The following is a 51894-nucleotide window of genomic DNA, read 5'->3' on the forward strand; positions in this document are numbered from 1 at the left end:
CGTGAAGGCGGTCGCACCGTCGGCGCCGGCGTCGTGGCCAAGATCATCGAGTAATCCTGAGCGAATCCGCCACCGCCTCCGCGGTGGCGTTTTGTTCTAGAAACAACCAGGAAAACCTCATGAGCACCAAGCAGAAAATCCGCATCCGCCTGAAGGCCTTCGATTACAAGCTGATCGACACCTCGGCCGCTGAAATCGTCGACACCGCCAAGCGCACGGGTGCCATCGTCAAGGGTCCCGTGCCCCTGCCGACCCGCATGAAGCGTTTCGACATCCTGCGTTCGCCGCACGTCAACAAGACCTCGCGCGACCAGTTCGAAATTCGCACCCACCAGCGCCTGATGGACATCGTGGACCCGACCGACAAGACGGTTGACGCCCTGATGAAGCTCGATCTGCCGGCTGGCGTCGACGTCGAAATCAAGCTGCAGTAATTCATTGTTGGTGCCGCCCGGCGGGTTGCCGTCGGTCAGCACTTGCATGAACAAAGCCCGCTGGCTATACTGGCGGGCTTTCCGGCTTTTGCCGGAGACGTGTGAGCACGAGCGGGCACTTCGGTGTCCGTCACATCAACGCATTGCCTTCAGAGGCAACGCACATCAGCCCCGGCCAATTGAAGTCGGGAACGGAGAAAACAATGAGTCTTAGCAACTCCCTCGGGTTGTTGGGTCGCAAGGTGGGCATGATGCGCCTGTTCACCGATGACGGGGACGCAGTGCCTGTCACGGTGGTCGACGTGTCGAACAACCGCGTGACGCAAGTCAAAACCCAAGCCAACGACGGCTACGACGCGCTGCAAGTCACTTTTGGCAAGCGCCGCGCCTCCCGCGTCACCAAGCCCATCGCCGGTCACCTGGCCAAGGCTGGTGTTGAAGCCGGTGAAATCATTCAAGAATTCCGCGTCGCTGCAGACGTCGCTGCTCAGTACCAAGCCGGTGCCGTGGTGGCTGCCAATGCCGTGTTCGCCGCAGGCCAGAAGGTTGATGTGCAAGGCACCTCGATCGGTAAGGGCTACGCCGGCACCATCAAGCGCCACAATTTCAGTTCGCAGCGCGCGTCGCACGGCAACAGCCGTTCGCACAACGTGCCGGGCTCGATCTCCATGGCGCAAGACCCGGGCCGCGTGTTCCCGGGCAAGAAGATGACGGGCCACATGGGCGACGTCACCAAAACCATCCAGAACCTCGACATCGTGCGCGTTGACGAAGCCCGTCAGCTGCTCATGATCCGTGGCGCCGTGCCTGGCGCCAACGGCGGCTTCGTGACCGTGCGTCCCGCCGTCAAGGCCAAAGCCGCCCAAGGAGCGAACTGATGCAAGTCGAACTCCTCAATGACCAAGGCCAGGCCGCGTCCAAGCTGGACGTGCCCGAGACCGTGTTTGGTCGCGACTACAACGAAGCGCTGATCCACCAGCTCGTGGTGGCCTACCAGGCCAATGCCCGTCAAGGCACCCGTGCCCAGAAGGACCGCGCCGAGGTTCGCCACTCGACCAAGAAGCCTTTCAAGCAGAAGGGCACCGGCAACGCTCGTGCCGGTATGACCTCGTCCCCGCTGTGGCGCGGAGGCGGTCGTATCTTCCCGAACAGCCCCAACGAGAACTTCACCCAGAAGCTCAACAAGAAGATGTACCGCGCCGGTATGGCCTCCATCTTCTCGCAACTGGTTCGCGAAGGCCGTCTGGCTGTGGTGGATTCGATCAAGGTTGATTCGCCCAAGACCAAGGCCCTGGCTGCCAAGTTCAAGGCCATGAACCTGAACTCGGTTCTGGTGATTGCTGAAGAAGTGGACGAGAACCTGTACCTGGCCTCGCGCAACCTGCCCAACGTGCTGGTGGTCGAGCCCCGTTATGCCGATCCGCTGTCGCTGGTGCACTACAAGAAGGTGATCGTGACCAAGGCCGCGATCGACCAGCTCAAGGAGATGTTCGCATGAGCGCCGCCCAATTCGACGAAGGCCGCCTGATGCAGGTCCTCGTGGCACCGATCGTGTCCGAGAAGGCCACCCAGGTCGCCGAACAATCCAACACCGTGCTGTTCAAGGTGCTGCGCGACGCCACCAAGCCCGAGATCAAGGCTGCCGTTGAACTGATGTTCAAGGTCCAGGTCAAGGGCGTGTCCGTGCTGAACCAGAAGGGCAAGACCAAGCGCTTCGGCAAGACCGTTGGCCGCCGCGACCACGTTCGCAAGGCCTACGTGACGCTGATGCCCGGTCAGGAACTGAACTTTGGCGGGGAGGCTGCGTAATCATGGCTGTCATCAAGATGAAACCGACCTCGCCAGGCCGTCGCGGCATGGTGAAGGTCACGCGTGACCACCTGTACAAGGGTGACGGTTTCGCGCCGCTGCTGGAACCCCAGCACCAGAAGTCGGGCCGTAACAATAACGGCCACATCACCGTTCGCCACAAGGGCGGCGGTGCCAAGCACCACTACCGCGTGGTCGACTTCCGTCGCAACAAGGACAACATCCCGGCCAAGGTCGAGCGCATCGAGTACGACCCCAACCGCACCGCGCACATTGCGCTGCTGTGCTACGCCGACGGTGAGCGCCGCTACATCATCGCCCCCCGTGGCGTGGAAGTGGGCGCGACCCTGCTGTCTGGTTCGGAGTCGCCGATCCGCGTGGGCAACACCCTGCCGATCCGCAACATCCCCGTGGGTTCGACCATTCACTGCATTGAGCTGCAAGTGGGCAAGGGCGCGCAAATCGCCCGTTCCGCTGGCGCCTCGGCCGTGCTGCTGGCCCGCGAAGGCATCTACGCCCAGGTGCGCATGCGCTCGGGTGAAGTGCGCAAGGTCCACGTGGACTGCCGCGCCACCATTGGCGAAGTGTCCAACACCGAGCACAGCCTGCGTCAGCTGGGCAAGGCCGGCGTGAAGCGTCACATGGGCATCCGCCCGACCGTCCGTGGTACCGCCATGAACCCGATCGACCACCCGCACGGTGGTGGTGAAGGCAAGACCGGCGAAGGCCGCGCTCCGGTGGATCCGTGGGGCAACCTGACCAAGGGCTACCGCACCCGCAACAACCGCCGCACGCAGAGCATGATCGTCTCGCGTCGCAAGAAGTAAGGGGTTGACGAAATGACTCGTTCTCTCAAAAAAGGTCCCTTCGTTGACCACCACCTGCTGGCCAAGGTCGAAAAGGCCCAAGCCACCAAGGACAAGAAGCCGGTCAAGACCTGGTCGCGCCGCTCCATGATCCTGCCTGAGTTCATCGGCCTGACCATTGCTGTGCACAACGGCAAGCAGCACGTGCCGGTGTACATCACTGACCAGATGGTCGGCCACAAGCTCGGCGAGTTTTCGCTGACCCGGACCTTCAAGGGTCACCCGGCCGACAAAAAAGCCAAGAAGTAAGGAACAACCATGGAAACCCGCTCTATCGTTCGCGGCGTGCGCCTGTCGGTGGACAAAGGCCGACTGGTTGCCGACCTGATTCGCGGCAAGAAGGTCGACCAGGCCCTGAACATCCTGACGTTCACGCAGAAAAAAGCTGCCGGCATCGTCAAGAAGGCTCTGGAGTCCGCCATTGCCAACGCCGAACACAACGACGGTGCTGACATCGACGAACTGAAGGTCAAGACCATCTACGTCGAGCAAGGCACCACGCTCAAGCGTTTCTCGGCCCGTGCAAAGGGCCGCGGCAACCGCATCAGCAAACCCACGTGTCACATCTACGTGACGGTCGGCAACTGAGAGGCACAGGACTATGGGACAAAAAATCAACCCGACCGGCTTCCGCCTGGCCGTCTCGCGCAACTGGGCCAGCCGTTGGTACGCCAGCAACCGTGACTTCGCTGGCATGCTGGCCGAAGACATCAAGGTGCGTGAGTACCTGAAGGCCAAGCTCAAGAACGCCGCTGTGTCGCGCGTGGTCATCGAGCGCCCCGCCAAGAACGCCCGCATCACCATCTACTCGGCTCGTCCGGGCGTGGTGATCGGCAAGAAGGGTGAGGACATCGAGAAGCTGAAGAAGGACCTGGCCGTCAAGTTGGGCGTGCCGGTGGCCGTGAACATCGAAGAAGTGCGCAAGCCCGAAATCGATGCCAAGCTGATCGCTGACTCGATCACCCAGCAGCTCGAAAAGCGCATCATGTTCCGTCGCGCCATGAAGCGCGCCATGCAGAACGCCATGCGTCTGGGTGCCCAGGGCATCAAGATCATGTCCGCTGGCCGCCTGAACGGCATCGAAATCGCTCGCACCGAGTGGTATCGCGAAGGCCGTGTGCCCCTGCACACCCTGCGCGCCGACATCGACTACGGCACCTCCGAAGCCAAGACCACCTACGGTGTGATCGGCGTGAAGGTGTGGGTCTACAAGGGCGATACCCTGGGTCGCAACGATGCGCCCGTGGTGGAAACCCCGCGTCCGGAAGAAGAGCGCCGTCCTCGCGGTCCGCGTCGCGAGCGTCCGGCTGGCCCGGCTGCCCGCGCCGCTGTGCGCCGTGGTGGCAATGCCGCGCCTGCTGATGGCAGCGACAAGCCTGCCGAGGCGACCGACAAACCCGCCGTTAAGCGCGTTCGCAAAGACGCACCCGCAGGGGCACCTGCGGACGGCAAAGGAGAATAAACATGCTGCAACCTGCTCGTCGCAAGTACCGTAAAGAGCAAAAGGGCCGCAACACGGGCGTCGCCACCAGTGGCGCAACCGTGGCATTCGGTGACTTCGGTTTGAAGTCCACCGATCGCGGCCGCCTGACCGCCCGCCAGATCGAAGCCGCACGTCGTGCGATTTCCCGTCACGTGAAGCGTGGCGGCCGTATCTGGATTCGCGTGTTCCCGGACAAGCCGATCTCCAACAAGCCTGCCGAAGTCCGTATGGGCAACGGTAAGGGTTCGGTGGAGTACTACGTGGCTGAAATCCAGCCCGGCAAGGTGCTGTACGAAATCGTTGGCGTGCCCGAACAGCTCGCTCGCGAGGCGTTCGCCCTGGCCGCCGCCAAACTTCCTCTGCGCACCACGTTCGTGACGCGCTTGCTGGGTCAGTGATTCAGGAGAACATGAGATGAAAACTACTGAACTGCGCCAGAAGGATGTGGCCGGCCTTGAAGCCGAAGTGAAATCTCTGCAGAAGGCCCATTTCGGCCTGCGCATGCAGAAGGCCACGCAACAACTGAACAACACTGCCACGCTGGGCGACACCCGCCGTGCCATCGCTCGCGCCAAGACCATCCTGGCCGAGAAGCAACGCGCCGCCAAGTAAGGAGTGACGAAATGACGGAAGCCAAAACATCCCTCAAGCGCACCCTGATCGGCAAGGTCGTCAGTGACAAGCGCGCCAAGACCGTGACCGTGCTGGTCGAGCGCCGTGTCAAGCACGAGCTCTACGACAAGATCGTTGCGAAGTCCAGCAAGTACCACGCCCATGACGAAAAGGGCGAGTACAAGGTGGGCGACATCATCGAGATCACCGAGAGCCGTCCGCTGTCGAAGACCAAGAACTGGGTGGCCTCCCGCCTGGTTCAAAAGGCTGGCTTGGTGTAAGCCTGTTGGCCTCGCGGCCAGCGCCAATGAAGAAAGCGACCGACAATTCGGTCGCTTTTTCTTTTTCTGGGGTGCCCAGGGGCACCCCGCCTAACCACCATCGAGGAGAACACCATGATCAAGGTCGGAGACAAACTGCCTGCCGCTACCCTGTTTGAGTACAGCGAAGTCGAGGGCAATGGCTGCAGCATCGGCCCGAACCCGGTTGACGTGGCCAAGGCCACCGCCGGCAAAACGATTGCTCTGTTCGCCTTGCCTGGCGCCTACACCCCGACCTGCTCGGCCAAGCACGTGCCGGGCTTCGTGGAGAAGTTCAACGAGTTCAAGGCCGCAGGCGTGGACGAGATCTGGTGCGTGAGCGTGAACGATGCCTTCGTGATGGGAGCCTGGGCACGTGACCAGAAGACCGACGGCAAGGTGCGCATGCTGGCCGACGGCAGCGCCGATTTCGCCAAGGCCACCGGCCTGACGCTTGACCTGACCGCGCGCGGCATGGGCCTGCGCAGCAACCGCTATTCGATGTTGGTGAAGGACGGCGTGGTCAAGAGCCTGAACGTGGAAGGCCCTGGCAAGTTCGAGGTGAGCGACGCCGACACCCTTCTGGCGCAGGCCAAGGCCGCCTAATCGGTCTGGTCGAAAGAACCTGAGAAAGGTCGCCTGGGAAACCGGGCGACCTTTTTGCTTTACAGCTCGGCTTTGAGGTAATGGGCCCCGGGCAGGGGGTTGTGGTAGTACGGTGCGATTTCCACGAAGCCGGCTTCCTGGTAAAGGGCGCGAGCGGTTTCCATGTCGGAGAGCGTGTCCAGCAGCATGGTGGTGTAGCCCGCCAGGTGGCCCAGGGTCATGATGCGCTCGACCAACAGGCGCCCCAGGCCGAAGCCGCGGAAGGCGCGTCGAACGAACAGCCGCTTCATCTCGCAGGCGTTGAGGTGGTCTGTGTTGGGCATGGGCCTGAGGGCCACGCAGCCAGCGGGCGCGCCATCCACCAGGGCCAGCAACAGTGCGCCAGAGGGAGGCGCGTACTCGCCTGGCAAGTTGGCCAGTTCGTCGGCAAAACCTTGGAAGCAAAGGTCGATGCCGGTGTCGGCTTGGTAGTCGAGGAACAAGTCGCGCACGGCCAGCAGGTCGCCTTGGCTTTCGGCTTCCCGCAGTTCGATCCCTCCAGGGGCGGATTCGGTCATGTCAACAAGGGTCGTAGCCCGCAAAAAATGGCCGATGGGACTATACGCCAGGGCTGCGCGTCATGGCGTCGCCCACGACACCAGGCCCCAAGTCCCGGTCGCGCACAGGGCGAACACGGCAATGGCCCACACGCGAAGACCCATGTCATCGCGGGACGGTTCCACGGGCAGCTCATCGGGCACCAATTGGTCGCCACCGAACATGGGGCGCACGATGGCTTGTCGCCGCACCCAGGCGTAATAGGCGATGGCCAGGAGGTGCGCCACCACGATCCCGAGCACCAGTAACTGCCCCCATTCGGTGTGCCACCAGGTGGCGAGCGAGACCGTGTCGCCCGAGACCTGGGTGACCAGGGGGCCAAAGAAGGCGATTTCGTCGTCGCTCATCAGGCCAGACGCGGTCTGCACCGTCAGGACGATGAACATGAGCCACACCGCCCAGCCCGCCAAGGGGGAGTGGCCAACCTGGTGCTCTGGAGGGCTGCTCCCGCGCAGGTAGTTCCACACCGCGAGCGGGCCCCGGGTGAACTGCGCAAATCGGGACCATCGGGCGCCCACCACGCCCCACAGCAGACGAAAACCGAGCAGGGTGAGCATGAGCAGGCCCAGGCGCAAATGCCACACCATGGCGTTGCCGCCGACCTTGCCAGTCACGAACAAGCCCAACACGCACAGGGCAAGGGTCCAGTGAAAAAGGCGGGTGGGGAGGTCCCAAACCCGGAGGCTGCGCTTGGTCATTGTGGAGAGTGGAGGCAAAGGACGGTGGATCCGGCCATTGTGTTCGAGTTCCTGAACAAAGGGGAACCCCGGACAGTGGACAAGCTCAGACCTGTCGCTGTCGCACGCAGTCACCCCAACCAAGAAGGAGAAACCCGCATGTTGAACAACCGAACCATCGTCGCTGCCCTGCTGTCGGCCACCCTGGCCTTGCCCGCGATGGCGCAGTTCCAGAAGCCGGAAGACGCCATCAAGTACCGGCAGTCTGCCCTGACCTTGCTGGCGGCCCACAACGGCCGAGTGGCTGCCATGGCCAATGGCCGCGTGCCGTTTGACGCCAAGGTGGCCGCCGAAAACGCTGCGCTGGTGGAGACCTTGTCGAAGCTGCCGTGGGCGGCGTTTGGCCCTGGCACCGACAAGGGCGATACGCGGGCGCTGCCCGCCATCTGGGCAGAACCGGCCAAGTGGCAGCAGGCGATCACCCGACTTCAAACCGATGCCAGCGCCTTGAACACGGCTGCCAAGGCGGGTGACCTTGAGGCGATCAAAAAGGCGTCGGGCGCCTTGGGCCAAAGCTGCAAGGCCTGCCACGACAGCTTCCGCGGCCGCTGAGCACTCCGCACCAACGCAAAAGCCGGGCATGCCCGGCTTTTTGTCGTGGGGCTCGGCCGATCAGGCCGCCAGCAGCTTTTCGATCAGTTGGTGCAGGGCGGGGAAGTCGGGCTCGCCCACGTAGCGCTTGACGATCTTGCCTTCCTTGTCGACCAGGAAGCTGGTGGGGGTGAGCTTCACATCGCCCCAGGCCTGCGCCACCTCGCCGGTGTTGTCGAGCGCCACCTTGAAGGGAAGTTGTCGGGTCTTGGCGAAGTTCAGCACCCAGGCGGGTGGGTCGTAGCTCATGGCCACGGCCACGGTCTCATAGCCCTTGTCCTGGTACTTCTGGTAGGTGGCCATGATCTCCGGCATTTCCTTCACGCAGGTGACGCAGGTGGTGGCCCAGAAATTCACCAGCGTGACCTTGCCTTTGAGGTCGGAGGTGGCCATCTTGCTGCCGTCCAGCAGCACGAAGGTGGACGTTGGTGCCGCTTCGCGGCCGGCACAGGCGGGCAGGCCCAGAATGGCGGTGGCCCCCAGGGCAGCCGCAGCCGCCAGCGAGCGTCGCCGATTGGGATTGGTGGGAGAGATGGGCTTCATGTCCTTAAACTCTTTCTGGGCGCCGGCAGACCGGCCCCTTGTTCCATCACGCATCAGGAGGTCGCCCCATGCAGCGCCGTCAGTTTAACCACCACACCTTGGCCCTGATCGGGCTCTGCACATTGGCCGCCCAACGGCAGGCTTGGGCCTTGTCCCTGGCCGACCTGTCTGACCGCGACGCCAACCAAGGCGTGAAGGCCGCTTTGGAAAAGGGGGCCCTGGCCGCCGTGGCCCTGCTGGGGAAGACCGATGGATTCCTGGGCAACCCGAAAGTTCGGATTCCTTTGCCCGGTTTTCTGGAAGACGCGTCCAAGCTGCTCAAGCTCACGGGCCAGAGCGGGCGGGTGGACGAGTTGGTCACCGCCATGAACCGGGCCGCCGAGGCCGCCGTGCCCATGGGCAAAGACCTGCTGGTCAACGCCGTGAAGAACATGAGCGTGACCGACGCAAAAAACATCCTGACGGGTGGTGACGATTCGGTCACCCGTTTTTTCGCCGAAAAAACCCGCCAACCCTTGGGCGAGAAGTTTCTGCCGGTGGTGACCCAGGCCACCGCCAAGGTAGGCCTGGCGCAGGCCTACAACCGGGTGGCGGGCAAGGCGGCGGGCATTGGGCTCGTCAAGGGCGACGACGCCAACATCGAGCGCTACGTCACGGGCAAGACCCTGGACGGGCTCTACACCATCATTGGTGAAGAAGAACGCAAGATTCGCCAAGACCCGGTGGGCACCGGCAGCGCCATCCTGAAGAAGGTATTTGGCGCCATCAAGTGAGCGCCCGCTGTCACTTCAGCTTGCGGCGGGCCTCGTCCAAGCGAGCGGAGAGGTAGTCGCCGTAGAAGTCGGGCACGGCCACGCCCACCAGGCGCTCGGCCAGTTCGCGCCCATCAGGCCCGAAGAACAGCACGGTGGGGGTGAAGCGAGCCTTCCACCCCGCCACCAGCTCGGCCGGGGTGGACATCTCGCCCGCAAACCCTTGCATGGGCGTGCGGCGGTCGCGCACGTCCACCTGCACCGCCACCACCTCGCCGGCCTTGAGCATGGGGTTGAGGTGGCTGTTGCGCACGATGTCGCAATAGGGGCAGCCTTCCAGCGTGGTCATCACCACCAAGGGCTCGCCACGCGAAGCGGCGGCCTGGGCGGCGCCACGCAGTGAACGGGGAGAGGGCAGGGGCGTGCTGGCCATGGCAGGTCTCAAATGGCGCCGTGGCGGCGCAGGTCGGCCACCCGGGTCTCGTCGGCGCCCAGCCACTGGGCGAGCACCTCGTCGGTGTGCTGGCCCAGCAGGGGCGGCGCGCGGTCGGCGCGGACGGGGGTGGCGCTGAGTTTGATGGGGCTGGCCACGAGCTCAACCGGGGTGTCGGTGAGCGGGTGTGACCACGACTGCACCATGCCGCGGTGCAGGACCTGGGGGTCGGCAAAGACCTCGGCCAGGTTGTTGATGGGGCCGCAGGGCACCTGGGCGGCTTCCAGCGCCTGCAGCCAGTCGGCCTTGGCGCGGGTTTTCAGGATGGCTTCCAGGCGGGGCACCAGCTCGCCGCGATGGCGCACGCGGTCGGCGTTGCGGGCGAAGCGGGGGTCTTGCGCCAGCGCTGGGCAGCCGGCCACCTGGCAGAACTTGGCGAACTGCCCGTCATTGCCCACCGCGAGGATGAGGTACTGCGCCTGGCCGCTGGCGTCGGGCGCCACCTCGAACACCTGGTAGGGGACGATGTTGGCGTGGGCGTTGCCGGCGCGTCCGGGCACTTGGCCGTCTGCCTTGCCGCGCACCAGGTAGTTGGCGCCCAGGTTGGCCAGCATGGCCACTTGGGTGTCGAGCAGGGCCATGTCGATGTGCTGGCCTTGGCCGGTGCGCTCGGCGTGGCGCAGCGCGGCCTGGATGGCCACGGTGGCGTACAGGCCGGTGAACAGGTCGGCCACGGCCACGCCCACTTTCTGCGGCCCGCCGCCGGGCAGGTCGTCGCGCTCGCCGGTGACGCTCATGAGGCCACCCATGCCCTGGACAGCGTAGTCGTAGCCGGCGCGGTCTTTGTAGGGGCCGGTCTGGCCGAAGCCGGTGATCGAGCAGTACACCAGGCGCGGGTTGAGCGCGCTCAAGGTGGCGTAGTCAAGCCCGTAGCGGGCCATGTCGCCCACCTTGTAGTTCTCCACGAACACGTCGGCCTTGAGGGCCAACTCTCGAATCAGCGCCTGGCCGGCGGGGGAGGACAGGTCGCAGGTGATGGAGCGTTTGTTGCGGTTGGCGCCCAGGTAGTAGGCGGCCTCGGCCGTGTCGGTGCCGTCGCGCCCGCGCAGGAAGGGTGGGCCCCAGCCCCGGGTGTCATCGCCGCCGGGGTGACGCTCGCTGCGCGGGCGTTCGACCTTGACGACGTCGGCGCCCAGGTCGGCCAGCGTCTGGGTGCACCAGGGGCCTGCCAGCACGCGCGAGCAGTCGAGGATGCGGATACCATCGAGAGCATTCATGCGCCGATTGTGCGCGAGCGCATTGCGCGCGTCTTACCCACTTCTCCCATGCCATTGCGAACCCATGTCGGCTGTCTGGCCGTTGCCCTGGGGTTGGCCGCTTGCACCCCCACTTTCAATTGGCGCCAGTGGCGCCAGGACGGCACGCCCCTGGTGGCGCTGATGCCTTGCAAACCCGATCAGGCCACCCGCCCCATTCCGTTGGCCGGAGCGCCGGTGGAGCTGCACATGGCCAGTTGCGACACCGGTGGCCTGACCTACGCCCTGGCCTGGGCCGAGGCGGGCGATGCCACGCGGGCCGCCGAGTTGTGGGCGCAATGGCCGCGCGCGGCGCTGGCCTCGGTGCGGGCCACCGAGGCGGCGGCCCAGCCATGGCAGCAGGGCATCAAGGGGGTTGAGCAGGTGAAGGCTTTGCAGGTGACCGGCCAAGACGCCAAGGGCCGCGCCACCACCATGAGAGCGCTCTGGTTTGCCCGCGGCACCCAGGTGTACCAAGCCGCCATTTATGGGCCGTCGATTCGCGAGGACGCCAGCGCACCGTTCTTCGACGGCCTGTCATTGCCATGACCCCAGCCGCCCCCGTCTCGGCCCACCGAGACCAACTCGGCGCCAGAGCGGCGACCATCGTTTTTCTGGCCTTCGCGCTGGCCTACTTCCTGTCGGCCCTGGCGCGGGCCGTCACGGCCACGCTGTCGCCCACCCTCAGCGCCGAGTTCTCCTTGACCGCCGGCGACCTGGGCTTGTTGGCGGGTGGCTACTTCTTTGGTTTTGCGCTGACTCAACTGCCCATGGGCAAGTGGCTCGATCAGCACGGCCCGCGTCGCGTGGTGCTGGGTTTTTTGAGCCTGGCCGTGGTGGGCTGCATGGCGTTTGCCATGGCCGAATCGTTCGGCGGCCTGCTGGTGGCGCGCGTGCTCATCGGCATGGGCGTGAGCGCCTGCCTGATGGCGCCGCTGACGGGCTATCGCCGCTGGTTGGCGCCCGCGGCCCAATTGCGCGCCAACTCGTGGATGTTGATGACCGGCTCGTTTGGCATGGTGGCCGCCACCTTGCCGGTGCAGTGGCTCATGCCTTTTCTGGGTTGGCGTGGCCTGTTCTGGGTGTTGGCGGGGTTGGTGGCCGTGGCCATGGCGGGCATTGCCTGGCGTGTGCCGGCCTGGCGCCATGAGGCGCACGACGCAGGCCAGGCGCCGGTCGAAGAGGGATACGGCATCGTCTGGCGCAACGCCTATTTCCGCCAAATGGTGCCGCTGGGCCTGGTGAACCACGGTGGCATGGTGGCCATCCAGACGCTGTGGGCCGGGCCCTGGATGGTGAAGGTGGCCGGCTACACGCCTGCCCAGGCCGCCGGTGGTCTGTTTGCGATCAACCTGGTCATGCTGCTGTCGTTCTGGGTGTGGGGCATGGTGAACCCGCGCTTGGCCCGCCAGGGCTTCACGCCTGAGGCGTTGATCGGCTGGGGTCTTCCCCTGAGCCTGTTGCTGCTGGCGGCCATCGTGGTGATGGGGCCGGCCGCGGGCTGGCCGATGCTGGCCTTGTACTGCGCCAGTTGCACCATGGCGTCCCAGGCCCAGCCCGCTGTCGCGCTGGCCTTGCCGTCGGCCGTGGCCGGGCGCGCCTTGTCGGCCTACAACCTGGCCATCTTTGCTGGCGTGTTCGTCATGCAATGGGCATTGGGGCTGATGATCGACGGGCTTCGCTGGCTGGGCTGGGACGAGGTGGCCGGTTTCCGGGGTGCCTTTGCGGTGTTCGGTCTGTGCAGCGTGGTGGCCTATGGCGTGTTCTGGCGCGCGTGGCGCCGCCAGCCGGCCAGCACCTCCCGCTAAACTGCGCGGTCATGAACGGCATCCTCATCGTGGCCCACGCACCCCTGGCTTCGGCTTTGCGGGCTTGCGTGCTGCATGTGTTCCCCGATGCCGCCGACGCGGTGGCGGCGCTGGATGTGCAGCCCAACATGCCACCCGAGGAGTCCTTGGCCCAGGCGCGCGCTCTTTTGCGCCAATCGGGCCAGCGCCAGACCCTGGTGGTGACCGATGTGTTCGGCGCCACGCCTTGCAACGTGGCCCAGCGGCTGGTGGATGGCGTGAACAGCAAGCTGCTCACCGGCGTGAACCTGCCCATGTTGCTGCGCACCGTTTCCTACCGGCACGAGTCGCTCGATGCCCTGGTGTCGCGCGCCATGATCGGTGCCACGCAGGGTGTCATCCAGGTGGCCGTGACCGCTCCCCAGAACCAGGCACGAAGAGCCCCCCATGATCAAGACCTCCGCGACCATCAGCAATAAGCTCGGGCTGCACGCCCGGGCCTCGGCCAAGCTCACCAAGCTGGCTGGCAGCTTTGCCTGCGAGGTGTGGATGTCCAAGGGCGACCGCCGCGTCAACGCCAAGAGCATCATGGGCGTGATGATGCTGGCCGCCGGCCTGGGCAGCACGGTGGAGATCGAGACCAACGGCGCCGACGAGCAGGCGGCCATGGACGCCCTGCTGGCGCTCATCAACGACAAGTTCGGCGAAGGGGAGTGAGCGCATGACCGTCACGGTGCACGGATTGGCGGTGTCTCGCGGCGTGGCCATTGGCCGCGCGGTGATCGTGGCCGCCACGCGCCTGGACGTTGCCCACTACTTCATCACCCCCGACCAGGCCGAGGCCGAAATCGAGCGCCTGCGCCGCGCCCGTGCGGTGGTGGTGGAGGACATCGTGAAGGTGCAGCAAAGCCTGCACGAGCTGGGCTCGCACGACGCCCACCCCGAGCTCAACGCCTTGCTGGACGTGCACCTGATGCTGCTGCAAGACGAGCAGCTCACCGGCGCGGTGAAGCACTGGATTCGCGACCGCCACTACAACGCAGAATGGGCGCTCACCTCGCAACTGGAGGTGGTGGCGCGCCAGTTCGACGAGATGGAAGACCCCTACTTGCGCGAGCGCAAGGCCGACCTGGAGCAGGTGGTGGAGCGCATGCTGCGCGTGATGCGCGGCGTGGGTTCTGCCGTGGCCGCCCCCGCCAGCGATGGGCGGTCAGGGCGCGAGACACCGCTGGTGCTCATCGCCCACGATCTGTCGCCCGCCGACATGCTGCAGTTCAAGCAGAGCGTGTTCACGGGTTTCGTCACCGACGTGGGCGGCAAGACCAGCCACACCGCCATCGTGGCGCGCAGCATGGACATTCCGGCGGTGGTGGGCGCGCGCTCGGCCAGCCACCTGATCCAGCAGGACGACTGGGTCATCATCGACGGCGATGCCGGCATCGTCATCGTCGACCCGTCGCCCATCGTGCTGGCCGAATACGGCTTCAAGCAGCGCCAGGGCGAGGTCGAGCGCGAGCGCCTGCAGCGCCTCAAGAGCACCCCGGCCATCACGCTGGACGGGCAGAAAATCGAGCTGCTGGCCAACATCGAACAGCCCGAAGACGCTGTCGCCGCGCTCAAGGCGGGCGCCGTGGGCGTGGGCCTGTTCCGCAGCGAGTTTTTGTTCATGGGCCGCAACGGCCAGTTGCCGGACGAGGAAGAGCAGTACCAGGCATATCGCCGCGCGGTCGAGGGCATGCAGGGCATGCCGGTGACGATTCGCACCGTGGACGTGGGGGCCGACAAACCCCTGGAGCGCAACGTGGTGCGCGAGAACGACTACCTCAACCCGGCGCTGGGCCTGCGTGCCATCCGCTGGAGCCTGGCCGACCCGGCCATGTTCCTGGCGCAGTTGCGCGCCATCCTGCGGGCCTCGGCCCATGGGCCGGTGAACCTGCTCATTCCGATGCTGGCCCACGTGAGCGAGATTCGCCAGACGTTGGCCCTGGTGCAGCGTGCCCGTGAGCAGGTGGCCGCCGCCGAGCAGACCGTGGGCGAGGTGCGCTTGGGGGCGATGATCGAGATTCCGGCCGCGGCCCTGACCATTCCGGTCTTCCTGCGCCATTTCGACTACCTGTCGATCGGCACCAACGACCTCATCCAGTACACCCTGGCCATTGACCGCGCCGACGAGGCCGTGGCCCATCTGTACGACCCGCTGCACCCGGCGGTGCTGCGGCTGATCGCCGACACCATCGAGCAAGCCAATGCCCAGGGCAAGCCAGTGAGCGTGTGCGGCGAAATGGCCGGCGACGTGGCCATGACGCGCCTGCTGCTGGGGCTTGGGCTGCGCAGCTTCTCGATGCACCCCACGCAGATCCTGGCGGTGAAGCAGCAGATTCTGCGCAGCGACACCAGCAAGCTCGCGGCCTGGGCCAAAACCGTGTTGGCCGCCGACGACCCGGCCGCCCTGGTGGTGGACTGAGCCGACTCAGCCCCGGCGCGTGGCCACCACGGCGGCGCCCACGATCATCACCGCCGCCGCGCCCACCGACCACGACGGCCGCTGCCCTTGCAGCACCAGCAGCGTGAGCGTGGACAGCAAGGGCGTGAGGAAACTCAGCACGCCAATCTGCCGCGCGTCGCCGCGCTTGAGGGCCGCGTCCCACAAAAAGAAGGCGCCGCCCAGTGGGCCCAGGCCCAGCACGGCGATGAGCGCCAGGTCACGGGCAGACAGTTGCACGCTTGGCTCCAGCAGGGCATGGCACAGCAGCGACAGCCCGCCCGACACCAGGGCGAAGGTGCCGATGGCGGCGGTGGGGAAGGGCTTCACCCGCTGCGTCATCAGCGAGTAGCTTGACCACATGAAGGCCGAGGCCAGGGCCGGCAGGTAACCCCAGGCCCACACCGCCTCGGTGCCGCCCGAGCGCCCGCCCAGGATGGCCAGTGCCGCGCCTGCAAAGCCCACCAGGGCGGCCACCACGTGCCGCCGCGCCAGCGTCACGCCGGGCAGGAACCAGGGCGCCATCACCACGATGCCCAGCGGCCAGAGGTAATTCACCAGGTTGGCCTGCACCGGCGGCGCGTGGCGCAGGGCGATGAAGAGCAGGAAGTGGTAGCCGAACAGGCCATACACCCCCAGGGCCAGCGTGGAGGCGGGCACGCGCCACTGGCGCAGGTCAAGCCGCGAAAGGGGCAGGGCGATCAGGCTGCCCACCAGCAGGCTCAGGCCGGTCAGCAGAAATGGGGGCACGTGCGACAGGGCCACGCCCAGCGCGGCGAGGGAGGCCCACAGGGCGATGGCGCCCAGGGCAAGCAGGTTGGCGTTCATGGCCCACGACTGTAGCGGGCTGGCGGGCGGTTCAGCCCGCGCGCGCGGGTCGAAGGGCGCTGCTGGTTTGGGGCGATGGCGACATCGCGGCCAGGTACTGCGCTTCGATGCCCGAGATGATGTGTTGCCAGTCCAGGGCCTGGGCCGTTTCGCGCGCTTGCTGGCCCAGGTGGCGCGCCCAGGCAGGGTCGCTGGCCAGCGTGCGGGCCAGGCGCAGGAAGGTGGTCTCATCGCCCGCGGGCGCCAGCACGCCGTTGTGGCGGTGCTCGATCAGCTGGCCCGCGGCCGCGTGCTGGTAAGCCAGTACCGCCAGGCCACTGGCCATGGCCTCGGGCACCACGTTGCCGAAGGTCTCGGTGAGGCTGGCGAAGGCGAACACATCGGCCGAGGCGTAGCAGCGCGCCAGTGCGTCGCCGCGCTGGGTGCCCATGAAGATGGCCTCGGGCGCCAGGGCCATCAGGCGCGGGCGTTCGGGGCCGTCGCCCACCAGCACCAGGCGGGTGCGCGGGTTGACCTCGGCCATGGCGCGCCAGGCCGCCACCACGGCGTCGAGGTTTTTCTCGGGGGCCAGTCGGCCCACGCAGAGCACCACCGGTGTGTCGTCGTCGGCGCCCCACTCACGGCGCAGGTCGCCACTGCGCAGGCCGGGGTGGAAGCGCTGCGCGTCCACGCCGCGCGCCACCACTTGCAGGCGCTCGAAGCCCATGCCGGCCAGCTCTTGCTGCAGCGCCGCGGTGGGCACCATGGTGCAGGCCGTTCGGTTGTGCAGGTGGCGCAGGTAGGCCACGATGGGGCGGCGCAGCCAGGACAGGCCGTAGTGCTCGGTGTACGCGTGGAAGTTGGTGCGGAAGTCCGACACCACGGGCAGGCCCAGGCGCCGGGCCGCGCGCAGGGCCGACCAGCCCAGCGGCCCTTCGGTGACGAGGTGCACCACGTCGGGCCGGGCCTCGCGCCAGCGCCGCAGCAACTTGCCGGTGGCTGGCAGGCCCATGCGCAGGTCGGGGTAGCGGGGGATGGGCAGGCCCCGCATCAGGCAGTCGTTGGTGGTGCGCGTGGCGTCGCCCGGCTGGCGGGGTCGAATGAGTTGCACCTGGTGCCCTTGCGCGCGCAGGCCCTCGACGATGCGCGAGATCGTCACCGCCACGCCATTCACCTCGGGCGGGTAGGTCTCGGTCACCACCGCCACGCGCCAGCCCTGGTGTCGCGTGGCGGTGGGCTGGGTGGGGGCGCTGTGGGTGCTGGTCATGCGCCCATGGTCAAGGTGCCTTGCAACAGTTCCGTGACAAGCGCGCCCTGCGGGCCGTGTCATGGGCCCGTCACCGCCTTTTCACGTGGGCGACGCAGCATCGTGGGCGCCCGCACATGGCCGGGCGATGACTTCACACACATGCAAGGAGCCTCGGTGAACGCGTTTTTTCAGGAACTCGCCCGCCAGCGCTGGGACGACCACCGCTACTACCACCACTGCCGCATCAACCAGAGCCTGCACCTCATCAGCGCCCTGAACTTCATCGTGGCTTATGCGCTGTTGTTCATTGACCCGGCCTGGTCGGCCTGGCTGGCCTGGGGCGTGTCGATGACCACGCGCCAGGCGGGTCACTTCTTCTTCGAGCCCAAGGGCTACGACGACGTGAACCAGGCCACGCACGAGCACAAGGAAGCGATCAAGGTGGGCTACAACCTGCAGCGCAAGGTGGTGCTCATGGCCATCTGGGCGGCCGCGCCCTTGCTGCTGTGGTGGCAACCCTCGCTGTTCGGCCTGATCGAGCCGGCGCAGAACCTGGAAGGTTTTCTGCGCGACGTGGGCTTGGCCTGGCTGGCCATTGGCGTGGCGGGCCTGGTGTTCCGCGTGCTGCAACTCGTCGTGCAGCAAAGCGTGCTGACCGGCCTGGCCTGGGGCACGAAGATCATCACCGACCCCTTTCACGACGTGATGCTCTACTGGCGCGCACCGCTGCACCTGCTGCGCGGCGAGCGCATTGACCCGATGCACCACGTGCAGTCGCATTGAGCGACCTGGGCAACCATCACCCGCCCCTGGGCGGGTGGTCCTCAATGCCTGGCTCAGCGCCGATGCCGGAACATCTCGCGCAGCACCCCACGGCGGATGCGCTGGTTGGTGAGGCCGGGCTGGTGCCACCACCAGCCATCGTCGCGCATGCGCTCGGCCGCGCGCAGGAACCGGTCGCTCACGGCCTGGAAGTCCTCAGCCGTGTAGTTCAGGCTGAAGATGAAGCGCCCCGTGCCCACCCACGACAAGGCCAAGCCATCGGCGCGCAGGTAGAACTGCAGCATCCAGTTGTGGCGCGAGGGCTCGGTGTACTGCACCGTCCACACCGTTTGCAGGTTGGCCACCCGCACCGGCAAGCCGGCGAGCTGCAGGCGCTGGTTCAGCGTGGCGGCGCGGGCGTCCCAGGTGGCGTCCAGGTCTTGGTACATCGCCTGCACCTCGGGGGTTTGCAGCTTCTCCAGGAACACCTGCATGGCGCCCATCACATAGGGGTGCGAGTTGAAGGTGCCTCGGGCGAAGCAGATGTCGGCCGGCTTGTCGTCGCGAAAGCGCCGCATCCATTCTTGTTTGCCACACACCACGCCCACCGGCAGGCCGCCGCCCAAGGTCTTGCCGTAGGTGACGAGGTCGGCCTGCACGCCGAAGTATTCCTGCGCGCCACCGGCGGCCAGGCGAAAGCCCATGAACACCTCGTCAAAGATGAGGGCAATGCCGCGCTCGGTGCACACCTGGCGCAACTGCTGCAGCCAGGCGGTGTAGGCCTCGCGGTCGTAGTGGGCGCGGCGGCTGCTGTCGATGAGCGAGCTGTCGCCCGGCGCGGCGGCGTTGGGGTGCAGGGCCTGCAGCGGGTTGACCAGCACGCAGGCAATGTCGCGCCGGGTGCGCAGCACGCGCAGGGTGCGTTCGTCCATTTCGCGCAGCGTGTAGGTGCGCCCCGGGGGCATGGGGTTGCCGGGGCCGGGCTGCACGTCGTCCCACCAGCCGTGGTACGCGCCGCAGAAGCGCACCAGGTAGCGCTTGCCGGTGTGGTAACGCGCCAGGCGCACGGCCTGCATCACCGCCTCGGTGCCCGACATGTGGAACGACACCTCGTCCATGCCCGAGATGGCTTTGAGGCGCTGCACGTTGTCGGCCACCACCGGGTGGTAGCTGCCCAGCACGGGGCCGAGGTCGGCCACGCGGGCGCTGCCTTCGGCGATGCAGGCCTTGTAGAAGTCTTGCCCGAACACGTTCACGCCGTACGAGCCGGTGAGGTCGTAGAAGCGCGCGCCGTCCAGGTCGGTCACGGTCACGCCGTCGCTGCGCTGCACGAAGGCGCCCACCGAGAGGTGCTCGCGCAGGTAGCGGCTGTATTGAAAGGGCACGCGGTAGGCGGCGGTGAACTGCAGGTCGGAGATGCCTTCGCGTGCCTCGCGCGTGAGCGCGATGCTGCGCGCGTGCCGGGTGTTCAGCGTCTGCGCCAGCGTGGCAAAGCCCTGGCGGCGGCGGGCCACCACGGCCGGTGGCGCGCCATCGCCGCTGAAGAAACGCGCCTCGTCGTAGTGGTAGCCCGGTACCAATGCCGCCACCCGCTTGGCCATGCGCGAATGGCCGGTGAGCGAAGGGTGCTTGGCCAACGAGAGCTGCAGGCGCTGCCAGGCGCGCGGCGCCAGCGCCAGGGCGGCGGCGGCCGTGGCCAGCGCCGTGAGAGAGAAGGTTTCCATGGGGTCGGGTTCCAGAGCCGTGACCCTGTCTTTGTATGGCCGTGAATTGACAACACCGTGAAGACTTCAAGACCACTTGCCCCCGCCGCCCACGCCAAAGAGGTGCCCGCCACGGGTTTCTGGGCGCGCTGGCGCGACCGGCTGCTGCTGCAGGAAGACCTCAACTTCCTGATCACCAACCGCATCCCGCGCATCGCGCTCACCCGCTTCATGGGCTGGTACAGCCGCCTGCGCAGCCCCTGGCTCACGCGCTTGAACATCGCCGTCTGGCGCTGGTTCACCGACCTTGACCTGAGCGAAGCCAAAGAGACGCGCTTCGACAGCCTGCAGGCTTGCTTCACCCGCGAGCTGCGCCCGGGCGTGCGGCCCATTGATGCCCGGCCTGACGTTCTCACCAGCCCCTGCGACGCCATCGTGGGCGCTTGCGGCGCGGTGCAGGCCGGCCAGTTGTGGCAGGCCAAGGGCATGGGCTACCGCGCCGAAGACCTGTTTGGCCAGGCCGAGCGCGCCGCGCCCTTTGAGGGCGGCCACTTCGTCACGCTGCGCCTGACCTCGTCCATGTACCACCGCTTCCATGCGCCGGCCGATGGCCGCATTGAGCACACCACCTACCTCAGTGGCGACGCCTGGAACGTGAACCCGATTGCGCTCAAGCGCGTGCAGCGCCTGTTCTGCCGCAACGAGCGCGCCGTGATCCGCCTGCGCCTGAACACCGGCGAGCCGCTGGCCCTGGTGCCGGTGGCGGCGGTGCTGGTGGCCAGCATTCGCCTGCACTGGCTCAATGTGCTGCTGCACCTGCGCTGGCCTGGCCCCACCGAGATGCCCAGCGACCACCCGGTGCGCAAGGGCGAAGAACTGGGCTGGTTCGAGCACGGCTCCACCATCATCGTGTTCACCCCGCCCGGCTTCGTGCTGGCCGATGGCATCGCCACGGGCCACCGGCTGCGCATGGGCGAGCCCTTGTTGCGCCGGCTGGGGGGCTGAGCCCTGGCGGGTCACGCCGCCGTCATCAAGGCGCCACACCATGGCCGCCATGCTGAACGTCGATCTGGTGTGGTTCAACGCGGGCGGCGGCCATCGCGCCGCCGCGCAGGCGCTGGAGCAATCCATTCACGCGCAGGGGCGGCCCTGGCGGGTGCGCAAGGTCAACTTCACCGAGGTGATCGACCCCGAGGCCCGTTGGCGCCGCACGGTGCGCATGGAGCCCGAAGAGCTCTACAACAAGCGGCTGGCCAGCGGCTTTACCCTGGGCCTGTCCACCGAACTGCGCTGGTTGCAGCGCGGCATTCGCTGGAGCCATTCCCTGCTGGTGGAGCGCCTGGCCCGGCACTGGCGCGCCACCGAGCCGGACCTGGTGGTGTCGCTCATCCCCAACTTCAACCGTGCCATGCACGACGCCCTGGCCTTGGCGCGCCCCGGCGTGCCCTTTGCCACCGTGCTCACCGACATGGCCGACCACCCGCCGGCCTTCTGGGTGGAGCCCGGCACCGGCCAACACGTGATCGCCGGCACGGCCCACGCCGTGGCACAGGCGCTCGTGGCCGGTGTGCCGGCGCCGCAGGTGCACCGCGTACAGGGAATGATGCTGCGCCCCGCTTTTCACCTGCCGCCGCCGGCCGACTTTGACCGTGCCCGCCTGCGCGCCGCCCTGGGGTTGCCAGTGGAGGGGCCGGTGGGCCTGGTGCTGTTCGGCGGGGCCGGTTCGCGCACCATGAAGCGCATCGCCGCCGCTTTGCCCGATGTGCCGCTGATCCTGATGTGCGGCCGCAACGAGGCCCTGGCGGCCGAGCTGCGCGCCATGCCCACCGCCGCGCCTCGCGTGGCCGTGGGCTTCACCGCCGACGTGCCGCACTGGATGCGCCTGGCCGATTTTTTCATTGGCAAACCCGGTCCCGGCTCCCTGAGCGAGGCAGTGCAAATGGGCCTGCCGGTGATCGTCACCCGCAACGCCTGGACCATGCCGCAAGAGCGCTGGAACACCGAATGGGTGCAGCAGCAGGGCGTGGGCCTGGTGCTCAAGGGCTTTGCTGACGTGGGCCCCGCCGTGCAGACCTTGGTGGGCGAACTGCCGGCCTGGCAAGCCCGCGTGGCGAAGGTGGAAAACCGTGCCGTGGCCCAGGTGCCGCAGGTGCTGGCCGACATCCTGGCCCGCTCGCCGGCAGCCCCTGGCGCCCATTGCCTGGCGTCATCGCACTGACACGCGGCCTTCACCAATGCGTCGCGAAGCCTGCTCACACTGAGGCGCACCATGCGACGCGACCCCCTCTCCGCCCTGGCCACCGCCGACCTGGTCGGCGACGACATCGACCCGCCTGCCCGCCACCGCGTGCGCACGGTGTGGATCTCCGACCTGCACCTGGGCACGCCCGGCTGCCAGGCCCGCGCGCTGCTGGACTTTCTGCGCAGTGTCGATTGCGAGACCCTCTACCTGGTGGGCGACATCATCGACGGCTGGCAGCTGCGCCGGCAGTGGTACTGGCCGCAAGCCCACAACGACGTGGTGCAGAAGCTGCTGCGCAAGGCGCGCAAGGGCACCAAGGTGGTCTTCGTGCCCGGCAACCACGACGAGTTCGCGCGCAAGTACCTGGGCCACAACTTCGGCGGCGTGGACGTGGTGGACGACGCCATCCACGTCACCGCCGATGGCCGCACGCTGTGGGTGACGCATGGCGACTATTTCGATGGCGTCATCCAGTGCGCCAAGTGGCTGGCCCACGTGGGCGACTGGGCCTATGAGCTCACGCTGCGTTTCAACCGCCACCTCAACACCTGGCGCGCGCGCCTGGGCCTACCGTACTGGAGCCTCTCGCGTTACCTCAAGCTCAAAGTCAAGCGCGCGGTGAGCTACGTGAGCGACTTCGAAGTGGCCGTGGCCCGCGAAGCGCGCGAGCGCGGCGTGCACGGCGTGGTGTGCGGCCACATCCACCACGCCGAGATGCGAACCATCGACGGCGTGCTGTACTGCAACGACGGCGATTGGGTGGAGAGCCTCACCGCCCTGGTGGAGCACCCCGACGGGCGGCTGGAAATCCTGGACTGGTCTGATAGGGGCAGTGCCTCAGTGACGAGCAATGTGTCCACTGCGGTGATGACCATCTCTTGACGAACCGAGCGAGCCCCTGGCGCTCAATAGCGCCAGGGGCTCCGCCCAACGCATCAGGACGATCGACACAATTCCCCATGAATTGATGGCGAAAGTCTGACTTCTCGGCCCGAACTGGTGCCGAAACCGGTGGTGAAAAGCGCCCGGTTGACTGCAAGACACCCGCGCGATTCTTCCGCTAGCCGCCAAAAAGCCGAATCGTGGGCGGCTACCTCCACTTGACCCCGTATTGAACTCACGATTAGCGCCATAGAAAATGGCCTCACGGAGCGGTAACCCGTCGATTTTGGCTGGATGGCCAGCGTATCGATCGATCCCATTTGCGTGTGCATGAACCACATGTTGCTCCAAGCTTCAACGATCGCCGCGAGGCCAGAATTGGCCGTCCCAGGCGCCTCCCTGGAGTCCCCGGTGTGGCCCCAGGATTTCAAGAAACAAGTTCCGAATAGGGCTGTGCAAAAGGAGAACTTCAATGGTCGACGACCTGCGAAACAAATGCTGGGAATGTAGAGGTGACAGTAGACCTGCGAACCAATTCGGTGGCGACGATAGCTCGTTGCAGGTAGAGGTAGGCCAAAATGTACCGGCCCCGCGCTCTTGGAGCAAACAGGCATTGGAGGAGCGGCAACGATGGGCATTTAATCGATGGCCCAATGCACAGGCCATCGAGGGGGGAAATGCCCTTGACTCGCCAGACTCGCTGCGAGGAAACATCGAAAGCCAAATTGGGTGGTCCGTCATTCCTGTCGGGTTGGTGGGTCCTTTGAGGGTGAAGGGAACAAGTATTAATGAAGACTGCTATGTGCCGTTGGCGACCACTGAAGGCGCATTGGTCGCCAGTTTCTCGAGGGGGGCTGGTGCCATCACGGAGTCTGGTGGTGCCCTGAGTTTGTGTGTTCGCGAGGGGGTGCAGCGAGCGCCGAGTTTTCGATTCCGAAACGCAATGGAATCCGTTGCCATGATGCAGTTGGTGAACGCGGGAGCCGATCGTTGGAAGGCAATTGTTTGGCAACAATCGAAAAATGCAGAACTTGTCGAAATCAGGGTTCATCTGGAAGGAAATCTGGTTACGCTTGTTTTTGACTACACGACGGGAGACGCCGCTGGCCAAAACATGGTGACATTCTGCACCGAAGCGGTGGTGAGCGAGATGTTGCGCTCTCTGGAGATCAAGCCTTGTGACTGGTATATCGAAGGCAATTTGTCGGGTGACAAGAAGGCCTCTTCTATTAGTTTGAGTGGTGCAAGAGGCAAAAAAATTGTTTCTGAAGTGGAGTTAACTGCTCAGGCACTGAGAAAGTTGTCGGTTACGTCGGGTCAGATGATGCGCTATTGGGAGATTGGTGTTGTCAATGGGGTGCTGAGCGGATCAGTAGGTGCCAATGGTCACTATGCCAATGGGCTCGCTGCTTTCATGTTGTGTACTGGCCAGGATGTTGCGTGTGTGGCTGAGGCAGCAATTGGATGCACTCGCATGGAGAAGCGCGGCGAGTCTCTCTATGTCGCCGTGTCATTACCCAATCTCATTGTCGGGACGGTCGGCGGCGGCACCAGTCTCGCCACTGCTCAGGCATGCCTTTCCATTGTGGGGTGCCAAGGCACGGGCAAAGCGCGCAGATTGGCTGAAATCGCTGGTGCCTTGGTCCTTGCGGGAGAAATATCCATCGCGGCCGCCATGTGCTCCAAGGACTTTACCCGTGCTCACAAAATCCTAGGGCGCAAGAAAGGCAAAAGGCCACTGAGTGGATGAGCAAATGATTCCGCAGGCCCGATTTGATCATCTCCGATACGCCAATGTCTGGGAGGACGCAGACACCTTGATTTTGGCGCTTGAACCCCATGGCAAAAGAATTCTTTCCATTTGTTCTGGAGGTGACAACGTCCTGTCACTGATCGCCGCAGGCGCTGACGAAGTGATTGCCGTGGATCTGAGTGCATTTCAGCTGGCTGTCCTGCGACTCAAGGTCGCTGGATTCCGGGTCCTCACCCATACAGAACTTCTCACGTTCCTCGGCATACAAGGAGACCGTGCCACACGCGCAGCTTTGTGGGCCAGTCGGGTTCAAGCAGACTTAAGTGCAGCCGATCGCGAGTTCTGGGGTCGCCACCTACCCATGATTCTGCGAGGCATTGTGACCGCGGGCCGATTTGAGCGGTATTTGGATATTTTTGGGCGGTACGTTATTCCCTGGCTGCAACCCAAATCCCGAATCCAGGCGCTCTATGAAGCCAAAGGCGCGAATGATCGCACATTGATCTGGAAAAATTGGAACCATCTCATTTGGCGCTTGGCGTTTGGTCTATTCTTCAGCAAGGCCATGCTAGGATTGGGTCGTGATCCTGCTTTTCTGAAATATGTCAAAGCTGTCCCGGCCAGAGCGATAGCAGAGCGACTTGAGCACTGCATCACCAGCCTTCCACTGGCCGAGAATCCCTATCTCAACAGAATTATCAGTGGAACCTGGGCGCAATGTCTCCCGCATTATCTTCGGCCGGAGCACTTCAATGCAATACGCAATGGACTGTCTCGGATTGGCTGTTTTCATGGCCCCATCCAAAATGCCTGTCACTCGGCGTCATATCAGGGATTCAATTTGTCTGATATTTTTGAGTATTTGGATGAAGAATCGTGTCGGGCAATTGTGAAGGCGTTGGCAGATGCTGCGTCACCAGGGGCGAAATTCGCATCTTGGAACATGATGGTTCATCGCGATCCCGCCACTTGGGATCACAGGCTCAGCACGCACAGGGAAATGTCTAGTATCCTTTTCAGAAACGCTAAAGCTTGTTTCTACTGTGACTTTCACGTGTCGGAGAAGGTCGAGTGAGCACTAGGGCTTTAATGGCAGATGGGTGGTCCCTGGTGTTGTCCTTGGAGTGGGGGTGGCTATTGGGCACCGGCTTGTGGTTTCTGATCGTTCTTGGGATGGCCGGCGTCGCGAGGCAGCGTGGCTGGTCGTCTGAAGCCACTCGCAAATTGGTTCATGTGGTGGGTGGTTGTGCCACCCTGTTTTTTCCGTGGGTCTTCCAAAGTCTGATTGGGCCGGCCCTTCTCTGCCTTGCGTTTACCGTTATCCTGGTGGGATCTCATATGGCAGGGATTCTGGATGCCGTGCATGCCATTGATAGGCGTAGCCATGGCGCCGCCCTGTTTCCAATTTCGGTGATGGCCACATTGGCGTACGGCACATGGATTGATTCCCCTGTCATGGCGACGGCGGCGCTGGGTGTTCTCGTGTTCGCGGATGCGGCCGCTGCATTGGTTGGAAAACTGTTTGGTCGGCATCAATACCCAGTTCATGGAGGCCGAAAAACCTTGGAAGGTTCGTTTGCATTCTTCGTTGTGGCGACCGCTGTAATGGGAGTGACCTTGCAGGTCGGGTCTTATGGCGCACCTTTATCTGTGTGGTTCGCTGCACTTCACGCAGCTGTTCTGCTCACGATCACGGAAATGATGGCGTCCCATGGTTGGGACAATTTTCTTTTGCCCTTGTTGGCGGTTTTCGTATTGAAAGAATCCGAGGCCCTCAATTCTTGGTTTTTCTGGTTGATTCTCCTTGTCATTTGTTTGGTGTGGCCCCTTGTCTGGCTTCGTGGCAGCCGAATTTCCCTTCCCGGACAAATGCTGGTTGGCGTGTTGGTGTACGCCTCAATCTGGCTTCTCAATTGGATTTTGGTGATTCCAATATTCTCGATGGTGTTGGCCAGTAAGTTCTCGTATGTACTGCATTCGGATGCAGAGCCATTGCCGCTCAGGGCGCTGCACTGGGTGAGTCTGCCCCTCGCGGCAGGGGCCGTTTTGACAAACCAGGCAAACGAGGCCTTTCATTCCATGCAAGCCTCGATGTACCTCTCGACTGTCGCGATGGTCGCGGTCATGGTAGTGCGGCATGAGTGGCTGGCGCGTGCGGTCGTGCCTTCTCGAAGGGGGGCCTGTGTGTCAGCCGCTGGCATTTGTCTGTTGTTGATGCCCTTGTTGGCTGTCTATGGCGTTTCCATGGAATCGCTTCTGTTTCACTGGTTGCCACGGAGCCTGGTGATGTGTTTGCTTGCCTGGGAGTGGGATCACCAAGGGAGTGATTTTTGGGGCACTGCAAGCAGATCCCCATTGCTGGTCGGACCAATGAGACTGGGGTCAATTGCCATCCTGATTTCCACATTGAATTGGTGGTTGATGGCTGGCTTTCCGGCGATCTGAGGAGGGCTCGGGCCATGAATTCCATCAAGTTCGTTTTGTGCATTAGCCGCATCACCTATATCCCAGACAATGGGCTGGCCTTCCTGGATCGGCTGATCGAGCTGCGGGGAAAGTCGTTGATTGGCGTTCTGATCCTTGAGAACAGGCGCGCGCCCATTCTCTTTCGCGCGCTGGTGGCGTCATGTTGCGGCGCCCTGCACACAGCGGGAGCACTGCTGCGGCATGCCTGCCATGCGGATCGACGGCAGTCGCTATTGCAGGCTGCTTCGATTCCCATTCTTCACGCAAGCAGCGCGAATGGGCTGGCAGCCATCCAATGGATGGCGGATCGCGCACGGGCTGGGGCCAGTGTTGGTGTCAACGCTCGAACGCGCTGTGTTTTTCAGGCGGCTGCGCTTTCTGCAATGCCGCACGGTTGGTACAACATCCACCATGGGGTACTCCCTCGGTGGCGAGGCACCTCATGTGATTTGAGAGCGCTTGTTGCCGGTGAGAATCCAGGGTTGAGCCTTCATCGCATGACAGACGCCATTGATCAGGGGTCAATTGCGCGCACTTTTTCTGTTGCGGTGGAAGATCGTCAAGACTATGCCGGGTATTTGCAGCGTGTGCAGATGGCCGAGGCAGAGCTTCTCGATGCTTGGTTGAGTGAGTGGGAGAAGCGAGGGCGATGTCCGACGGAGCGCCCTAATTGGCACGATGCCCCCATTTGGTGCCGCACACCTGGTGCGTTGGAGTTGCTTCAGATGCGATGGGCGAAGGGTATTCGCCTGTGAGGCTGCCTGCCACTTCACCCGGGATCCGGTGAGGCCGGGCCTCTCGCTTTCACTCGTTCGAATGTTTTGAGGGAGGCGTCACAGGGTTCAGCACGCCGTGCGCCTGTTGGTCAGCGTGGTAGCTGCTGCGGACCATGGCACCCACGGCGGCGTGGGTGAAGCCCATCTCGTAGGCCTTCTCTTCGAACATCTTGAAGGTGTCCGGGTGCACGTAGCGGCGCACCGGCAGGTGGTGGCCGCTGGGGGCCAGGTACTGGCCGATGGTGAGCATGTCGATGTTGTGCTCGCGCATGTCGCGCATCACCTGCAGGATTTCCTCGTCCGTCTCACCCAGGCCCACCATCAGGCCGCTCTTGGTGGGAATGTGCGGGAAGAGGGCCTTGAACTTCTTGAGCAGGTTCAGGCTGAACTGGTAGTCGGAGCCAGGGCGCGCTTCCTTGTACAGGCGCGGCACCGTTTCCAGGTTGTGGTTCATCACGTCGGGCGGGGCGGCCTTCAGGATCTCCAGCGCACGGTCGTCGCGGCCGCGGAAATCGGGCACCAGCACCTCGATGGTGGTCTCGGGCGAGAGCTCGCGGGTTTTCTCGATGCACTGCACGAAGTGGCCGGCACCGCCGTCTCGCAGGTCGTCGCGGTCCACGCTGGTGATCACCACGTATTTCAGCTTGAGCTGGGCGATGGTCTTGGCCAGGTTCAGCGGCTCGTCGGCGTCCAGCGGGTCGGGGCGACCATGGCCCACGTCGCAGAACGGGCAGCGGCGGGTGCACTTGTCGCCCATGATCATGAAGGTGGCCGTGCCTTTGCCAAAGCACTCGCCGATGTTGGGGCAGCTGGCCTCTTCGCACACCGTCACCAGCTTGTTGGTGCGCAGGATGTCCTTGATCTCGTAGAAGCGGGTGCTGGGGCTGCCGGCCTTCACGCGAATCCATTCGGGCTTCCTCAGCACCTCGCCCGGCACCACCTTGATCGGGATGCGCGCGGTCTTGGCCTGGCTTTTCTGCTTGGCGGTGGGGTCGTATTGCTCGGCGCTTTGCGCTTCGCGCACGGTGTTGGGTGGGGTGCTGCTCATGGCGAGGGGCGGCGCGATGCCGCGGTTGGGGGCTTCAAGAACCCAGCGTGGCAACGAGCTTCTGGCTCAGCACCTGGGCGGCGTCGTCCCACGACACCGAAACACCGATTGTAGAAAGGTCCACCGTTTGCAAGCCCTGGTAGCCGCAAGGGTTGATGCGCTGGAAGGGTTGCAGGTCCATGGCCACGTTCAGCGCCACCCCGTGGTAAGTGCAGTGGCGGCTGACCTTGATGCCCAGTGCCGAGATCTTGCCCAGGCCGGTGAAATCGGGCTCGGGCGGCGGGCTGCCGGGCTCACGCCGGGCAGGGGCTTGTGGCAGGCGCTCGTGCGAGAACGGGTCGGCCAGGCGCACGTAGATGCCCGGGGCGCCTGCCACGCGGTGGCCAGTGACGCCGAACGCATCCAGCGTGCGGATCACCGCCTCTTCCACGCGGTACACGTATTCCTTCACGAAATAGCCGGCGCGCTGCAGGTCGATCAGCGGATAGGCCACCACCTGGCCGGGGCCGTGGTACGTGACCTGCCCCCCCCGGTTGGTGGCCACCACTGGAATGTCGCCCGGCGCCAGCAGGTGATCGGCCTGGCCTGCAATGCCCTGGGTGAACACCGGTGGGTGTTCGCAGACCCACAACTCATCGGGCGTCTGTGCATCGCGCCCGGCCGTGAAGGCCTGCATGGCCTCATAGGTGGGCAGGTAGTCGGCCTGGCCCAACCAGCGAACCTGCATCACAACACCACTTTGACCATGGGGTGGGAGGTCAGGGTGCGGTACACCTCGTCGAGCTGCTCGCGGTTGGTGACGTACACCGCCAGCGTCAGGCCAAGGTAGTTACCGGCCTTGCTGGGGCGGTGCTCGACGGTGTCGGCATCGAAAGTCGGGTCGAACTGCAGCGCCACGCTCACCATGGCGGCGGCAAAGCCCTCAACGTTGGCGCCCATCACCTTGATGGGGAAGTGGCAGGGGTATTCGATGAGCGATTGTTCGGGGGGGATGGCTTGCATGGCAAAACTCCTCGCGGTTCAGACCGATTGCTCGGCCACCGCTTGCTGATAAAGGGCATGAAGTCGGGCGCAGACCGGACCGGGCTTGCCGGTGCCCACGGGCTGCCCGTCGATGGTGGTGACCGGCAGCACCTCTTTGCCGGCCGACGACAGCATCACCTCATCGGCCGTGAGCACCTCATCCCGGGTGACGCGGCGCAGCTCGAAACCAATGCCCGCCTGACGGCACATCTCTTCGATCAGGCCGTAGCGCACGCCCTCGAGCACCAGGTTGTCCTTGGGCGGGCCCATCACCACACCGCCACGCACCACCCACACATTGCTGGCGGCAGCCTCGCTGAGGAAGCCGTCGCGGAACATGATGGTTTCAACCGCACCTGCGTCAACGCTGATCTGGCGTGCCAGCACCGAGCCCAACAAGCTGGTGCTCTTGATATGGGCCTTGCGCCAGCGGAAATCGTCGGCCGTGACGCAGCTCACGCCCTGCTCACGTTGCTCGGGCGTGGGCAGCTTCATCTCGCTGCCCATGGCGAACACGGTGGGTGTCAGGTCGGGTGGCATGGCGTGGTCTCGCAGGGCCACGCCCCGCGTGACCTGCAGGTAGATCAACTGGTGGCGCGCGCCGCGCGCTTGCTGGTCGGCAATGAGCCGGCGGGCGATGGCCAGCCACTCGTCGCGGCTGTGTGGCGGCGGAATTCGCAGCTCGCGCAGCGAGCGTTCCAGTCGCGCCATGTGTTGCGCAAAGCGGAAAATGCGTCCTTCGTAGGCGGGCAGCACCTCATAGACGCCATCGCCAAAAATGAAGCCGCGGTCCAGCACGCTCACCTTGGCCTCGCCCAGCGGCGAAAACGTTCCATTCAGGTGGCAGAGCGAGTCGGGTAGCGGGGCGTTCATGCCGGGATTATCGGCTTCGGTCTGCCGCCCGGCGCCGCAGGCAAATACTCCCCCATCGCCTTGACGACCGAATGGGGTTTCTACGTATAATGAGGGGCTTTGCAACCCAGACACCGTTGTAACCGGTCTGTAACGAGCGAGGTCGAACATGGCGTCCAAGCATTCGACCCTGCCCGAGTGGTCCGACGAGGAAGATGGGGCGCAAGAATCCGATTTCAAGCCGCTGTCGCGTGAACAGGCGCAACAGTGGCGCGCCAGCCAGCCGGTGTTATCGCTCTGGCGGCTGGTGCTGGTGCAGTGGCTGGTGGGTCTGGCGGCGTGCGCGGTGGCTGGGTTGCTGTGGCAACGGGCTTCGGTGGCGTGGTCGGTCTTGTACGGCGCGGCGGCGGTGGCGGCACCCTCGGCTCTCATGGCCTACGGGTTGACCTCCAGCGCGTTGTCCCGGCTGTGGTCGGGGCAGGCCAATGCGGCGTTCGCTGGTTTTCTGCTCTGGGAGGGCATCAAGATCTTGGTGGCCGTGGTCATGTTGGCTGCGGCGCCCTGGCTGGTGTCTGATTTGAATTGGCCCGGCCTTCTGGTCGGACTCGTGTTGGTTCTCAAGGTCTTCTGGTTTGGATTTCTGATCCAGACCAGGCGATCAAATGCAAACGGTTGACTCTCCGTCCAGCGGAGCAAACGAACATGGCTGCTGAAGGCACTTTGACCCCGGGCGAATACATTCGCCACCACCTCGTTCACTTGACGAACCACAAGCAAAGTTCGATCGTTGATTTTTCCGTGATCAACATCGACTCGGTGGTCGTGAGCTCGGTGCTGGGCCTCCTGACGGTGTTTGTGCTGTGGCTTGCCGCGCGCAAAGCCCACGCCGGCGTGCCAGGCCGCTTCCAGGCCGCTGTCGAACTGCTGGTTGAAATGGTGGACACCCAGGCCAAGTCCGTCATTCACAACGCCCAGAGCCGCAAGCTGGTGGCCCCGCTGGCGCTGACGGTGTTCGTCTGGATCTTCATGATGAACTTCATGGACATGCTGCCTGTCGACGCGCTGCCCCAACTGTGGCACTCGGCTGGCCCTGCCCTGGGCTTCAAGGATTACCTGCGTGTGGTGCCGACGGCCGACCTGTCCACCACCCTGGGTCTGTCGGTTTCCGTGCTGCTGATGTGCCTCTTCTACAACGTGAAGATCAAGGGGCTGGGCGGCTGGGCGCACGAATTGGTGACCGCCCCGTTTGGCACCAGCAAGAACCCCATCTGGGCGCTGCTGCTGGGCGTGGTCAACTTCCTGATGCAAATGATCGAGTTCGTGGCGAAGACCGTTTCGCACGGCATGCGGTTGTTTGGCAACATGTTCGCGGGTGAGCTGGTGTTCATGCTGATTGCGCTGCTGGGTGCCTACGCATCCCTCTCGCTGGGCGGTGGACTCTTCTTCGTCGGACACCTGATCGCCGGCACGGTGTGGACCTTGTTCCACATTCTGGTCATCACCTTGCAGGCTTTCATCTTCATGATGCTGGCGCTCATTTACCTGGGCCAGGCGCATGACGCTCACTGACGCGGCCGCTTAGGTTGCGCTCGGGTTCTTCTCTCGTTTCTTTCCTTTCTCAACAAACTTCCATCTCATAGGAGTCATCATGGAAAACGTTCTGGGTCTTGTCGCACTGGCTTGCGGTCTCATCGTCGGTCTGGGCGCCATCGGCGCTTCCATCGGTATCGCACTGATGGGCGGCAAATTCCTCGAATCGTCGGCCCGTCAGCCTGAGCTGATGAACGACCTGCAGACCAAGATGTTCATTCTGGCCGGTCTGATCGACGCCGCCTTCCTGATCGGCGTGGCCATCGCTCTGCTGTTCGCCTTCGCCAACCCCTTCACGCTGTAATCGGGTTCGCTGCCCCGCGCGGGCGCTGCGGTGACGGCCAAGATCCCCGTCACCGTCTCCATCCGTCCGCGCCGGCAGTTGGTGCGTCACCACTCTTGTCAACACACAGAAAGGCGTTGCGATGAACATCAATGCAACCCTCTTTGCGCAGGCCATCGTCTTCGCGATCCTGGTGTGGTTCACGATGAAATTCGTGTGGCCCCCCATCGCCAAGGCGCTCGATGAGCGTGCGTTGAAGATTTCCGAAGGCCTGGCCGCGTCCGAGAAGGCCAAGTCCGAACTGGCCGTGGCCAACAAGCGGGTGGAAGAGGAGTTGAGCAAATCGCGCAACGAGTCCGCCACGCGCCTGGCAGATGCCGAGCGCCGTGCCCAGGCCCTGATCGAGGAAGCCAAGGCCCGAGCATCGGAAGAAGCCGCCAAGATCGTCGCCGCTGCCCGCCAAGAGGCCGAGCAGCAAGTGGTCAAGGCCCGCGAGGCCCTGCGTGAGCAAGTGGCATCCCTGGCCGTGAAGGGCGCCGAACAGATTCTGCGTCGCGAAGTGAACGCTGGCGTGCACGCCGATCTGCTCAACCGCCTCAAGACCGAGCTCTGATCCCCGCCCGGCAACCAAAGGACAACCATGGCTGAAATCGCCACCATTGCCCGCCCTTACGCGGAAGCGCTGTTCAAGGCCACCGGCAACGGTGCCGCTGGCGCTGCCGTGTGGCTGGACGAGCTGGCTGCCGTGGCTGCCAACGAGCAGCTGCGCCAGTTCGCCGACAACCCCAAAGCAACGCCTCAGCAGGTGTTCGATCTGATCGCTGGCGTGGTCAAGTCGCCGTTGGGTGACGCTGGGCAGAACTTCCTGCGCGCCGTGATCGACAACGGTCGACTGGGCGCCCTTCCTGAAATCACCAGCCAGTTTCGTGCGTTGGTCAATTCGCAGCAGGGCTCGTATGACGCGGTCGTGTACAGCGCTTTCGAGATCGACAGCGCGGCCCTGGCCGAGCTCTCGGGTGTGCTCGAGAAGCGCTTTGCCCGCAAGCTCAACCTCAAAGTTGAGCTGCAGCCCGAGTTGATCGGTGGCATTCGCGTGGTGGTCGGCGACGAGGTGCTCGACACCTCCGTCAAAGCCCGCCTGGACCAGATGAAAGTTGCCCTGACGGCGTAACGCCGGCACCACCGGGCGCGCCTGCATACCCATTAACGAAAAAAGGAAAGAGTCATGCAACTCAATCCCGCAGAAATTTCCGAACTGATCAAGTCCCGCATCGAGGGTCTGGCCGCCTCCGCCGACGTGCGCAACCAGGGCACCGTGGTCTCGGTGACCGACGGTATCGTGCGCGTGCACGGCCTGTCTGACGTGATGCAGGGCGAGATGCTGGAATTCCCGGCCAACAAGGATGGCGTGCCTTCCTTCGGCCTGGCGCTGAACTTGGAGCGTGACTCCGTGGGCGCCGTGATTCTGGGCGAGTACGAGCACATCTCCGAAGGCGACACCGTCAAGTGCACGGGCCGCATTCTGGAAGTGCCGGTGGGCCCCGAGCTGGTGGGCCGCGTGGTGAACGCCCTGGGTCAACCCATCGACGGCAAGGGCCCGATCAACGCCAAGCTGACCGACGTGATCGAAAAAGTGGCCCCTGGCGTGATCGCACGCCAGTCCGTGGACCAGCCGGTGCAGACCGGTCTGAAGTCCATCGACTCGATGGTGCCCGTCGGCCGTGGCCAGCGCGAGCTGATCATCGGTGACCGCCAGACCGGCAAGACCGCCGTGGCGATCGACGCGATCATCAACCAGAAGGGTCAGAACATGACCTGTATCTACGTCGCCATCGGTCAGAAGGCGTCGTCGATCAAGAACGTGGTGCGTGCCCTGGAGCAGGCTGGTGCGATGGACTACACCATCGTGGTCGCCGCCTCGGCCTCCGAATCCGCCGCCATGCAGTACCTGTCGGCTTACGCCGGTTGCACCATGGGCGAATACTTCCGCGACCGCGGTCAAGACGCCCTGATCGTGTACGACGACCTGTCCAAGCAGGCCGTGGCCTACCGCCAAGTGTCGCTGCTGCTGCGCCGTCCCCCGGGCCGCGAAGCCTACCCTGGCGACGTGTTCTATCTGCACAGCCGTCTGCTGGAGCGTGCCGCTCGCGTGAACGCCGACTACGTCGAAGCCTTCACCAAGGGTGAAGTCAAGGGCAAGACCGGCTCGCTGACCGCACTGCCGATCATCGAAACCCAGGCAGGCGACGTGTCCGCCTTCGTGCCGACCAACGTGATCTCGATCACCGACGGCCAGATCTTCCTGGAAACCAACCTGTTCAACGCCGGTATCCGTCCCGCCATCAACGCCGGTATTTCGGTGTCGCGCGTGGGTGGTGCCGCCCAGACTAAGCTGATCAAGAGCCTGTCTGGCGGTATCCGTACCGACCTGGCCCAGTACCGTGAACTGGCTGCTTTCGCGCAGTTCGCTTCCGATCTGGACGAAGCCACCCGCAAGCAGCTCGACCGCGGTGCTCGCGTCACCGAACTGCTCAAGCAGGCCCAGTACGCCCCGCTGCCCATCAGCCTGATGGCCGCCACGCTGTTTGCCGTGAACAAGGGCTTCCTGGACGACGTGGACGTCAAGAAGGTGCTGGCCTTTGAAGGTGGCCTGCACGCTTTCCTGAAGGACAAGCACGCCGCCCTGCTGGCCAAGCTCGAGAACGACAAGGCCATGGACAAGGACGCCGAAGCCCAGCTCACCGCTGCGATCGCCGACTTCAAGAAGACCGGCACGTACTGAAGCGTCCATTGACCCGATAAAGGAGCAGCAATGGCAGCAGGCAAGGAAATCCGCGGCAAGATCAAGTCGGTGGAAAACACCAAGAAGATCACCAAAGCCATGGAAATGGTGGCCGCTTCCAAAATGCGCAAGGCGCAGGACCGCATGCGTGCGGCCCGGCCTTACGCAGAAAAGGTGCGCCAGATCACCGGCAACCTGAGCAAGGCCAACCCCGAGTACACGCACCCGTTCATGCAGACCAACGACGCCAAGGCCGCCGGCTTTGTCGTCGTGACCACCGACAAGGGCTTGTGCGGTGGCCTCAACACCAACGTGCTGCGCGCCGTGACCAACCAGCTCAAGGAGCTGCAGGGCAAGGGCCAGAGCGCTGAGGTGGTGGCCATCGGCAACAAGGGTCTGGGCTTCATGAACCGCGTGGGCGCCAAGGTGGTCTCCAGCGTGACCGGCCTGGGCGACACGCCCCATCTCGAAAAGCTGATCGGCCCCGTCAAGGTGCTGCTCGATGCTTACACCGAGGGCCGGATCAACGCCGTCTACCTCTGCTACACCAAGTTCATCAACACGATGAAGCAGGAGTCGGTGGTGGAGCAGCTCCTGCCCCTGTCGGCCGACGATCTGCAAGAAGGCAGCGGCGGTCGCGACTGGGATTACGTCTATGAGCCCGATGCGCCCAGCGTCATCGATGAATTGCTCGTGCGTTATGTCGAGGCACAGGTCTACCAGGCCGTGGCCGAGAACATGGCATCTGAACAGTCGGCCCGCATGGTGGCCATGAAGGCTGCCACCGACAACGCTGGCAACGTCATCAGCGAGCTCAAGCTGGTCTACAACAAGACCCGCCAGGCCGGCATCACCAAGGAGCTGTCGGAGATCGTCGCCGGCGCTGCCGCGGTTTGATCTGACGGCCCTACTACCGAATCCAGAGAAAACAGAAGGTATCCATCATGTCTCAAGTACAAGGCAAGATCGTCCAGTGCATCGGCGCCGTCGTGGACGTGGAATTTCCCCGCGACCAGATGCCGCGCGTTTACGACGCCCTGAAAATGGAGGGCTCTGCCCTGACGCTGGAAGTCCAGCAGCAGCTCGGTGACGGCGTGGTGCGTACCATCGCCCTGGGCTCGTCCGACGGCCTGCGCCGCGGCATGCTGGTGACCAACACCAACGCCCCCATCACCGTGCCTGTCGGCAAGGCCACCCTGGGCCGCATCATGGACGTGCTGGGCACGCCCATCGACGAGCGTGGCGACATCGACCAGTCGCTGACTGCTTCCATCCACCGCAAGGCCCCCGCCTACGACGAACTGTCGCCCTCGACCGAGCTGCTGGAAACCGGCATCAAGGTGATCGACCTGGTCTGCCCCTTCGCCAAGGGCGGTAAGGTGGGCCTGTTCGGTGGTGCCGGTGTGGGCAAGACCGTGAACATGATGGAACTCATCAACAACATCGCCAAGGCGCACTCGGGTCTGTCCGTGTTCGCTGGCGTGGGTGAGCGTACCCGTGAGGGCAACGATTTCTATCACGAGATGGCCGATTCCGGCGTCGTGAAGCTGGACAACCTGGCCGAATCCAAAGTGGCCATGGTGTACGGCCAGATGAACGAGCCCCCGGGCAACCGTCTGCGCGTGGCCCTGACCGGCCTGACCATCGCCGAGTCGTTCCGCGACGAAGGCCGTGACGTGCTGTTCTTCGTGGACAACATCTACCGCTACACCCTGGCCGGTACCGAAGTGTCCGCACTGCTGGGCCGTATGCCTTCCGCCGTGGGCTATCAGCCGACGCTGGCCGAAGAAATGGGCCGCCTGCAAGAGCGTATTACCTCCACCAAGGTGGGCTCGATCACCTCGATCCAGGCCGTGTACGTGCCGGCCGACGACTTGACCGACCCGTCGCCCGCCACCACCTTCGCCCACTTGGACTCCACCGTGGTGCTGTCGCGTGACATCGCTGCACTGGGTATCTACCCCGCAGTGGACCCTCTGGACTCCACCAGCCGCCAGCTGGACCCGCTGGTCGTGGGTCAGGAGCACTACGAAACGGCCCGCGCCGTGCAAGGCACGCTGCAGCGCTACAAGGAACTGCGCGACATCATCGCCATTCTGGGCATGGACGAACTGGCACCCGAGGACAAGCTTGCCGTGGCCCGCGCTCGCAAGATCCAGCGTTTCCTGTCGCAGCCTTTCCACGTGGCCGAGGTGTTCACTGGCTCGCCTGGCAAGTACGTGCCACTGTCGGAGACCATCCGTGGTTTCAAGATGATCACCGCCGGCGAGTGCGACCACCTGCCCGAGCAGGCGTTCTACATGGTCGGCACCATCGACGAGGCCTTCGAAAAGGCCAAGAAGCTGGCGGCGTAAGTCCCCACAGGGGCCTCATGATGTGAGGCCCCGCCCGGACTTTCCCCCACTTTCACAGGAGTAACAATGAGCACCATCCACGTCGATGTGGTCAGCGCCGAGGAGTCCATCTTCTCGGGCGAGGCCAAGTTCGTGGCCCTGCCGGGTGAGGCGGGTGAGCTCGGCATCCTGCCGGGTCACATTCCGCTGATCACCCGCATCAAGCCCGGTGCGGTTCGCATCGAAAAGGCCGATGGCGGCGAAGAGTTCGTGTTCGTGGCCGGTGGCATTCTGGAGGTGCAGCCTCACTGCATCACCGTGCTGTCGGACACTGCCATCCGTGGCCACGACCTGGACGAAGCCAAGGCCAACGAGGCCCGCAAGCAGGCCGAAGAGGCCCTGAAGAACGCCAAGAGCGATATCGACTTGGCCAAGGCCACGTCGGAGCTGGCCGTGATGGCCGCCCAGATCGCCGCGCTGCGCAAGTTCCGCCAGAAACGGTGAGCGTTGCTGCGGCAACGATCCCACAAGACCGGCCGCGCGCCGGTCTTTTTTTTGGCCGGTCAGGCCATGCCAAGAGAGCGGCCGAATAACATTGCGGGGTCCCACCCGACCAATGCCATGCATTCCATCTTTGAAAGCCCCGATCTCGCGCCTGAAGAGGTGGCCGCCCGGCTGTTGGTCACCCCCTCCGCCTTGGCTGACCTGACACTGGCCGATGCCTTCAAGATCGTGAGCTACATGCGCCCCAAGCGCATCAAGGCCGGCACGGTCATCATTCACGAGGGCGAGGTCAAGCAGAACGACTACATGCTGCTGGTGCTGGAGGGTGACATCGCCATTGAAAATGAGCTCCCTGGCGAGCATGACAGCATGGTGGTCACCATCATGGGCCCAGGGCACCTCATTGGTGAAATGGGGGTGATCGATGGCGCACCCAGGTCGGCCACCTGCACCGCGAGCACCGACATCGCAGCCGCCGTGCTGTCGCGCACTGCCCTGATGCGCCTGCTCAAGGACGACCCTCGCCTGGGCAATCGTCTGTTGCTGGCCATCAGCAAGCGAATGGCCGATCGCCTGCGGGAGACCACACGCAAGCTCAAAACCTTTGCCCAGATGAACAAGGCGCTGCACCAGGAGTTGCAGGTGGTGATGAACAACCGGGTGCCCATGCCCACGGCCCGGGCCAAGGCCTGACGCCGTCAGGTGCGAACGATGGCGTCTGGCAACTCGTTGTCCGGCGCGTCTAGGCCGGAGCGGGGGTGGTGGGCCACGAGCAGGGCGCCCACCTCGTCAATGGCGTGTGCCAAGCCGGCTTCTGTTTTGCCATCCCGAAGTTGGCCCGCCAAGCGCGCCGCCAGGTCTTCCCAGAAGCCGATGGGTACCGCGCTTGCCACACCCCGATCGGCCAAGATCTCGATCGCGTGCTCGGCCAGCAACAAATAGATCAGCACCCCGTTGTTGCGCTCGGTGTCCCATACCCGTAGCCGCCCGAACCAGGTCATGGCCCGCGCGCGAACAGCGCCTTGAAGTGCCTCGCCTGCGCGCAATCGCCACAGGTAGCTGCTGGGTAGCGCTGACTCCACGCACACCCTGATCTGACCTGTGTGCTGGTGCTCACTTGCCTGCAAACGGGCGCGCAGCCGTTCGGCAGCGGCGTCGTCCACCCAGCGATGGCTCAGGCCCGGATCGGTCCAGCGGTGCTTCCAGAGCAGGCGAAGGCGTTTGAGCATGGTCGTCATCACCACCGGCCGGAAGCGCCGCCCCCACCGAAGTTGCCACCGCCACCAGAACGGAACCCGCCGCCACCGCCGCCCATTCCGCCCCCCCATCCGCCGCCGGGCGGACCCCAGCCGCCACGGCCGCGGCCCGAGCCGACAGGCAATGCCTTGCCAAAGATCGCCACCAGCAGCCCCAGCACGGCGGCACCGATGGCCACCCACAGCACGGAGGTGAGCACCCAGCCCAAGACACCCGCCGCCAACCCGGTCAGGGCGATGCCGGCGCGGTGACCAAAGGCGTTGCGCAAGAAACCGGCCAGCATGGGGACACCGAACAGCAGAAACACCAAAGCATCGCGCCAGTCGCTGTCGGGCTTGGCCGAGCCAGGCTGAGGAAGCGGCAGTTCTTCGCCCTTGGCGGCGGCCAGGATGGCGTCGACCCCGGCATCGATGCCTCGCCCGAAATCGCCCTGGCGGAAGGCTGGTGTCACGGCCTGGTCGATGATGCGCTTGGCCAGCAGATCGGGGAGGGCGCCCTCCAGTGCCTTGGCGGGCGCGATGCGCAGGCGCCGGTCGTTCAGGGCCACCACGAACAGCACGCCGTCGCCCACCTCGCGCCGCCCGATCTTCCAGGCGTCACCCAGGCGTTGGGTGTAATCGGCGATGTCCTCTGGCGCGGTGGTGGCCACCATCACCACCACCACCTGGGTGCCGCGTTCTTTCTCAAATGCAGCCAGCTTGCCTTCGATGCGCTCGCGCGTGGTGGGGTCAAGCGTGGCGGTGAGGTCCATCACCCGGGCCTTGAGCTCCGGCACGGGCTGCAGCGCCTGCCCGTGGGCCGGCGCCACCAGGGCAAAAACCCAGGCGAGCAGCCACAGACGCGCCCAGGCCATGGTCAGGGCTTGTTCGACTTGAACTCGACCTTGGGAGGCGCCGTGATGGCTGCCTCATTGGTCACGCTGAAGTTGGGCTTGGGCGTGTAGCCGAACACCATGGCGGTGAGGTTGGTGGGGAAGCTGCGCGCCAGCACGTTGTAGCTTTGCACCGACTCGATGTAGCGGTTGCGGGCCACGGTGATGCGGTTCTCGGTGCCTTCCAGCTGCACGCGCAGATCGGCGAAGCCCTGGTTGGCCTTGAGGTTGGGGTATTGCTCCACCACCACCATCAGCCGGCTGAGGGCAGAGCCCAGTTCGCCTTGCGCGGCCTGAAACTTCTGCATGGCGGCCGGGTCGTTTAGCAACTCGGGCGTGGCCTGGATGGCCGTGGCCCTGCTGCGGGCCTCGATCACCTGCTTGAGTGTTTCTTGCTCGAAATTGGCCTCGCCTTGCACGGTGGCGACGATGTTGGGAATGAGGTCGGCGCGCCGCTGGTACTGGTTCAGCACCTCGGACCAGGCCGACCGGCTTTGCTCGTCCAGGCGCTGGAAATCGTTGTAGCCGCAACCCGTGAGCCCAAGCGCGCTGATGACAAGAAAGGCCAGCAGCGACCAGCGGCGACAGAGCTTGAACAAATTGGCCATGGATCCTCCTGGGGGGCGATGTCGCGAGGACTATACCCCTGCCCGCTGGGGTGCGCGGCACAATACCGAGCATGCGAAAACCCAAGCTCCCTCCTGGTACGCCCGATGACACCGAAGTGGCCTTTTACGACGCCCTGCAGCACGCCGACATCGACCGCCTGATGGCCTGCTGGGCCGATGAGGATGACATCGTCTGCGTACACCCCGGCGGGCCGCGTCTGGTGGGGCACGCGGCGGTGCGGGTGGCGTTTGAGGCGCTGTTCGCCACGGGTGGCGTGATGGCCGTGCCCGAGCGCATCCGGCGCCTGGACGCCGGCCATTGCAGCGTGCACAGCGTGGTGGAGCGCGTGTCTTTGGCAGGTGACGACGGCATCAACACCGCCTGGGTGGTGGCCACCAATGTTTACGCCAAGACCGCGCAGGGCTGGCGCATGGTGGCCCACCATGCCAGCCCGGGCATGCAGATCGAACCGCCCGAGGTGTCAACGCCCCAGGCCATGTTGCATTGAGTCGCGCTCAGGTGAACGGCTTGTCTTACCGCGCTCCCTGGTGGCTGCCGGGGGGCAATGCCCAGACGATTTGGGCCGCCAAGTGCAGCCGGCGCCACGCGGGCGCCGCACCGCGATGGCGCCGCGATCGCTGGAGCACACCGGATGGCGACTTCATCGACGTCGACCATGCCGTGTACGAATCCCGTGCCGATGCCCCGCTGTTGGTGCTGTTTCATGGCCTGGAGGGATCATCGGAAAGCCAGTACGCCATCGCCTTCGCCGATTTCGCCTCGCGCAATGGCCTGGCCTTTGCCGTGCCCCACTTCCGCGGCTGCTCGGGTGAACTGAACTGGGCCCCCCGGGCATACCACTCGGGCGACCACCAAGAAATCGACTGGCTACTGTCCCGCTTTGCCAGCCTGAATCCCGCCAGGCCGCTGATCGCCGTTGGCATCTCACTGGGGGGCAACGCTTTGTTGCGCTGGGCCGCCGAATGGGGCGAGGCCGCTGCGCGACGAGCGCGGGCCGTGGCGGCGGTGTGTTCGCCGCTGGACCTGGCCGCCGGCGGCCACGCCATTGGGCGGGGCTTCAACCGGCAGGTCTACACGCGCATGTTTCTGTCGACCATGGTGCCCAAGGCCATGCGCAAGTGGCAGCAGTTCCCAGGGTTGTTTGACCGCGACGCCATGTTGCGTGCCCGAGACCTGTACGAATTCGACAACCTTTTCACCGCGCCTCTGCACGGCTTCAAGAACACCGAGGACTACTGGGCGCGTGCCTCGGCCAAGCCGTTGCTGGCCGACATACGCGTGCCGGCGTTGGCACTGAATGCCCTCAACGACCCTTTCGTGCCCGCCAGCTCCTTGCCCCGACAGACCGAAGTCGGCCACCATGTGACCCTTTGGCAGCCGGCACAAGGCGGGCATGTGGGCTTTCCAGTGTCACACGGCCCCCTGGGCTTGCCAGGCCACGTGCTGGCCATGCCCGAGGCCGTGGGCGCCTGGCTTCTTCAACACTGCTGAGATCGCACCATGGATGACATCGTCAAGGCCGCCATGGCCAAATGGCCCAACGTGCCGCACTGCTACGGGTGGCTGGGGCTGGATGCTCGCGGTCAGTGGTACATGCGGGACGACCGCACACAGGCCGCCGGCCCCTTTCCGCAGAGCAAGGGCTCGCTGCTGCGGCACGACAAGCTCATCGAGTTCATTCACCGCAACTGCGCGGCCGACGAACAAGGCCAGTGGTACTTTCAAAATGGGCCGCAGCGCGTTTACCTGGAACTGGAACTCACGCCCTTTGTCTGGCGCTTGCAGCCCGATGGGACGGTGCGCTCGCACAGTGGGCAGGTGGCCCAGGTGAGTGACAGCCTGGTGGACGAAGAAGGGAGGCTCTATCTGGTGACCGACCTGGGGGTGGGCCTGGTGCACAGCGCCGACATGGCCTTGGCCGCTGACTCAGTGGAGGCTGGCCGCTGGATGCCGCACGAGGTGCGAGCCGATGATCTGCCCAAGCGCTTTGCTTTCGTGCGAAGCCCGCAGCGTCTGCACGCCTCGGCTGCCTGACGTCGTGCCGCGCAGACACAAAAAAGCCGGTCCTTGAGACCGGCTTTTTCATGGGCGTGGCGCTTGGTTTACTTGGCCGCGCTCACCATGTACTGCACGGCGGCCTTGATGTCGGCATCAGAGGCGGCAGCGGCGCCACCCTTGGGCGGCATGGCGTTCTTGCCCTTGATGACGCTGGCGGTCAGGGCGTCAATGCCCAGTGCCACGCGGGGAGCCCAGGCGGCCTTGTCGCCGAACTTCGGGGCACCGGCCACACCAGCGGCGTGGCAGGCCAGGCAGGCTTGCTTGTAGAGGTTTTCGCCAGCGTTGGCGGCCACGGCAGGAGCCGCAGCGGCGGGGGCCGGTGCAGCGGCTGCGGGGGCGGCGGCAGCCACTGGTGCGGCGGGGGCTGCTGCGGCGTCGGCACCAGTGGCGGCCGGGGCCTTGGGCTCGGCGAACTTGCCACCAGCGGCATTGGCCATGTGCACCACGGCGCGGCCGATTTCCACGTCGGTGAAAGCACCGCCGCCTTGCGCGCCCATGGCGCCCTTGCCCTTGAGGGCCGAGGTCAGCAGGGCTTCGTAGCCGGTGACGATGCGAGCGCCCCAAGCGGCGGCGTCGCCAAACTTGGGCGCGCCAGCCAGGCCAGCATCGTGGCAGGCCACGCATTGGGCCTTGTACACCTCGGCACCGCTGGCCAGCGGGCGGTTGGCGTCGCGCAGCTCAACCGTGCCCACGCGCTGGATGCGCGCCGCCACGGCTTGTTCCATGTCAACAGCGCCAGCGGCGGGTTTGTTGCCGGAGGTCACGTAGAACACCAGGCCAATGATCAGGAAGACCGGCACCACGAATGCAAAGAACGAGGTCCAGAGCAGTTGCTTGGGGGTCGAGATCGGGCCGGTGTGGGAATCGTGCGCGTGGTCGCTCATGGTGTCCTCAAGGGTGGCGAAACGGTTGCCGCTAGGGAGTGGGGGCAGGCCAGCGGAGCGCTGGCAAACAGCCCGCGATTATAGCCAAGGGCCTAGGCTCAGGCCGTGCGAAAGGTGTCGCCTGTTAGAATCCGCGTTGGTGGCGGCTGTAGCTCAGTGGATAGAGTATTGGCCTCCGAAGCCAAGGGTCGTGGGTTCGATCCCCGCCAGCCGCGCCACCAACGCCCAAGCCCTCTCGTGCAGAGGGCTTTGTCGTTTCTGGGCTTGCCTGCCCTGTCTGCCTTCGCGGCAAGTGGCGGACCTGTCGTGGAGTAGCCTTGGCCCATGGACCAACTGAGTTTTGAATTTGAGTCGCGCTCACCGGCGCCAGCCGGTGCGCCTGCGTGGCCGGCATCGAACCTGGCGCCCGAGCAGATGGCGCGGGTGCTGGAGCAACACGCCGACTACAAGGTGCTGCGCCGCTTGGTGCCCAAAGCCGACTACGGCCCCGCCCCCGCCGATCTGGTGCCGGCCGACGCGCGGCGCTTGCTCGTGCTGGACACCGAGACCACGGGCCTGTCGCACCAGGCCGACAAGATCATCGAGTTGGCGATGCTGTCGGTGCAGGTGGACGCGCGCAGCGGCTTGCCGTTCGGGCCGGTGACGGTGTTCGAGGGCTTTGAAGACCCTGGCATGCCGATTCCGTCCATCGCCCAGCAGGTCACGGGCATCACCGACGACATGGTGCGCGGGCAGCGGCTGGCGGATGACGCGGTGGTGGCCATGGTGTCGGCGGCCGATCTGGTGGTGGCCCATAACGCGGGTTTCGACCGGCCATTCGTGGAGGCGCGCTTCGCGGCTTTTCGCGAGAAAGCCTGGGCCTGCTCCTTCATGGACATTGACTGGAAGGCCGCGGGCGCCGAGTCGGCCAAGCTCAGCGCCCTAGCCCACGACCATGGCTGGTTTTACGACGCCCACCGCGCCCAGGTGGACTGCCACGCCTTGTTGCAGGTGCTGTGCGAACCGGTGGGCGATGGCGGCCAGAACGGTCTGGCCTTGCTGATGGCGGCGGCGCAGCGTCCATCGTTCAAGTTGCGCGCCACCGGTGCCCCCTTCGAGGCGAAAGACAAGCTCAAGGCGCGCGCGTACCGCTGGGACGCCGAGGCGCGAGTCTGGTACTGCGCCCTGGCGGGCGAAGAGGCGCTGGCCGCTGAACTGGCCTGGCTGCGGGCCGAGGTGTATGGCGCGCGGCCAGCGCGGGTGGAACTGGAGGCGCTGGATGGGCTGGTGCGCTATTCGGCGCGGCCGGGCATGAAGCGCCAAGAAGAGGTGCCGTTGGCGCCCTGACGGCTCGCCCAAGCAAAAAAGGCCTGTTCCGTTGCCGGAACAGGCCTTCTGCGTTTTGGTGCGGCTGGCAGGAATCGAACCCACGACCCCTTGGTTCGTAGCCAAGTACTCTATCCAGCTGAGCTACAGCCGCCAAGCCTCGCATTATAGCGCCAAAGCGCGGGTGGTCTGGCAGGAACCCGGCGGACCGCTACCATCGCGGCCCATGAACAAGCGCTCCTCCAGCGGTGGGCTGGTCTATTCCACCGATTTTGGCACCATGTGCCCGGGCTGCCGCCAGCCCGTGGCGCAGTGCGTGTGCAAGGCCGCCTCGGTGCCGGCGGGCGACGGCGTGGTGCGGGTGCAGCGCAGCACGCAAGGGCGTGGCGGCAAGACGGTGACGGCGGTGCGCGGCGTGCCGCTGGCCGCGCCCGAATTGCAGGCGCTGGGCAAGCGCCTGAAGGCCGCTTGCGGCAGTGGCGGCACCACCAAGGACGGCGTGATCGAGGTGCAGGGCGACCACGTGGAGCGCGCCATGGCCTGGCTGCAGGCACAGGGCTACACGGTGAAGCGCTCGGGCGGTTGAGGGGTTAAGGGGTTGAGCGCCTCAGGGCGCCACGGGCTGAGGCCCGGGCACGAAGGCGTCGCTGTGAAAGCGCGCGGCGCTCAGGCCCAGCTCGGTGGTGCACACCTGGCGCACCGTGTCCACCATGGCGGGTGAGCCGCAGCAATACACCTCGTGCTCGGCCAGCGACTGGCCCAGGCCGCGCAACGCGGCGTCCACTCGGCCGTGAAAGGCACCCAGGGCCTGGGCCGCCTCGGCCTGGGTGAGGGCGGGCACGTAGCGCCAGTCGCGCAGCGACTTTTCCCATTTGGCCAGCGCGCTGGGCAGGTACAGGCTGGCGGCCTCGCGTGCGCCCCACACCAGCGTCACCGCTCGGGTGGACTTGCGCTTCACCAGGTCGTCCAGCAGCGACTTCACGGGCGCGAAGCCGGTGCCGGTGCACACGCACAGCAGCGGCGCGCTGCCCTCCGGGTCAATGGCGACATGGCCGAAGGGCAGTTCCAGTTCAAGCTGGTCGCCCGCTTGCAGCCGCGTGACGATCTCGCTGAAGGCGCCGCCGGGCACGCGGCGCACGTGCAGTTGCACCGTGTCGCTCTCGTGCGGCGGGTTGGCCATGGAGTAGGCGCGCCGGCTCTGGTCGGGCAGCAGCACTTGAAGGTATTGGCCGGCGCGAAAGCGCGCGCGCTTGCCTGGTGGCAGGCGAAGCTGCAGCAGGTTCACGTCGGGGGCCACCTCGGTGTTGCGAAACACCTTGGCGGTGACGCGCAGGCGGGCCGCCGGGTCGATGCGCGCCCATGAAGCCGGCGCAATGGCCAGGTCTTGGCGCGGCTGGCACTGGCACAGCAGGGTCTGGCCCTCGGGCGTGGCCTCGGCCGAGGCCATGGGCAGCACCGCGTGGGCGCCGCTCACCACCGTGGCGGCGCAGTTGCCGCACACGCCCTTGCGGCAGGAATGCGGCAGGGTGATGCCGGCCTTGAGCGCGGCGTCGAGCACGGTCTCGTCGGCCGCACAGGAAAACTGGGCATCGCTGTTGGCGATGCGAATCTGAAAGCTCATGGCGAGGTGGGGTTCAAGTGGGCCAGCCGCTGACCAGGCGCAGGCTGCGCAGCAGGGCGTCGGGGCGGGCCTGGCCGGTGCCGGCGATGTCCATGGCGCTGCCGTGGCCGGTGCTGGCCAGCAGCACGCGCGCGCCGATCGACAGCGCGCTGGCGGCTTGCGGGGCCAGCAGCTTCACGGGAATGTGGCCCTGGTCGTGAAAGATGGCCACGTAGGCGTCGGCGGGCCGCGTGGCGCGGTCGGCCAGCAGCGCGTCACCGCCCTGCGGCCCTGCCACTTGCAGACCCATGGCGCGCAGGCGCTCGGCCGCGGGCACGGTGATGCGTTGGTCGTCGGGCCCGAACAGCTCGCCTTCAGAGGCATGTGGGTTCACGCCGAAGAGGGCCAGCGAGGGCTCGATGATGCCCATGGCGCGGCAGGCCTTGTGCGCCGCGAGCGCGGCGTTCACCACCAGCTCGGGCGTGAGGCGCGCCAGTGCGGTGGCCACGCTTTCGTGCAGGGTGGCGTGCACGATGCGCAGGCCGCCGCCCACCAGCATCAGGAACACGCTGTGCTCGGGTTCGCCGCACACCTGGGCCACCAGGCCGGGGTAGCCGCTGAAGCGAATGCCAGCCTGGGCGATGGCGGTCTCGTGGTGCGGGCCGGCCACCACCGCGTCGAACTCGCCGGCCTGGCAGGCGCGAATGGCGGCGCTGGCGCTGGCCACGGCACTGCGCCCGGCGGCCGCGCTCACCACGCCGGGCTGGTGCTCACCGGCCACCAGGGGGCCGGCCTCGCGCAGGCGCAGGCTGGCCAGGGTGGTGTGCAGGCCGGTGACGTGCGCCGCGTGTTCCAGCGCACAGCGCGGGCCGAACACGGTGAGGCGCTCGCGCTGTTCTGGCATCAGCTCGGCCGCGGCCTTGAGCACGATCTCGGGGCCGATGCCGTTGGGGTCGCCCAGGCTCAGGGCAAGGCGTGAGGCCGTCATGCGGCGCTCACAGGGGCAGTGCCATGAGGGTGTCGGTGACGGTGCTGTCACACACCGCCACGCGCTCGGCCAGCAGCAGGCGATCGCCTTCCACCACGAAGCGGTCTTGGTAGACGCCGCTGGCGAAGAGCTGCGTCTGCCCCTCGTGCATGATGCGCGCCACCATGAAGGGCGTGCGCGCCACCGCCTCGGTGGCAGACTGCGAGAGCAGCAGCGGTGTGCCCAGCAGGTGGCGGTAGCGTTGGCGCTCGTACACATTGGCCTCGCGCAGCGCGGCCACGCGGTCGGCCAGCATGGCGCGCGAGTCGGCCCACACCACGCCAGCGGGAAGGCCTTCCTGTTCGTTTTCGATGTGGGTGACGCGGTAGTGGCAGCGCTCGGTGAAGAAGGCGGGCCAGTCTTCCAGGCGGTCGCTGTCGATGGCGTCGGCGTAGGCGGCGTTGACGCCCATGATGCGGATGAGATCGGTCACGGTTCAGACCCCCATGTGTTGACGGTAGGCCTTCCAGAAGCCGCGCACCGAGGTCTCGGTGGCCCGGCCCTCGCCCGAGGCGACGTCGCTGCCGCCCATTTCGATCACGGCTTGTTCGTCGGCCGCGCCGGCAATGCCGCGCTGCACGAAGCCGCCCACGGCGCCGTCTTCCATTGAGATGAAGCCGGCTGGCCCCACCAGGTTGGCCTGCTTCAGGCGCACGGTGAGTTGCTCGGGCGTGTCGTCTTCAAAGCCCAGGTACACCCAGTTCAGTTCGCTGCGGTCGGCGCCCTTGGGCAGCACCTGGCGCACGGCCAGGCAGTTCTGGATCTGCTGCAGCACGAAGCCGGGAAACACCGAGAGAATCTGCAGCGTCACGCCGTCGTCCCACTCATGGAAGCCGGCCAGCAGGCTGGGGTCTTGCAGGCGGTAGCGCTCGTGGTCGGAGCGCAGGCCCTGGGCCTTGTACGACTCGTCCTTGGCGGCGGGGTCGATCATCGAGTAGCTCACGTGGTTGCCGCCCGATTCGTCCACCACGATGCCGCCTTTTTGCGAAAGGCGGTTGATCTCGAAGGTGGTGAAGAACAGGTGCAGCAGGCTGGCGTGGTAGCTGTCGCGCACGTTCTCGGCGTAGAGCTTCCAGTCGTTGGGCAGGGCCTGGGTGAAACGGCCAATCACCTTCACCGGCTTGTGCAGCACGCGCTCGATGCGCGCGCAAATCTCATCGCCCAGGTACTCCTCGATGGGGGCCACGTCATCGCTGAAGCTGCCGAACACCAGGCCGCAGAACACCGCAATGCGCAGCTTGCGCGGCCCGTGTTCTTCTTTGCAGAAACCCGCCGGCATGCCGCCCTGGCCCTTCACGCCTTTCTCGAAGGCCACGCCAGTGAGGTCGCCCTGGCGGTTGTAGCTCCAGGCGTGGTACACGCACTGAAAGCTCTCGGCCCGTCCGGCCTTCTCCAGCGCGAGCAGGGCGCCGCGGTGCGCGCAGCGGTTCTCGAAGCCGTAGATCTCGCCGTCGTTGTCTTTCACCACCACCACCGGGGTCTCGCCCACGAAGGTGGTGCGGTAGTTGCCGGGCTCGGGCAGCTCGGCGTCCAGGCACAGGTAGTTCCAGGTGGCACCGTGAAAGAGGCGCTGCTGTTCTTGCTGGCGCACGCTCTCGTTGGCGTACACGCGGTAGGGCACGCGGGTGAGCGAGTCGGCCCAGGCGATGTCGGATGTCTGCATGGCGGGGTTCAGTCGAGGGTGACGTTGGCGGTCTTGATCACGCGGGCCCACTTCTCGGATTCGGCCTTGATGAAGCGGGCGGTGTCTTGCGGGCTTTGGCCGCCCGGGTCGGCGCCCTGGGCGGCGAACTTCTGGCGCACATCGGGCTGCTCCAGCGCGGCGCGGAAGTTCTTCTGCAACTGGGCCACGGTGTCGGCGGGTGTGCCGGCGGGGGCCACCACGCTGAAGAAGGTCACGGCGTTCATGCCGTCCACCTTCAGTTCGCCGAAGGTGGGCACCTGCGGCAGTGCGCTGGAGCGGCGCTCGTCGGCCACGGCCAGCACCTTGATGCGACCGCTCTGGTGGTACTGCGCCGAGGAGGCGATGTTGTCGAAGAAGACGTCCACCTGACCGCCCACCAGGTCATTGAGCGCGGGCGCCGTGCCGCGGTAGGCGACGTGGACCATTTTGGTGCCGGTCTGTTGCATGAACAGGTTGGCCGTGAGGTGCGAGGTGGAGCCATTGCCTTGCGAGGCGTAGGTCACCTTGTTGGGGTTGGCCTTGAGGTAGGCAATGAACTCGGCGTAGTTGCTGGCTGGCACGCGGTTGCTCACCGCCAGCACGTTGGGCACCGTGGCCACCACGGTCACCGGCACCCACTTGGTGGGGTCGAAGCTCATGGTCTTGTACAGGTGGTGGTTGATGGCCACCGGGCCCGGGGGCGAGACCAGCAGGGTGTTGCCGTCGGGTTCGGCGCGGGCCACGAACTCGCCGCCGATGTTGCCGCCCGCGCCCGTCTTGTTGTCGATCAACACGCCCGCCGGGTAGGCGTCGCGCATCTTCTCGGCCAGGATGCGCGGCAGTACGTCGGCCGTGCCGCCAGCGGGAAAGGGCACCACAAGGCGCAGCGGCTTGGCTTGCGCCAGCGCGGAGGTGGGGGCTAGCAGGGCGCTGCCGGCCAGGGTGGCGGCAGCCAGCGCCAGCGTGCGGCGGGTGAGGGCGTTGCGGGTGTTCATGTGTCTCCTGTGGGTGGGGGCTGGGGCCAGCGCCTGCGGCGCCGTGAGCCGCACGGTCGTGGCCGTGCTTTGTGGGGGCTCGGGCTGGAGTCTAGGAAGCCGCGTTGATTCAGGTCAACGAAAACGAACATAATGTTCGCTATGCGAACTAATGCCCTGCCCGATAGCGAAGGCAACCCAGTCACCAGCCCCGTCGAAGACCAAGACCGCGACTACGTGATGGCCCTGGAAAAAGGGTTGGCCATCATCGAGGCCTTCGGGCAGATCCGGGGCGGGGCCAACCTCACGCGCCTGGCTGAGGTCACGGGCCACACCAAGGCCTCGGTGCGCCGCTCGCTGCACACGCTGTGCCGCCTGGGCTACGCGCAACAGGTGGGGCGCGAGTTCCGGCTGGCGCCGCGCGCGCTGCGCCTGGGCCAGGCCTTCGTGGTGTCCGATTCGCTGGCGCGCATCGCCCAGCCCATTCTGGAAACCACGGCCGAGCGCACGAAAGAATCGGCCTCGATGGCGGTGCTCGACTCGCAAGACTCGGTGTTCATCGCCCGCGCCACCCACCGCCGCAGCCTGTCGGCCGGCCTGGGCGTGGGGGCGCGCCTGCCGGCCTACGCCTGCGCCACCGGGCGGGTGTTGCTGTCGGGGCTGCCACGCGAACAGGTGAAGTTCATGCTGGGCCGCATGGCGCGGCCCGAGATCACGACCCACACGCTCACCTCGCTGCCGGCCATCCTCAAGCAGATCGACCGCGCCGGGCGCGATGGTTACGCGCTGTGCGATCAGGAGCTGGAGATGGGCCTGCGCTCATTGGCCGTGCCCATTCGCAACAGCGCGGGCCAGGTGATCGCGGCCATGAGCCTGTCGGTGTCCACCCAGCGGCTGGACGTGCAGGGCATTCTGGACACCCTGCTGCCCGAGCTGGAGCGCGCGCGCCAGAAGTTCCCCGCGCTGCTGTGAGCGCGGCGGCCGGGCGATCTGGGCCTCAGGGCTTGGCGCTGGCCAGGGTGGTGCGGTCGGGGCCGCCCAGTACCTTGTAGAGCGTCACGCGGTTGAGTTGCTCGGCCAGGCGCAGGCCGATGAGGGTCTGCTCGGCCGCGAAGAGCGTGCGCTGCGCATCGAGCACGGTGAGGAAGTTGTCGGCGCCGGAATCGAAGCGGGCCTGTGACAGCTCCAGCGCCTTGCGCGATGACGCCACCACAGCGGCTTGCGCGTCCAGCCGTTCTTGCCAT

At 65.3% G+C, this 51894-nt stretch carries 65 protein-coding genes and 2 tRNA genes (1 of these 67 only partly in view); 44 read left to right on the forward strand and 23 right to left on the reverse strand.

What is annotated here, in order from left to right:
* The first annotated feature begins 119 nt into the window (after positions 1-119).
* The 12 genes from rpsJ (at position 120) to ACE3RQ_RS13725 (ending at position 6109) form a co-directional block, all read left to right on the forward strand.
* Positions 120-434 (forward strand): 30S ribosomal protein S10, encoded by a 315-nt coding sequence (rpsJ, locus tag ACE3RQ_RS13670; protein WP_291136521.1) that lies wholly within the window; start codon positions 120-122, stop codon positions 432-434.
* Positions 435-637: 203 nt separating this feature from the next.
* A complete protein-coding gene (gene rplC, locus ACE3RQ_RS13675; protein ID WP_374522585.1) occupies positions 638-1312 on the forward strand; it encodes a 50S ribosomal protein L3 in 675 nt (224 codons plus the stop codon).
* Entirely contained in the window at positions 1312-1932 is a 621-nt protein-coding gene (gene rplD / locus ACE3RQ_RS13680) for a 50S ribosomal protein L4 (RefSeq protein ID WP_374522586.1), read from the forward strand. The genes rplC and rplD overlap by 1 nt, the downstream gene beginning before the upstream one ends.
* The gene (gene rplW / locus ACE3RQ_RS13685) at positions 1929-2243 is read left to right on the forward strand and encodes a 50S ribosomal protein L23 (protein ID WP_374522587.1); all 315 of its coding nucleotides are present in this window, start codon (positions 1929-1931) and stop codon (positions 2241-2243) included. Before rplD ends, rplW begins: the two co-directional genes overlap by 4 nt.
* Before the next feature lie 2 nt (positions 2244-2245).
* Positions 2246-3070: a 50S ribosomal protein L2 gene (gene rplB / locus ACE3RQ_RS13690; RefSeq protein ID WP_374522588.1), complete on the forward strand. Its 825-nt coding sequence runs from the start codon at positions 2246-2248 to the stop codon at positions 3068-3070.
* 12 nt (positions 3071-3082) lie between these two features.
* Positions 3083-3358 (forward strand): 30S ribosomal protein S19, encoded by a 276-nt coding sequence (gene rpsS / locus ACE3RQ_RS13695; protein WP_374522589.1) that lies wholly within the window; start codon positions 3083-3085, stop codon positions 3356-3358.
* A 9-nt stretch (positions 3359-3367) separates the two neighbouring features.
* On the forward strand, positions 3368-3697 hold the full coding sequence (gene rplV / locus ACE3RQ_RS13700) for a 50S ribosomal protein L22 (protein ID WP_204735725.1): 330 nt from the start codon (positions 3368-3370) through the stop codon (positions 3695-3697).
* Positions 3698-3710: 13 nt separating this feature from the next.
* On the forward strand, positions 3711-4571 hold the full coding sequence (gene rpsC, locus ACE3RQ_RS13705; RefSeq protein ID WP_374522590.1) for a 30S ribosomal protein S3: 861 nt from the start codon (positions 3711-3713) through the stop codon (positions 4569-4571).
* A 2-nt stretch (positions 4572-4573) separates the two neighbouring features.
* Complete coding sequence (gene rplP, locus ACE3RQ_RS13710) at positions 4574-4990, forward strand: 50S ribosomal protein L16 (protein WP_374522591.1); 417 nt, start codon at positions 4574-4576, stop codon at positions 4988-4990.
* A 16-nt stretch (positions 4991-5006) separates the two neighbouring features.
* On the forward strand, positions 5007-5204 hold the full coding sequence (rpmC, locus tag ACE3RQ_RS13715) for a 50S ribosomal protein L29 (protein ID WP_374522592.1): 198 nt from the start codon (positions 5007-5009) through the stop codon (positions 5202-5204).
* 11 nt (positions 5205-5215) lie between these two features.
* Positions 5216-5485, forward strand: coding sequence for a 30S ribosomal protein S17 (rpsQ, locus tag ACE3RQ_RS13720; RefSeq protein ID WP_374522593.1), 270 nt, complete (start codon positions 5216-5218; stop codon positions 5483-5485).
* Between the two features lie 114 nt (positions 5486-5599).
* Positions 5600-6109: a peroxiredoxin gene (locus tag ACE3RQ_RS13725; RefSeq protein WP_374522594.1), complete on the forward strand. Its 510-nt coding sequence runs from the start codon at positions 5600-5602 to the stop codon at positions 6107-6109.
* A 59-nt stretch (positions 6110-6168) separates the two neighbouring features.
* Here the strand turns inward: ACE3RQ_RS13725 and ACE3RQ_RS13730 are convergent, their stop codons facing one another.
* The gene (locus ACE3RQ_RS13730) at positions 6169-6666 is read right to left on the reverse strand and encodes a GNAT family N-acetyltransferase (protein ID WP_374522595.1); all 498 of its coding nucleotides are present in this window, start codon (positions 6664-6666) and stop codon (positions 6169-6171) included.
* Between the two features lie 60 nt (positions 6667-6726).
* Positions 6727-7404: a cytochrome b/b6 domain-containing protein gene (locus ACE3RQ_RS13735; protein WP_374522596.1), complete on the reverse strand. Its 678-nt coding sequence runs from the start codon at positions 7402-7404 to the stop codon at positions 6727-6729.
* A 138-nt stretch (positions 7405-7542) separates the two neighbouring features.
* On the opposite strand from ACE3RQ_RS13735, the gene ACE3RQ_RS13740 reads away from it, so the two are divergent.
* Positions 7543-7995 carry a cytochrome c gene (locus ACE3RQ_RS13740; RefSeq protein ID WP_374522597.1) on the forward strand — a complete coding sequence of 151 codons (453 nt, stop codon included), beginning with the start codon at positions 7543-7545 and terminating at the stop codon, positions 7993-7995.
* 60 nt (positions 7996-8055) lie between these two features.
* Here ACE3RQ_RS13740 and ACE3RQ_RS13745 read toward each other — a convergent pair whose 3' ends face one another.
* Complete coding sequence (locus tag ACE3RQ_RS13745; protein WP_374522599.1) at positions 8056-8577, reverse strand: TlpA disulfide reductase family protein; 522 nt, start codon at positions 8575-8577, stop codon at positions 8056-8058.
* Between the two features lie 68 nt (positions 8578-8645).
* Between ACE3RQ_RS13745 and ACE3RQ_RS13750 the strand changes: the two genes are divergently transcribed.
* Positions 8646-9350 (forward strand): DUF4197 domain-containing protein, encoded by a 705-nt coding sequence (locus ACE3RQ_RS13750; RefSeq protein WP_374522600.1) that lies wholly within the window; start codon positions 8646-8648, stop codon positions 9348-9350.
* A gap of 10 nt (positions 9351-9360) precedes the next feature.
* Here ACE3RQ_RS13750 and ACE3RQ_RS13755 read toward each other — a convergent pair whose 3' ends face one another.
* On the reverse strand, positions 9361-9762 hold the full coding sequence (locus tag ACE3RQ_RS13755; protein WP_374522601.1) for a thioredoxin fold domain-containing protein: 402 nt from the start codon (positions 9760-9762) through the stop codon (positions 9361-9363).
* 8 nt (positions 9763-9770) lie between these two features.
* Positions 9771-11039: a CaiB/BaiF CoA transferase family protein gene (locus ACE3RQ_RS13760; protein WP_374522602.1), complete on the reverse strand. Its 1269-nt coding sequence runs from the start codon at positions 11037-11039 to the stop codon at positions 9771-9773.
* 48 nt (positions 11040-11087) lie between these two features.
* Here ACE3RQ_RS13760 and ACE3RQ_RS13765 point away from each other — a divergent pair, with 48 nt between their 5' ends.
* The 5 genes from ACE3RQ_RS13765 to ptsP are packed head-to-tail and all read left to right on the forward strand — an operon-like array spanning position 11088 to position 15308.
* Positions 11088-11606: a hypothetical protein gene (locus ACE3RQ_RS13765; RefSeq protein WP_374522604.1), complete on the forward strand. Its 519-nt coding sequence runs from the start codon at positions 11088-11090 to the stop codon at positions 11604-11606.
* Positions 11603-12865: an MFS transporter gene (locus ACE3RQ_RS13770; protein ID WP_374522606.1), complete on the forward strand. Its 1263-nt coding sequence runs from the start codon at positions 11603-11605 to the stop codon at positions 12863-12865. The genes ACE3RQ_RS13765 and ACE3RQ_RS13770 overlap by 4 nt, the downstream gene beginning before the upstream one ends.
* A gap of 11 nt (positions 12866-12876) precedes the next feature.
* Entirely contained in the window at positions 12877-13323 is a 447-nt protein-coding gene (locus ACE3RQ_RS13775) for a PTS sugar transporter subunit IIA (RefSeq protein WP_374522607.1), read from the forward strand.
* A complete protein-coding gene (locus ACE3RQ_RS13780; protein WP_374522608.1) occupies positions 13292-13561 on the forward strand; it encodes an HPr family phosphocarrier protein in 270 nt (89 codons plus the stop codon). Before ACE3RQ_RS13775 ends, ACE3RQ_RS13780 begins: the two co-directional genes overlap by 32 nt.
* Before the next feature lie 4 nt (positions 13562-13565).
* Complete coding sequence (gene ptsP / locus ACE3RQ_RS13785) at positions 13566-15308, forward strand: phosphoenolpyruvate--protein phosphotransferase (protein ID WP_374522609.1); 1743 nt, start codon at positions 13566-13568, stop codon at positions 15306-15308.
* A gap of 6 nt (positions 15309-15314) precedes the next feature.
* Here the strand turns inward: ptsP and ACE3RQ_RS13790 are convergent, their stop codons facing one another.
* On the reverse strand, positions 15315-16154 hold the full coding sequence (locus ACE3RQ_RS13790) for a DMT family transporter (RefSeq protein ID WP_374522610.1): 840 nt from the start codon (positions 16152-16154) through the stop codon (positions 15315-15317).
* Positions 16155-16185: 31 nt separating this feature from the next.
* The gene (locus ACE3RQ_RS13795; protein WP_374522611.1) at positions 16186-17400 is read right to left on the reverse strand and encodes a glycosyltransferase family 4 protein; all 1215 of its coding nucleotides are present in this window, start codon (positions 17398-17400) and stop codon (positions 16186-16188) included.
* Between the two features lie 156 nt (positions 17401-17556).
* On the opposite strand from ACE3RQ_RS13795, the gene ACE3RQ_RS13800 reads away from it, so the two are divergent.
* Positions 17557-18165 carry a hypothetical protein gene (locus ACE3RQ_RS13800; RefSeq protein WP_374522612.1) on the forward strand — a complete coding sequence of 203 codons (609 nt, stop codon included), beginning with the start codon at positions 17557-17559 and terminating at the stop codon, positions 18163-18165.
* Between the two features lie 53 nt (positions 18166-18218).
* Here the strand turns inward: ACE3RQ_RS13800 and ACE3RQ_RS13805 are convergent, their stop codons facing one another.
* Entirely contained in the window at positions 18219-19868 is a 1650-nt protein-coding gene (locus tag ACE3RQ_RS13805; RefSeq protein WP_374522613.1) for an aminotransferase class III-fold pyridoxal phosphate-dependent enzyme, read from the reverse strand.
* 57 nt (positions 19869-19925) lie between these two features.
* Here ACE3RQ_RS13805 and asd point away from each other — a divergent pair, with 57 nt between their 5' ends.
* The 7 genes from asd to ACE3RQ_RS13840 all read left to right on the forward strand — a co-directional run bounded on the left by asd (position 19926) and on the right by ACE3RQ_RS13840 (position 27945).
* Positions 19926-20852, forward strand: coding sequence for an archaetidylserine decarboxylase (asd, locus tag ACE3RQ_RS13810; RefSeq protein ID WP_374522614.1), 927 nt, complete (start codon positions 19926-19928; stop codon positions 20850-20852).
* A 40-nt stretch (positions 20853-20892) separates the two neighbouring features.
* Positions 20893-22065: a galactosyldiacylglycerol synthase gene (locus ACE3RQ_RS13815; protein WP_374522615.1), complete on the forward strand. Its 1173-nt coding sequence runs from the start codon at positions 20893-20895 to the stop codon at positions 22063-22065.
* A gap of 51 nt (positions 22066-22116) precedes the next feature.
* Positions 22117-22971: a UDP-2,3-diacylglucosamine diphosphatase gene (locus ACE3RQ_RS13820; RefSeq protein WP_374522616.1), complete on the forward strand. Its 855-nt coding sequence runs from the start codon at positions 22117-22119 to the stop codon at positions 22969-22971.
* Positions 22972-23443: 472 nt separating this feature from the next.
* Positions 23444-24721: a hydroxymethylglutaryl-CoA reductase gene (locus ACE3RQ_RS13825; protein ID WP_374522617.1), complete on the forward strand. Its 1278-nt coding sequence runs from the start codon at positions 23444-23446 to the stop codon at positions 24719-24721.
* A 4-nt stretch (positions 24722-24725) separates the two neighbouring features.
* Entirely contained in the window at positions 24726-25799 is a 1074-nt protein-coding gene (locus tag ACE3RQ_RS13830; protein ID WP_374522618.1) for a DUF3419 family protein, read from the forward strand.
* A 74-nt stretch (positions 25800-25873) separates the two neighbouring features.
* The gene (locus ACE3RQ_RS13835; protein WP_374522619.1) at positions 25874-27169 is read left to right on the forward strand and encodes a diacylglycerol/polyprenol kinase family protein; all 1296 of its coding nucleotides are present in this window, start codon (positions 25874-25876) and stop codon (positions 27167-27169) included.
* 14 nt (positions 27170-27183) lie between these two features.
* Positions 27184-27945: a formyltransferase family protein gene (locus tag ACE3RQ_RS13840; RefSeq protein WP_374522620.1), complete on the forward strand. Its 762-nt coding sequence runs from the start codon at positions 27184-27186 to the stop codon at positions 27943-27945.
* Between the two features lie 49 nt (positions 27946-27994).
* Here ACE3RQ_RS13840 and lipA read toward each other — a convergent pair whose 3' ends face one another.
* The 4 genes from lipA to ACE3RQ_RS13860 are packed head-to-tail and all read right to left on the reverse strand — an operon-like array spanning position 27995 to position 30910.
* Entirely contained in the window at positions 27995-29014 is a 1020-nt protein-coding gene (gene lipA / locus ACE3RQ_RS13845; protein ID WP_374522621.1) for a lipoyl synthase, read from the reverse strand.
* Between the two features lie 34 nt (positions 29015-29048).
* A complete protein-coding gene (gene lipB, locus ACE3RQ_RS13850) occupies positions 29049-29741 on the reverse strand; it encodes a lipoyl(octanoyl) transferase LipB (RefSeq protein ID WP_374522622.1) in 693 nt (230 codons plus the stop codon).
* The gene (locus ACE3RQ_RS13855) at positions 29741-30016 is read right to left on the reverse strand and encodes a DUF493 family protein (protein WP_374522624.1); all 276 of its coding nucleotides are present in this window, start codon (positions 30014-30016) and stop codon (positions 29741-29743) included. Before ACE3RQ_RS13855 ends, lipB begins: the two co-directional genes overlap by 1 nt.
* A gap of 18 nt (positions 30017-30034) precedes the next feature.
* A complete protein-coding gene (locus ACE3RQ_RS13860) occupies positions 30035-30910 on the reverse strand; it encodes a D-amino acid aminotransferase (protein WP_374522626.1) in 876 nt (291 codons plus the stop codon).
* A 148-nt stretch (positions 30911-31058) separates the two neighbouring features.
* On the opposite strand from ACE3RQ_RS13860, the gene ACE3RQ_RS13865 reads away from it, so the two are divergent.
* The 10 genes from ACE3RQ_RS13865 (at position 31059) to ACE3RQ_RS13910 (ending at position 39074) form a co-directional block, all read left to right on the forward strand.
* The gene (locus tag ACE3RQ_RS13865) at positions 31059-31565 is read left to right on the forward strand and encodes an ATP synthase subunit I (RefSeq protein WP_374522628.1); all 507 of its coding nucleotides are present in this window, start codon (positions 31059-31061) and stop codon (positions 31563-31565) included.
* A gap of 26 nt (positions 31566-31591) precedes the next feature.
* Positions 31592-32458, forward strand: coding sequence for a F0F1 ATP synthase subunit A (gene atpB, locus ACE3RQ_RS13870; RefSeq protein WP_374522629.1), 867 nt, complete (start codon positions 31592-31594; stop codon positions 32456-32458).
* Positions 32459-32537: 79 nt separating this feature from the next.
* A complete protein-coding gene (atpE, locus tag ACE3RQ_RS13875; RefSeq protein WP_009519254.1) occupies positions 32538-32783 on the forward strand; it encodes a F0F1 ATP synthase subunit C in 246 nt (81 codons plus the stop codon).
* A gap of 121 nt (positions 32784-32904) precedes the next feature.
* Complete coding sequence (locus ACE3RQ_RS13880; protein WP_374522630.1) at positions 32905-33375, forward strand: F0F1 ATP synthase subunit B; 471 nt, start codon at positions 32905-32907, stop codon at positions 33373-33375.
* A 27-nt stretch (positions 33376-33402) separates the two neighbouring features.
* Positions 33403-33933, forward strand: coding sequence for a F0F1 ATP synthase subunit delta (locus tag ACE3RQ_RS13885; protein ID WP_374522631.1), 531 nt, complete (start codon positions 33403-33405; stop codon positions 33931-33933).
* Positions 33934-33987: 54 nt separating this feature from the next.
* Entirely contained in the window at positions 33988-35544 is a 1557-nt protein-coding gene (gene atpA, locus ACE3RQ_RS13890) for a F0F1 ATP synthase subunit alpha (RefSeq protein WP_374522632.1), read from the forward strand.
* A 30-nt stretch (positions 35545-35574) separates the two neighbouring features.
* On the forward strand, positions 35575-36441 hold the full coding sequence (atpG, locus tag ACE3RQ_RS13895; RefSeq protein ID WP_374522633.1) for a F0F1 ATP synthase subunit gamma: 867 nt from the start codon (positions 35575-35577) through the stop codon (positions 36439-36441).
* A 47-nt stretch (positions 36442-36488) separates the two neighbouring features.
* Complete coding sequence (gene atpD / locus ACE3RQ_RS13900; protein WP_374522634.1) at positions 36489-37898, forward strand: F0F1 ATP synthase subunit beta; 1410 nt, start codon at positions 36489-36491, stop codon at positions 37896-37898.
* 66 nt (positions 37899-37964) lie between these two features.
* Positions 37965-38381, forward strand: a complete 417-nt coding sequence (locus tag ACE3RQ_RS13905; protein ID WP_374522635.1) for a F0F1 ATP synthase subunit epsilon — start codon at positions 37965-37967, stop codon at positions 38379-38381.
* A 117-nt stretch (positions 38382-38498) separates the two neighbouring features.
* Entirely contained in the window at positions 38499-39074 is a 576-nt protein-coding gene (locus ACE3RQ_RS13910) for a cyclic nucleotide-binding domain-containing protein (RefSeq protein WP_374522636.1), read from the forward strand.
* A gap of 5 nt (positions 39075-39079) precedes the next feature.
* Here the strand turns inward: ACE3RQ_RS13910 and ACE3RQ_RS13915 are convergent, their stop codons facing one another.
* From ACE3RQ_RS13915 to ACE3RQ_RS13925, 3 genes are read right to left on the reverse strand one after another with little or no spacing between them, the layout of a single operon-like run.
* Positions 39080-39610 carry a TPM domain-containing protein gene (locus ACE3RQ_RS13915; protein WP_374522637.1) on the reverse strand — a complete coding sequence of 177 codons (531 nt, stop codon included), beginning with the start codon at positions 39608-39610 and terminating at the stop codon, positions 39080-39082.
* An 8-nt stretch (positions 39611-39618) separates the two neighbouring features.
* Positions 39619-40491: a YgcG family protein gene (locus ACE3RQ_RS13920; RefSeq protein ID WP_374522638.1), complete on the reverse strand. Its 873-nt coding sequence runs from the start codon at positions 40489-40491 to the stop codon at positions 39619-39621.
* Between the two features lie 2 nt (positions 40492-40493).
* Positions 40494-41117 (reverse strand): LemA family protein, encoded by a 624-nt coding sequence (locus ACE3RQ_RS13925; protein WP_374522639.1) that lies wholly within the window; start codon positions 41115-41117, stop codon positions 40494-40496.
* Between the two features lie 71 nt (positions 41118-41188).
* Between ACE3RQ_RS13925 and ACE3RQ_RS13930 the strand changes: the two genes are divergently transcribed.
* Genes ACE3RQ_RS13930 through ACE3RQ_RS13940 form a run of 3 tightly spaced genes read left to right on the forward strand, consistent with a single transcriptional unit; the run spans position 41189 to position 43173 of the window.
* Positions 41189-41626 (forward strand): nuclear transport factor 2 family protein, encoded by a 438-nt coding sequence (locus tag ACE3RQ_RS13930; RefSeq protein WP_374522640.1) that lies wholly within the window; start codon positions 41189-41191, stop codon positions 41624-41626.
* A gap of 20 nt (positions 41627-41646) precedes the next feature.
* Positions 41647-42630 carry a YheT family hydrolase gene (locus tag ACE3RQ_RS13935; protein WP_374522641.1) on the forward strand — a complete coding sequence of 328 codons (984 nt, stop codon included), beginning with the start codon at positions 41647-41649 and terminating at the stop codon, positions 42628-42630.
* A 9-nt stretch (positions 42631-42639) separates the two neighbouring features.
* Complete coding sequence (locus tag ACE3RQ_RS13940; protein WP_374522642.1) at positions 42640-43173, forward strand: DUF2946 family protein; 534 nt, start codon at positions 42640-42642, stop codon at positions 43171-43173.
* A gap of 68 nt (positions 43174-43241) precedes the next feature.
* Here the strand turns inward: ACE3RQ_RS13940 and ACE3RQ_RS13945 are convergent, their stop codons facing one another.
* Positions 43242-44081 carry a cytochrome c5 family protein gene (locus ACE3RQ_RS13945; RefSeq protein ID WP_374522643.1) on the reverse strand — a complete coding sequence of 280 codons (840 nt, stop codon included), beginning with the start codon at positions 44079-44081 and terminating at the stop codon, positions 43242-43244.
* A gap of 142 nt (positions 44082-44223) precedes the next feature.
* Here ACE3RQ_RS13945 and ACE3RQ_RS13950 point away from each other — a divergent pair.
* Both ACE3RQ_RS13950 and ACE3RQ_RS13955 read left to right on the forward strand, forming a co-directional pair.
* A tRNA-Arg gene (locus ACE3RQ_RS13950) sits at positions 44224-44299 on the forward strand.
* Positions 44300-44405: 106 nt separating this feature from the next.
* Positions 44406-45407 carry a 3'-5' exonuclease gene (locus ACE3RQ_RS13955; RefSeq protein WP_374522644.1) on the forward strand — a complete coding sequence of 334 codons (1002 nt, stop codon included), beginning with the start codon at positions 44406-44408 and terminating at the stop codon, positions 45405-45407.
* A 56-nt stretch (positions 45408-45463) separates the two neighbouring features.
* On the opposite strand, the gene ACE3RQ_RS13960 is transcribed toward ACE3RQ_RS13955, so the two are convergent.
* Positions 45464-45540 (reverse strand) — tRNA-Arg (locus ACE3RQ_RS13960).
* 72 nt (positions 45541-45612) lie between these two features.
* Here ACE3RQ_RS13960 and ACE3RQ_RS13965 point away from each other — a divergent pair.
* A complete protein-coding gene (locus tag ACE3RQ_RS13965; RefSeq protein ID WP_374522645.1) occupies positions 45613-45972 on the forward strand; it encodes a translation initiation factor Sui1 in 360 nt (119 codons plus the stop codon).
* 21 nt (positions 45973-45993) lie between these two features.
* Here the strand turns inward: ACE3RQ_RS13965 and ACE3RQ_RS13970 are convergent, their stop codons facing one another.
* From ACE3RQ_RS13970 to ACE3RQ_RS13990, 5 genes are read right to left on the reverse strand one after another with little or no spacing between them, the layout of a single operon-like run.
* Positions 45994-47007 (reverse strand): FAD-binding oxidoreductase, encoded by a 1014-nt coding sequence (locus ACE3RQ_RS13970; protein ID WP_374522646.1) that lies wholly within the window; start codon positions 47005-47007, stop codon positions 45994-45996.
* Between the two features lie 13 nt (positions 47008-47020).
* Positions 47021-47974 (reverse strand): PdxA family protein, encoded by a 954-nt coding sequence (locus ACE3RQ_RS13975; RefSeq protein ID WP_374522647.1) that lies wholly within the window; start codon positions 47972-47974, stop codon positions 47021-47023.
* A 7-nt stretch (positions 47975-47981) separates the two neighbouring features.
* On the reverse strand, positions 47982-48425 hold the full coding sequence (locus tag ACE3RQ_RS13980; protein WP_374522721.1) for an aromatic-ring-hydroxylating dioxygenase subunit beta: 444 nt from the start codon (positions 48423-48425) through the stop codon (positions 47982-47984).
* A gap of 24 nt (positions 48426-48449) precedes the next feature.
* Entirely contained in the window at positions 48450-49676 is a 1227-nt protein-coding gene (locus ACE3RQ_RS13985) for an aromatic ring-hydroxylating dioxygenase subunit alpha (RefSeq protein WP_374522648.1), read from the reverse strand.
* Positions 49677-49684: 8 nt separating this feature from the next.
* The gene (locus ACE3RQ_RS13990; RefSeq protein ID WP_374522649.1) at positions 49685-50671 is read right to left on the reverse strand and encodes a Bug family tripartite tricarboxylate transporter substrate binding protein; all 987 of its coding nucleotides are present in this window, start codon (positions 50669-50671) and stop codon (positions 49685-49687) included.
* A 141-nt stretch (positions 50672-50812) separates the two neighbouring features.
* Between ACE3RQ_RS13990 and ACE3RQ_RS13995 the strand changes: the two genes are divergently transcribed.
* Positions 50813-51622 (forward strand): IclR family transcriptional regulator C-terminal domain-containing protein, encoded by an 810-nt coding sequence (locus tag ACE3RQ_RS13995; protein ID WP_374522650.1) that lies wholly within the window; start codon positions 50813-50815, stop codon positions 51620-51622.
* Between the two features lie 25 nt (positions 51623-51647).
* On the opposite strand, the gene ACE3RQ_RS14000 is transcribed toward ACE3RQ_RS13995, so the two are convergent.
* Positions 51648-51894, reverse strand: partial view of an efflux transporter outer membrane subunit gene (locus ACE3RQ_RS14000; protein ID WP_374522651.1) — the end only. Its footprint extends 1229 nt past the window's final position; 247 of the gene's 1476 nt are visible here — the last part of the coding sequence; the start codon falls outside the window, past its right edge; it ends in the stop codon at positions 51648-51650.

The sequence above is a fragment of the Hydrogenophaga sp. genome (genome assembly GCF_041913525.1).
GTDB lineage: Bacteria > Pseudomonadota > Gammaproteobacteria > Burkholderiales > Burkholderiaceae_C > Hydrogenophaga.

Bases quoted from the DNA above. Each gene is read 5' to 3' on its own strand.
- ACE3RQ_RS13860 (WP_374522626.1), bottom strand. From the start codon at position 30,910: ATGAACGCCCCGCTACCCGACTCGCTCTGCCACCTGAATGGAACGTTT.
- ptsP (WP_374522609.1), top strand. From the start codon at position 13,566: ATGACCGTCACGGTGCACGGATTGGCGGTGTCTCGCGGCGTGGCCATT.
- ACE3RQ_RS13970 (WP_374522646.1), bottom strand. From the start codon at position 47,007: ATGAGCTTTCAGATTCGCATCGCCAACAGCGATGCCCAGTTTTCCTGT.
- ACE3RQ_RS13985 (WP_374522648.1), bottom strand. From the start codon at position 49,676: ATGCAGACATCCGACATCGCCTGGGCCGACTCGCTCACCCGCGTGCCC.
- ACE3RQ_RS13915 (WP_374522637.1), bottom strand. From the start codon at position 39,610: ATGCTCAAACGCCTTCGCCTGCTCTGGAAGCACCGCTGGACCGATCCG.
- ACE3RQ_RS13975 (WP_374522647.1), bottom strand. From the start codon at position 47,974: ATGACGGCCTCACGCCTTGCCCTGAGCCTGGGCGACCCCAACGGCATC.
- ACE3RQ_RS13905 (WP_374522635.1), top strand. From the start codon at position 37,965: ATGAGCACCATCCACGTCGATGTGGTCAGCGCCGAGGAGTCCATCTTC.
- ACE3RQ_RS13760 (WP_374522602.1), bottom strand. From the start codon at position 11,039: ATGAATGCTCTCGATGGTATCCGCATCCTCGACTGCTCGCGCGTGCTG.
- ACE3RQ_RS13735 (WP_374522596.1), bottom strand. From the start codon at position 7,404: ATGACCAAGCGCAGCCTCCGGGTTTGGGACCTCCCCACCCGCCTTTTT.
- ACE3RQ_RS13840 (WP_374522620.1), top strand. From the start codon at position 27,184: ATGAATTCCATCAAGTTCGTTTTGTGCATTAGCCGCATCACCTATATC.
- ACE3RQ_RS13965 (WP_374522645.1), top strand. From the start codon at position 45,613: ATGAACAAGCGCTCCTCCAGCGGTGGGCTGGTCTATTCCACCGATTTT.
- ACE3RQ_RS13880 (WP_374522630.1), top strand. From the start codon at position 32,905: ATGAACATCAATGCAACCCTCTTTGCGCAGGCCATCGTCTTCGCGATC.
- rpsJ (WP_291136521.1), top strand. From the start codon at position 120: ATGAGCACCAAGCAGAAAATCCGCATCCGCCTGAAGGCCTTCGATTAC.
- ACE3RQ_RS13920 (WP_374522638.1), bottom strand. From the start codon at position 40,491: ATGGCCTGGGCGCGTCTGTGGCTGCTCGCCTGGGTTTTTGCCCTGGTG.
- lipA (WP_374522621.1), bottom strand. From the start codon at position 29,014: ATGAGCAGCACCCCACCCAACACCGTGCGCGAAGCGCAAAGCGCCGAG.
- ACE3RQ_RS13725 (WP_374522594.1), top strand. From the start codon at position 5,600: ATGATCAAGGTCGGAGACAAACTGCCTGCCGCTACCCTGTTTGAGTAC.
- ACE3RQ_RS13775 (WP_374522607.1), top strand. From the start codon at position 12,877: ATGAACGGCATCCTCATCGTGGCCCACGCACCCCTGGCTTCGGCTTTG.
- atpE (WP_009519254.1), top strand. From the start codon at position 32,538: ATGGAAAACGTTCTGGGTCTTGTCGCACTGGCTTGCGGTCTCATCGTC.
- ACE3RQ_RS13865 (WP_374522628.1), top strand. From the start codon at position 31,059: ATGGCGTCCAAGCATTCGACCCTGCCCGAGTGGTCCGACGAGGAAGAT.
- ACE3RQ_RS13820 (WP_374522616.1), top strand. From the start codon at position 22,117: ATGCGACGCGACCCCCTCTCCGCCCTGGCCACCGCCGACCTGGTCGGC.
- rplC (WP_374522585.1), top strand. From the start codon at position 638: ATGAGTCTTAGCAACTCCCTCGGGTTGTTGGGTCGCAAGGTGGGCATG.
- ACE3RQ_RS13925 (WP_374522639.1), bottom strand. From the start codon at position 41,117: ATGGCCAATTTGTTCAAGCTCTGTCGCCGCTGGTCGCTGCTGGCCTTT.
- ACE3RQ_RS13955 (WP_374522644.1), top strand. From the start codon at position 44,406: ATGGACCAACTGAGTTTTGAATTTGAGTCGCGCTCACCGGCGCCAGCC.
- ACE3RQ_RS13770 (WP_374522606.1), top strand. From the start codon at position 11,603: ATGACCCCAGCCGCCCCCGTCTCGGCCCACCGAGACCAACTCGGCGCC.
- rpsC (WP_374522590.1), top strand. From the start codon at position 3,711: ATGGGACAAAAAATCAACCCGACCGGCTTCCGCCTGGCCGTCTCGCGC.
- rplW (WP_374522587.1), top strand. From the start codon at position 1,929: ATGAGCGCCGCCCAATTCGACGAAGGCCGCCTGATGCAGGTCCTCGTG.
- rpsS (WP_374522589.1), top strand. From the start codon at position 3,083: ATGACTCGTTCTCTCAAAAAAGGTCCCTTCGTTGACCACCACCTGCTG.
- ACE3RQ_RS13750 (WP_374522600.1), top strand. From the start codon at position 8,646: ATGCAGCGCCGTCAGTTTAACCACCACACCTTGGCCCTGATCGGGCTC.
- ACE3RQ_RS13940 (WP_374522642.1), top strand. From the start codon at position 42,640: ATGGATGACATCGTCAAGGCCGCCATGGCCAAATGGCCCAACGTGCCG.
- ACE3RQ_RS13795 (WP_374522611.1), bottom strand. From the start codon at position 17,400: ATGACCAGCACCCACAGCGCCCCCACCCAGCCCACCGCCACGCGACAC.
- lipB (WP_374522622.1), bottom strand. From the start codon at position 29,741: ATGCAGGTTCGCTGGTTGGGCCAGGCCGACTACCTGCCCACCTATGAG.
- ACE3RQ_RS13885 (WP_374522631.1), top strand. From the start codon at position 33,403: ATGGCTGAAATCGCCACCATTGCCCGCCCTTACGCGGAAGCGCTGTTC.
- rpmC (WP_374522592.1), top strand. From the start codon at position 5,007: ATGAAAACTACTGAACTGCGCCAGAAGGATGTGGCCGGCCTTGAAGCC.
- ACE3RQ_RS13825 (WP_374522617.1), top strand. From the start codon at position 23,444: ATGGTCGACGACCTGCGAAACAAATGCTGGGAATGTAGAGGTGACAGT.
- ACE3RQ_RS13815 (WP_374522615.1), top strand. From the start codon at position 20,893: ATGGCCGCCATGCTGAACGTCGATCTGGTGTGGTTCAACGCGGGCGGC.
- ACE3RQ_RS13990 (WP_374522649.1), bottom strand. From the start codon at position 50,671: ATGAACACCCGCAACGCCCTCACCCGCCGCACGCTGGCGCTGGCTGCC.
- atpG (WP_374522633.1), top strand. From the start codon at position 35,575: ATGGCAGCAGGCAAGGAAATCCGCGGCAAGATCAAGTCGGTGGAAAAC.
- ACE3RQ_RS13805 (WP_374522613.1), bottom strand. From the start codon at position 19,868: ATGGAAACCTTCTCTCTCACGGCGCTGGCCACGGCCGCCGCCGCCCTG.
- ACE3RQ_RS13910 (WP_374522636.1), top strand. From the start codon at position 38,499: ATGCATTCCATCTTTGAAAGCCCCGATCTCGCGCCTGAAGAGGTGGCC.
- ACE3RQ_RS13830 (WP_374522618.1), top strand. From the start codon at position 24,726: ATGATTCCGCAGGCCCGATTTGATCATCTCCGATACGCCAATGTCTGG.
- ACE3RQ_RS13745 (WP_374522599.1), bottom strand. From the start codon at position 8,577: ATGAAGCCCATCTCTCCCACCAATCCCAATCGGCGACGCTCGCTGGCG.
- rplP (WP_374522591.1), top strand. From the start codon at position 4,574: ATGCTGCAACCTGCTCGTCGCAAGTACCGTAAAGAGCAAAAGGGCCGC.
- ACE3RQ_RS13995 (WP_374522650.1), top strand. From the start codon at position 50,813: ATGCGAACTAATGCCCTGCCCGATAGCGAAGGCAACCCAGTCACCAGC.
- rplD (WP_374522586.1), top strand. From the start codon at position 1,312: ATGCAAGTCGAACTCCTCAATGACCAAGGCCAGGCCGCGTCCAAGCTG.
- atpD (WP_374522634.1), top strand. From the start codon at position 36,489: ATGTCTCAAGTACAAGGCAAGATCGTCCAGTGCATCGGCGCCGTCGTG.
- rpsQ (WP_374522593.1), top strand. From the start codon at position 5,216: ATGACGGAAGCCAAAACATCCCTCAAGCGCACCCTGATCGGCAAGGTC.
- ACE3RQ_RS13730 (WP_374522595.1), bottom strand. From the start codon at position 6,666: ATGACCGAATCCGCCCCTGGAGGGATCGAACTGCGGGAAGCCGAAAGC.
- ACE3RQ_RS13780 (WP_374522608.1), top strand. From the start codon at position 13,292: ATGATCAAGACCTCCGCGACCATCAGCAATAAGCTCGGGCTGCACGCC.
- ACE3RQ_RS13980 (WP_374522721.1), bottom strand. From the start codon at position 48,425: ATGGGCGTCAACGCCGCCTACGCCGACGCCATCGACAGCGACCGCCTG.
- ACE3RQ_RS13740 (WP_374522597.1), top strand. From the start codon at position 7,543: ATGTTGAACAACCGAACCATCGTCGCTGCCCTGCTGTCGGCCACCCTG.
- ACE3RQ_RS13930 (WP_374522640.1), top strand. From the start codon at position 41,189: ATGCGAAAACCCAAGCTCCCTCCTGGTACGCCCGATGACACCGAAGTG.
- ACE3RQ_RS13855 (WP_374522624.1), bottom strand. From the start codon at position 30,016: ATGCAAGCCATCCCCCCCGAACAATCGCTCATCGAATACCCCTGCCAC.
- ACE3RQ_RS13765 (WP_374522604.1), top strand. From the start codon at position 11,088: ATGCCATTGCGAACCCATGTCGGCTGTCTGGCCGTTGCCCTGGGGTTG.
- rplB (WP_374522588.1), top strand. From the start codon at position 2,246: ATGGCTGTCATCAAGATGAAACCGACCTCGCCAGGCCGTCGCGGCATG.
- rplV (WP_204735725.1), top strand. From the start codon at position 3,368: ATGGAAACCCGCTCTATCGTTCGCGGCGTGCGCCTGTCGGTGGACAAA.
- ACE3RQ_RS13945 (WP_374522643.1), bottom strand. From the start codon at position 44,081: ATGAGCGACCACGCGCACGATTCCCACACCGGCCCGATCTCGACCCCC.
- atpB (WP_374522629.1), top strand. From the start codon at position 31,592: ATGGCTGCTGAAGGCACTTTGACCCCGGGCGAATACATTCGCCACCAC.
- atpA (WP_374522632.1), top strand. From the start codon at position 33,988: ATGCAACTCAATCCCGCAGAAATTTCCGAACTGATCAAGTCCCGCATC.
- ACE3RQ_RS13790 (WP_374522610.1), bottom strand. From the start codon at position 16,154: ATGAACGCCAACCTGCTTGCCCTGGGCGCCATCGCCCTGTGGGCCTCC.
- ACE3RQ_RS13755 (WP_374522601.1), bottom strand. From the start codon at position 9,762: ATGGCCAGCACGCCCCTGCCCTCTCCCCGTTCACTGCGTGGCGCCGCC.